At 64.7% G+C, this 56,694-nt stretch carries 49 protein-coding genes and 1 pseudogene (2 of these 50 only partly in view); 24 read left to right on the forward strand and 26 right to left on the reverse strand.

Translation table 11 applies throughout. The annotated features are described in order from the left end of the window. A protein-coding gene (locus tag I6F20_RS08465) for a cold-shock protein (RefSeq protein WP_008141931.1) crosses the window boundary here: on the forward strand, positions 1 to 17 show its end. It extends 193 nt beyond the left edge of the window; 17 of the gene's 210 nt are visible here — the last part of the coding sequence; its start codon lies off the left edge, out of view; its stop codon occupies positions 15 to 17. Positions 18 to 219: 202 nt separating this feature from the next. Here I6F20_RS08465 and I6F20_RS08470 read toward each other — a convergent pair whose 3' ends face one another. Further along, positions 220 to 1,521: an RsmB/NOP family class I SAM-dependent RNA methyltransferase gene (locus I6F20_RS08470; protein ID WP_225125744.1), complete on the reverse strand. Its 1,302-nt coding sequence runs from the start codon at positions 1,519 to 1,521 to the stop codon at positions 220 to 222. Between the two features lie 28 nt (positions 1,522 to 1,549). Next, complete coding sequence (locus I6F20_RS08475; protein WP_036000992.1) at positions 1,550 to 1,972, reverse strand: MAPEG family protein; 423 nt, start codon at positions 1,970 to 1,972, stop codon at positions 1,550 to 1,552. Positions 1,973 to 2,125: 153 nt separating this feature from the next. On the opposite strand from I6F20_RS08475, the gene I6F20_RS08480 reads away from it, so the two are divergent. The 3 genes from I6F20_RS08480 to I6F20_RS08490 all read left to right on the forward strand — a co-directional run bounded on the left by I6F20_RS08480 (position 2,126) and on the right by I6F20_RS08490 (position 4,385). Further along, positions 2,126 to 2,740, forward strand: a complete 615-nt coding sequence (locus I6F20_RS08480) for an acriflavin resistance protein (RefSeq protein ID WP_225125746.1) — start codon at positions 2,126 to 2,128, stop codon at positions 2,738 to 2,740. 69 nt (positions 2,741 to 2,809) lie between these two features. Beyond that, on the forward strand, positions 2,810 to 3,652 hold the full coding sequence (locus tag I6F20_RS08485; protein ID WP_225125748.1) for a metallophosphoesterase family protein: 843 nt from the start codon (positions 2,810 to 2,812) through the stop codon (positions 3,650 to 3,652). A 280-nt stretch (positions 3,653 to 3,932) separates the two neighbouring features. Further along, a complete protein-coding gene (locus tag I6F20_RS08490; RefSeq protein ID WP_081492880.1) occupies positions 3,933 to 4,385 on the forward strand; it encodes a DUF992 domain-containing protein in 453 nt (150 codons plus the stop codon). An 18-nt stretch (positions 4,386 to 4,403) separates the two neighbouring features. On the opposite strand, the gene I6F20_RS08495 is transcribed toward I6F20_RS08490, so the two are convergent. Then, positions 4,404 to 5,345: an alpha/beta fold hydrolase gene (locus tag I6F20_RS08495; RefSeq protein WP_225125751.1), complete on the reverse strand. Its 942-nt coding sequence runs from the start codon at positions 5,343 to 5,345 to the stop codon at positions 4,404 to 4,406. Positions 5,346 to 5,575: 230 nt separating this feature from the next. Between I6F20_RS08495 and I6F20_RS08500 the strand changes: the two genes are divergently transcribed. Further along, positions 5,576 to 6,172: a phasin family protein gene (locus I6F20_RS08500; protein ID WP_036001015.1), complete on the forward strand. Its 597-nt coding sequence runs from the start codon at positions 5,576 to 5,578 to the stop codon at positions 6,170 to 6,172. A gap of 174 nt (positions 6,173 to 6,346) precedes the next feature. On the opposite strand, the gene I6F20_RS08505 is transcribed toward I6F20_RS08500, so the two are convergent. From I6F20_RS08505 to I6F20_RS08515, 3 genes are all read right to left on the reverse strand, one after another. Beyond that, positions 6,347 to 6,640, reverse strand: coding sequence for a hypothetical protein (locus I6F20_RS08505; RefSeq protein WP_225125753.1), 294 nt, complete (start codon positions 6,638 to 6,640; stop codon positions 6,347 to 6,349). 257 nt (positions 6,641 to 6,897) lie between these two features. After that, positions 6,898 to 7,920, reverse strand: coding sequence for an NADPH-dependent curcumin/dihydrocurcumin reductase (gene curA, locus I6F20_RS08510; RefSeq protein ID WP_036022559.1), 1,023 nt, complete (start codon positions 7,918 to 7,920; stop codon positions 6,898 to 6,900). Between the two features lie 186 nt (positions 7,921 to 8,106). Continuing rightward, positions 8,107 to 9,672 carry a winged helix-turn-helix domain-containing protein gene (locus I6F20_RS08515; protein WP_225126014.1) on the reverse strand — a complete coding sequence of 522 codons (1,566 nt, stop codon included), beginning with the start codon at positions 9,670 to 9,672 and terminating at the stop codon, positions 8,107 to 8,109. 195 nt (positions 9,673 to 9,867) lie between these two features. Here I6F20_RS08515 and I6F20_RS08520 point away from each other — a divergent pair, with 195 nt between their 5' ends. From I6F20_RS08520 to I6F20_RS08530, 3 genes are read left to right on the forward strand one after another with little or no spacing between them, the layout of a single operon-like run. After that, positions 9,868 to 10,638 (forward strand): SDR family oxidoreductase, encoded by a 771-nt coding sequence (locus tag I6F20_RS08520; protein ID WP_225125755.1) that lies wholly within the window; start codon positions 9,868 to 9,870, stop codon positions 10,636 to 10,638. Next, positions 10,635 to 11,456, forward strand: coding sequence for an alpha/beta fold hydrolase (locus I6F20_RS08525; RefSeq protein WP_225125757.1), 822 nt, complete (start codon positions 10,635 to 10,637; stop codon positions 11,454 to 11,456). Before I6F20_RS08520 ends, I6F20_RS08525 begins: the two co-directional genes overlap by 4 nt. A gap of 47 nt (positions 11,457 to 11,503) precedes the next feature. After that, complete coding sequence (locus tag I6F20_RS08530) at positions 11,504 to 12,151, forward strand: HD domain-containing protein (RefSeq protein WP_109144052.1); 648 nt, start codon at positions 11,504 to 11,506, stop codon at positions 12,149 to 12,151. Between the two features lie 129 nt (positions 12,152 to 12,280). Here the strand turns inward: I6F20_RS08530 and guaB are convergent, their stop codons facing one another. Next, entirely contained in the window at positions 12,281 to 13,774 is a 1,494-nt protein-coding gene (gene guaB / locus I6F20_RS08535) for an IMP dehydrogenase (protein ID WP_036022544.1), read from the reverse strand. 453 nt (positions 13,775 to 14,227) lie between these two features. Between guaB and I6F20_RS08540 the strand changes: the two genes are divergently transcribed. Both I6F20_RS08540 and I6F20_RS08545 read left to right on the forward strand, forming a co-directional pair. Beyond that, positions 14,228 to 15,718: an MDR family MFS transporter gene (locus I6F20_RS08540; RefSeq protein ID WP_225125758.1), complete on the forward strand. Its 1,491-nt coding sequence runs from the start codon at positions 14,228 to 14,230 to the stop codon at positions 15,716 to 15,718. Positions 15,719 to 16,072: 354 nt separating this feature from the next. After that, entirely contained in the window at positions 16,073 to 17,689 is a 1,617-nt protein-coding gene (locus I6F20_RS08545) for a calcium-binding protein (RefSeq protein WP_225125760.1), read from the forward strand. 95 nt (positions 17,690 to 17,784) lie between these two features. Here I6F20_RS08545 and I6F20_RS08550 read toward each other — a convergent pair whose 3' ends face one another. Then, a complete protein-coding gene (locus I6F20_RS08550) occupies positions 17,785 to 18,498 on the reverse strand; it encodes an RlmE family RNA methyltransferase (protein ID WP_225125762.1) in 714 nt (237 codons plus the stop codon). A gap of 2 nt (positions 18,499 to 18,500) precedes the next feature. After that, positions 18,501 to 19,574 carry a Ppx/GppA phosphatase family protein gene (locus I6F20_RS08555; RefSeq protein WP_225125764.1) on the reverse strand — a complete coding sequence of 358 codons (1,074 nt, stop codon included), beginning with the start codon at positions 19,572 to 19,574 and terminating at the stop codon, positions 18,501 to 18,503. Positions 19,575 to 19,784: 210 nt separating this feature from the next. On the opposite strand from I6F20_RS08555, the gene I6F20_RS08560 reads away from it, so the two are divergent. After that, entirely contained in the window at positions 19,785 to 22,157 is a 2,373-nt protein-coding gene (locus I6F20_RS08560) for a xanthine dehydrogenase family protein molybdopterin-binding subunit (protein ID WP_225125766.1), read from the forward strand. Positions 22,158 to 22,327: 170 nt separating this feature from the next. Here the strand turns inward: I6F20_RS08560 and I6F20_RS08565 are convergent, their stop codons facing one another. After that, positions 22,328 to 23,128, reverse strand: coding sequence for a hypothetical protein (locus I6F20_RS08565; protein ID WP_225125768.1), 801 nt, complete (start codon positions 23,126 to 23,128; stop codon positions 22,328 to 22,330). Positions 23,129 to 23,234: 106 nt separating this feature from the next. Here I6F20_RS08565 and I6F20_RS08570 point away from each other — a divergent pair, with 106 nt between their 5' ends. From I6F20_RS08570 to I6F20_RS08580, 3 genes are read left to right on the forward strand one after another with little or no spacing between them, the layout of a single operon-like run. Next, complete coding sequence (locus I6F20_RS08570; protein WP_057028908.1) at positions 23,235 to 23,726, forward strand: YaiI/YqxD family protein; 492 nt, start codon at positions 23,235 to 23,237, stop codon at positions 23,724 to 23,726. A 2-nt stretch (positions 23,727 to 23,728) separates the two neighbouring features. Next, positions 23,729 to 25,540, forward strand: coding sequence for an ABC-F family ATP-binding cassette domain-containing protein (locus tag I6F20_RS08575; RefSeq protein WP_225125770.1), 1,812 nt, complete (start codon positions 23,729 to 23,731; stop codon positions 25,538 to 25,540). A gap of 3 nt (positions 25,541 to 25,543) precedes the next feature. After that, the gene (locus I6F20_RS08580; RefSeq protein ID WP_225112213.1) at positions 25,544 to 26,623 is read left to right on the forward strand and encodes a D-TA family PLP-dependent enzyme; all 1,080 of its coding nucleotides are present in this window, start codon (positions 25,544 to 25,546) and stop codon (positions 26,621 to 26,623) included. A gap of 110 nt (positions 26,624 to 26,733) precedes the next feature. On the opposite strand, the gene I6F20_RS08585 is transcribed toward I6F20_RS08580, so the two are convergent. From I6F20_RS08585 to I6F20_RS08620, 8 genes are all read right to left on the reverse strand, one after another. Continuing rightward, positions 26,734 to 27,951, reverse strand: coding sequence for a BaiN/RdsA family NAD(P)/FAD-dependent oxidoreductase (locus I6F20_RS08585; RefSeq protein ID WP_225126015.1), 1,218 nt, complete (start codon positions 27,949 to 27,951; stop codon positions 26,734 to 26,736). Beyond that, entirely contained in the window at positions 27,948 to 28,865 is a 918-nt protein-coding gene (locus I6F20_RS08590) for an SDR family NAD(P)-dependent oxidoreductase (protein WP_225125772.1), read from the reverse strand. The genes I6F20_RS08585 and I6F20_RS08590 overlap by 4 nt, the downstream gene beginning before the upstream one ends. A gap of 118 nt (positions 28,866 to 28,983) precedes the next feature. Further along, a complete protein-coding gene (locus I6F20_RS08595) occupies positions 28,984 to 29,463 on the reverse strand; it encodes a MaoC family dehydratase (RefSeq protein WP_225112211.1) in 480 nt (159 codons plus the stop codon). Beyond that, entirely contained in the window at positions 29,464 to 31,182 is a 1,719-nt protein-coding gene (locus I6F20_RS08600; protein ID WP_225125773.1) for an AMP-binding protein, read from the reverse strand. Further along, the gene (gene mmsB / locus I6F20_RS08605) at positions 31,182 to 32,102 is read right to left on the reverse strand and encodes a 3-hydroxyisobutyrate dehydrogenase (RefSeq protein ID WP_345944086.1); all 921 of its coding nucleotides are present in this window, start codon (positions 32,100 to 32,102) and stop codon (positions 31,182 to 31,184) included. The genes I6F20_RS08600 and mmsB overlap by 1 nt, the downstream gene beginning before the upstream one ends. After that, positions 32,098 to 33,162, reverse strand: coding sequence for an enoyl-CoA hydratase/isomerase family protein (locus I6F20_RS08610; protein WP_225125775.1), 1,065 nt, complete (start codon positions 33,160 to 33,162; stop codon positions 32,098 to 32,100). Before I6F20_RS08610 ends, mmsB begins: the two co-directional genes overlap by 5 nt. After that, on the reverse strand, positions 33,159 to 34,304 hold the full coding sequence (locus I6F20_RS08615) for an isobutyryl-CoA dehydrogenase (protein ID WP_109144067.1): 1,146 nt from the start codon (positions 34,302 to 34,304) through the stop codon (positions 33,159 to 33,161). Before I6F20_RS08615 ends, I6F20_RS08610 begins: the two co-directional genes overlap by 4 nt. 120 nt (positions 34,305 to 34,424) lie before the next feature. Beyond that, complete coding sequence (locus I6F20_RS08620; protein WP_036001072.1) at positions 34,425 to 35,921, reverse strand: CoA-acylating methylmalonate-semialdehyde dehydrogenase; 1,497 nt, start codon at positions 35,919 to 35,921, stop codon at positions 34,425 to 34,427. Between the two features lie 101 nt (positions 35,922 to 36,022). Between I6F20_RS08620 and I6F20_RS08625 the strand changes: the two genes are divergently transcribed. Further along, positions 36,023 to 36,931, forward strand: coding sequence for a LysR family transcriptional regulator (locus I6F20_RS08625; RefSeq protein WP_036001074.1), 909 nt, complete (start codon positions 36,023 to 36,025; stop codon positions 36,929 to 36,931). Positions 36,932 to 37,069: 138 nt separating this feature from the next. Here the strand turns inward: I6F20_RS08625 and I6F20_RS08630 are convergent, their stop codons facing one another. After that, positions 37,070 to 37,690 (reverse strand): TetR/AcrR family transcriptional regulator, encoded by a 621-nt coding sequence (locus I6F20_RS08630; RefSeq protein WP_225125776.1) that lies wholly within the window; start codon positions 37,688 to 37,690, stop codon positions 37,070 to 37,072. A gap of 69 nt (positions 37,691 to 37,759) precedes the next feature. After that, positions 37,760 to 38,287: a PaaI family thioesterase gene (locus I6F20_RS08635; protein WP_036022513.1), complete on the reverse strand. Its 528-nt coding sequence runs from the start codon at positions 38,285 to 38,287 to the stop codon at positions 37,760 to 37,762. A 155-nt stretch (positions 38,288 to 38,442) separates the two neighbouring features. On the opposite strand from I6F20_RS08635, the gene I6F20_RS08640 reads away from it, so the two are divergent. The 4 genes and pseudogenes from I6F20_RS08640 (at position 38,443) to I6F20_RS08655 (ending at position 42,971) form a co-directional block, all read left to right on the forward strand. Beyond that, a complete protein-coding gene (locus I6F20_RS08640) occupies positions 38,443 to 39,213 on the forward strand; it encodes an enoyl-CoA hydratase (RefSeq protein WP_225125777.1) in 771 nt (256 codons plus the stop codon). 303 nt (positions 39,214 to 39,516) lie between these two features. Then, a complete protein-coding gene (locus I6F20_RS08645) occupies positions 39,517 to 40,707 on the forward strand; it encodes an acetyl-CoA C-acyltransferase (protein WP_225125778.1) in 1,191 nt (396 codons plus the stop codon). Positions 40,708 to 40,817: 110 nt separating this feature from the next. Beyond that, positions 40,818 to 42,107, forward strand: coding sequence for an MFS transporter (locus I6F20_RS08650; RefSeq protein WP_109144071.1), 1,290 nt, complete (start codon positions 40,818 to 40,820; stop codon positions 42,105 to 42,107). A gap of 121 nt (positions 42,108 to 42,228) precedes the next feature. After that, positions 42,229 to 42,971 (forward strand): annotated as a pseudogene (locus tag I6F20_RS08655) (DUF72 domain-containing protein). A 22-nt stretch (positions 42,972 to 42,993) separates the two neighbouring features. Here I6F20_RS08655 and I6F20_RS08660 read toward each other — a convergent pair. Continuing rightward, a complete protein-coding gene (locus I6F20_RS08660) occupies positions 42,994 to 43,161 on the reverse strand; it encodes a DUF2934 domain-containing protein (protein WP_081494475.1) in 168 nt (55 codons plus the stop codon). Positions 43,162 to 43,343: 182 nt separating this feature from the next. On the opposite strand from I6F20_RS08660, the gene I6F20_RS08665 reads away from it, so the two are divergent. Further along, positions 43,344 to 44,813, forward strand: coding sequence for an FAD-binding oxidoreductase (locus tag I6F20_RS08665; protein ID WP_225125779.1), 1,470 nt, complete (start codon positions 43,344 to 43,346; stop codon positions 44,811 to 44,813). Positions 44,814 to 45,764: 951 nt separating this feature from the next. On the opposite strand, the gene I6F20_RS08670 is transcribed toward I6F20_RS08665, so the two are convergent. The 3 genes from I6F20_RS08670 to I6F20_RS08680 all read right to left on the reverse strand — a co-directional run bounded on the left by I6F20_RS08670 (position 45,765) and on the right by I6F20_RS08680 (position 50,036). Next, positions 45,765 to 47,462 (reverse strand): GMC family oxidoreductase, encoded by a 1,698-nt coding sequence (locus I6F20_RS08670; RefSeq protein WP_225125780.1) that lies wholly within the window; start codon positions 47,460 to 47,462, stop codon positions 45,765 to 45,767. A 110-nt stretch (positions 47,463 to 47,572) separates the two neighbouring features. Further along, positions 47,573 to 49,132, reverse strand: coding sequence for an acyl-CoA carboxylase subunit beta (locus I6F20_RS08675; RefSeq protein WP_036001111.1), 1,560 nt, complete (start codon positions 49,130 to 49,132; stop codon positions 47,573 to 47,575). Continuing rightward, positions 49,062 to 50,036 (reverse strand): IclR family transcriptional regulator, encoded by a 975-nt coding sequence (locus I6F20_RS08680; RefSeq protein WP_036034277.1) that lies wholly within the window; start codon positions 50,034 to 50,036, stop codon positions 49,062 to 49,064. Before I6F20_RS08680 ends, I6F20_RS08675 begins: the two co-directional genes overlap by 71 nt. Before the next feature lie 95 nt (positions 50,037 to 50,131). On the opposite strand from I6F20_RS08680, the gene I6F20_RS08685 reads away from it, so the two are divergent. The 4 genes from I6F20_RS08685 to glsA all read left to right on the forward strand — a co-directional run bounded on the left by I6F20_RS08685 (position 50,132) and on the right by glsA (position 55,868). Next, positions 50,132 to 50,353 (forward strand): biotin/lipoyl-containing protein, encoded by a 222-nt coding sequence (locus I6F20_RS08685; protein WP_197947040.1) that lies wholly within the window; start codon positions 50,132 to 50,134, stop codon positions 50,351 to 50,353. A 167-nt stretch (positions 50,354 to 50,520) separates the two neighbouring features. Further along, complete coding sequence (locus tag I6F20_RS08690) at positions 50,521 to 51,687, forward strand: TAXI family TRAP transporter solute-binding subunit (RefSeq protein WP_036001123.1); 1,167 nt, start codon at positions 50,521 to 50,523, stop codon at positions 51,685 to 51,687. Between the two features lie 236 nt (positions 51,688 to 51,923). Further along, the gene (locus I6F20_RS08695) at positions 51,924 to 53,999 is read left to right on the forward strand and encodes a TRAP transporter permease (RefSeq protein ID WP_225125781.1); all 2,076 of its coding nucleotides are present in this window, start codon (positions 51,924 to 51,926) and stop codon (positions 53,997 to 53,999) included. A gap of 21 nt (positions 54,000 to 54,020) precedes the next feature. Next, positions 54,021 to 55,868, forward strand: coding sequence for a glutaminase A (glsA, locus tag I6F20_RS08700; protein WP_225125783.1), 1,848 nt, complete (start codon positions 54,021 to 54,023; stop codon positions 55,866 to 55,868). Between the two features lie 131 nt (positions 55,869 to 55,999). Here the strand turns inward: glsA and I6F20_RS08705 are convergent, their stop codons facing one another. Both I6F20_RS08705 and I6F20_RS08710 read right to left on the reverse strand, forming a co-directional pair. After that, positions 56,000 to 56,302 carry a nucleoside triphosphate pyrophosphohydrolase family protein gene (locus I6F20_RS08705; RefSeq protein WP_036022497.1) on the reverse strand — a complete coding sequence of 101 codons (303 nt, stop codon included), beginning with the start codon at positions 56,300 to 56,302 and terminating at the stop codon, positions 56,000 to 56,002. Between the two features lie 28 nt (positions 56,303 to 56,330). Continuing rightward, on the reverse strand, positions 56,331 to 56,694 hold the 3' portion of the coding sequence (locus I6F20_RS08710; RefSeq protein ID WP_036001128.1) for a carboxymuconolactone decarboxylase family protein. The gene runs 164 nt beyond the window's last position; 364 of the gene's 528 nt are visible here — the last part of the coding sequence; its start codon lies off the right edge, out of view; the stop codon is at positions 56,331 to 56,333.

The following is a 56,694-nucleotide window of genomic DNA, read 5'->3' on the forward strand; positions in this document are numbered from 1 at the left end:
ATCTCCGCGTCGGCTAACGCCCTCGCACCGTTCTGACCGCGGACGTACCGGCAGAACGTTGGAACTCGAAAGCCCCGCGACCGGGATCGGTCTGCGGGGCTTTTGTTTTTGATGTCATTCCGGGGCGCCCGCAGGGCGAACCCGGAATCGATGGATCCGCGGCCGCCGCTCGATGGATTCCAGGCTCGCGCTACGCGCGCCCCGGAATGACAACGTCGATCAGCCGGTCTTTTTCAGCACCGACACGAAAAACCCATCCGTCCCGGTCCGGCGCGGCGTCATCAGCCAGCCCTCGGCTGACTGCAGCGCAGCCTCGCCAAAGGCTTCCGCCTTGTCCCAGAGCACGCTTGCGGTCTGCTCGGGCGGGACAACCGAGAACTCGCCATGTCGGCCGACGAACGCCCTCACCTGCTCGCCGTTCTCCTCCGCCAGCACCGAACAGGTGATGTAGGCGATGCGGCCGCCCGGCTTGACCAGCGGAACCGCGCGCTCCAGCACCTCGGCCTGGTCACGCAGGCGGATCTCCAGCGCACCGGGGCGCATGCGCCATTTGGCATCGGGGTTGCGGCGCCAGGTGCCGGTTCCGGTGCAGGGCGCGTCGATCACGACGAGGTCGGCGGTGCTGCGGATGTCGGCAAGCGAATCGGCCTCGCCCTTGGGCGTGCGGATTTCGGCGTTGTGGACGCCGGCGCGCGACAGCCGCTCATGGATCGGCGCGAGCTGGCGCTTGTCGCGGTCGGTCGCGATCAGCCGGCCCTTGCCCTGCATCAGGGCGGCCAGCGCCAGCGTCTTGCCGCCGGCGCCGGCGCAGAGATCGATCACCTGCTCGCCGGGTTTTGCCGCTGTAAACTGGGCCGCAAGCTGCGATCCCTCATCCTGCACTGCAATTGCGCCCTTGATGAAATCCTCTTCCGCCTGGATGCCGGGGTTGCGCGCATCGGCCGAAAGCTCGATGCGCAGGCCGGTTGCGGACCAGGGCGTCGGTTTTGCATGAAGATGAGAAAGCCCCTTCAGCACCTTGTCGCGGTTGGATTTTAGCGTGTTGACGCGCAGGTCAAGCGGCGCCCGGCTCGCCATGGCGGCCGCCTCCGCGGCGCGGTCCTCGCCGAACACCTTGGCAAGGTGCGGGTCGAGCCATTCCGGGTAGTCGCCGGCTACGGCGGCAGGTGCGTCCTGGAGGGAGCGCGAGGCGAGCGCAGCCTGCTCGGCCTCGGTCAGCGGCGCCGGCGCAAAGCGGCTGCCGTCGAACAAGGCGCCCATAGTCGCCGTGTCCATGTTGCGCTCGAGGCGGAGCATGCCGATCAGCCGGGCCCGTGCGGTATCGGAATCCATCAGCCAGGCGCTCGAGGCGTAGCGGCGCAGCACATCCCAGACGAGGCCGGCGATGGCGGCGCGGTCGCCGGAACCGGCGAAGCGGTGCGCGGTGCCCCACTCCTTCAGCGCCTTCGCCGCGGGCACGCGGTCCCTCTCGATGGTGTCGATCAGTTCGATGGCTGCGGACAGCCGGGCAGCGGGGGTCATTTGGGTTCTTTCAAGTGGTGCGCAGCGCCTAGATCAGCAGCAAAAGCTTCAGCGCGAAGTAAATCCACATCGCGAGCAGCACCAGCACGCCGGCGAGCCAGACCGTGGAGCGGCGGCCGAGATCGTTGGAGGAAACGAACACGCCGGCATGGGCAAAGCGCGTCACCACGAACACCCAGGACATCAGCACGATGAAGAGATCGGCGCGGCGCAAGGGCAATGCCAGCGCAATCAGGACATAGAACAGCACCGGCAGCTCGAACTGGTTGCGGTAGCAATTGGCGATTTGTGTGGCGCCCTTCGGCCAGTTCGGCTCGCCGAGCGCAATGTCACGGATCTTGGTCTCGCCGGAGACCAGGGTCTTGCGGCGCGCCAGGACCATGCCGATCAGCAGCGCGAAGGTGAGAGCGACCTGCACGAAGACCGGCAGCAGGACCATTTGAACGGACATCGGAACTTTCCCGGGAGGCGAAATGCCGCCGACGTCATTAGCCGCGACTTTTGGCGCTGACAATGAACGACTTGAACCGGCATTCCCGCTTCCCCGACCAACCCCAGATTGTTGAAGCGATTTCGGCCCCTTGGGCCCCGAGGCGAGCCAGCCATGAATTCCTTGTCCAGCTTGTTCAGCGAAGCCGCCACGGGCCAGCTCGGCATCATGATGTCGGCGCTGTCCGGGATTGCAGCCGCGCTCGCGGTCGCGCTGGCCATGACGGTCTACTTCCGCCTGAGTTACAGGACCTGGCGCGACGTCATCAGGCATGGCCTGGCGACCTTGGCCGCGCTCGCGCTGTTCGCCTTTGCCGCCTACGACATGCGTCACGCGGCGCTCGCCTATCTCGGTCTCAACCCCTCCAAGCCTGCCGTCGAGTTCGAGATCCGCATGCCCCGGGAAATGCTGGCGGCGGTGGGCGACAGCCAGATCGAGCTGCACACCGACCGCAACCAGACATTGGCGCTGGTGGACGGCGTGCGCGACCTCTCGGACGGCCGGGCCGTGCTGCGCGGCGCAGTGGTGCTCAACCATCGCACGGCCGATCGCGTTCTGGTCGTGAACCTCTCAGGCAAGGGCGTCTTCGAGTTCCGCCTCCGCCTGCCGGCCGAGCCGCATCGCTCCGGCCAGTTCGGCCCCTGGCACCTCGCCGACCGCATCGCTTCCCCGCTCGCCGCTGCCGTCGCCCCGCAGGACGGCTACAGCATCCGCTATCGCGTGCTTTAAACTTTGTTCGTTGCGATCCATGCCCGGCCCGTCATCGTTCCGACGCGCGGCGACGGGTAGGATGATCGCATGCCCGAATTTCGTCTCACGCAGATTTCCGACACCCATCTCGGCCGGCGCTTTCCCGGCCTGATCGCCAACTTCCATCGCATCAGCGAGCATATCGACGCCGGTAGGCCCGATCTCGTCGTCAACACCGGCGATGTCTCGTTCGACGGGCCGACCAGCCGCGACGACGTCGAATTCGCAAAGAGCCTGCACGACGCGCTGCCGGTCACCTGCCGCTATCTCCCCGGCAATCACGATATCGGGGACAATCCGACCGCGATCGGGCCGGCGCCGAAGCCGCCGGTCAGCGAGACGCACCGCCAGCAGTTCTGCGACATCATCGGCGAAGATCATTGGGCGTTTGACGCCGCGGGCTGGTGCTTCATCGGCCTCAATTCGCTGGTGATGAATTCGGGCCTCGCCTTCGAGGCCGAGCAGTTCGACTGGCTGTCTGGCGAGATCGCGCGCACGAACGGCAAGCCGATCGCGCTGTTCCTGCACAAGCCGCTGTTTCTCAACCTGCCCGACGATCCCGAGACGCCGGAGACGTCGATCCGCTACGTGCCGCAGCCGGCGCGGGCGCGGCTGATCGAGATGTTCGGCAAGGTCGACCTGCGTCTCATCGCCAGCGGGCACGTGCACCAGCGCCGCGACTTCACCTTCCGCCACACCCGCCACGTCTGGGCGCCGTCAGCGGGCTTCGTCATCAACGATCAGCGCCAGGACCGGATCGCGATCAAGGAAGTCGGCCTGGTCGAATACCGCTTCCAGGCCGACAGTCTCGAGGTCCGCCACATCAGGGCGGCCGGCCAGGTCGATGTCGATATCGAGGAGCTGCTCATCCAGATGGGCGACGGGCACTGATAAAATCGGCTGCGTGCAGTAGGCGCGCTTGATGTCCGCCTGTCACTCAACACCTAGCGCAGAGCCGGACACGCGTGCTCCACATGCCGACCCCATAAGCGAGGCCTGTCTCGTGGTTCTGGAGCTTCGGCTTGCGACCAACAGGAACATCGCTGGCTCGGCGCGCATTGAAGGACGATCAGACTACGTCGATGGAGGCCCCATGACCAGGACAACGCTGAACGAAGCGAGGCTGACCAATTTGGCCACGGCTTGCGCGGCCTTGGCACTCGTCCTCACGATGGTTCCGGCAACGGCGCAGGAGGCTGGGCGCTCGAGAGTCGGCACACTCACGTGCAACATATCGCCCGGAGTCGGCATGATTGTTGCGGGACAACGGCAGCTGAGCTGCATCTATGCATCGGCACGAGGCAGGGCGCGCGAGGCTTACGAAGGCACCGTCAGCACGCTTGGTCTGGACATAGGAGCCACGTCCGGCGGTCAGCTCGTTTGGACCGTGTTTGCGCCAACGACAGTTCGCCGGGCAGCCTTGGCCGGAACTTATGCGGGCGCGACCGCCGGCGGCACTGTCGGCGCCGGAGTTGGTGCCAACCTCCTGGTGGGCGGCTCGGATCGTACGATCGCCTTGCAGCCGGTGTCCGTCCAGGCGCAGACAGGTGTGAACGTCGCAGCAGGCATATCAAGAATGGAATTGCGGCCGGTTGCAGCGCCTGCACGCGGCAAGGCCCAGTGACGGCCGTCGCTGCCGATCTCAGGAGTTCGTCATTGAGTTGACGACCTCCACGATGGCGGCGGGGTCTGCGTACGTGACCATATGCCCGGCATTTGGAACAAGGTGAAGATCGGACCGAGGCAGTGCTTGATGTAAATCCTGCGCTTGTCTGAATTCGATCACTTGGTCCTCTGTTCCGTGGAATATCTGCACTCGCTCGCCGATGGCTGGATAATAAGCTTGGAATTGTGTTGCAGTTGGAATGAGGAGTGCACTTTCCTCCGCAGCCGCCCTCAACTGTGTGGGCCTGAGCACCAAAGACGCTGGAAATTCATTCCTGAACGTCTGCGGGACAGAACGGGGCGCAAAGATCTTGCGGAGAGCTCCTGGCAGGACGGCCCACGAAACGATCGGCGCGACAGTGTAACTGACCAGGTCGCCCAGGACCGGTATGGCTGGACCTGACATCAGCCACACGTCCAATCGGACGGTCGGGAAATAGTACCCTGACGCAAGCACAAGACCCTGGGTCGGATAATCCTTTCGCACGGCGAGAGCGATAGCGACCAAGGCGCCCCAAGAATGGCCGAGCACAACCGGATTGCGGATTCCAAGTTGATTGAGCGCCTTCGCCAGCAGAGCGGCTTGAGCTGCCGCGGTCCATATTCGGAGCCGCGGCCGCTGACTATAGCCAAAGCCTGGGCGATCGAAGCACACCACGCGATTGGTGCGGGCAAGAAGATCGACCAGACCGCTGATCGTGAAGTCCTGGATCATGGATCCGTTGCCATGGAGCAGCACGACGCAAGGAGCGGCCGGATCCCCTCGATCGACATAGTGGAGCACTACGCCGTCGCATTCGAGGAACTTGCCGATTGGTGGATTCCTCCACTCGGCCAGTTTGGAGAAGCCGATGTTACCGACGACGAGAAGCGCCAATAACAAGGCAGCGATGAGCAACACGGTTTCAGCGGTGGTCATTACTGACCCTTGATGATCGAGGGTATGAACATGAGACCCGCGGTGCCAAGCAAGTGAACCAATCCATGGAGTAATTGGAAGTTGAAGCGCTCGTTCCTGCGCGCGATCGCGGAGGATTGATTAAAAATCACGTGTCCCGGAACGGTCGAGAAATGCCCACGTTGGCCGCTAAGGATCGCACCTGTGACGGAGAGGATCCGACGTCACCAACAATAACCAAGGAGCAACAGATGGCTAATCCACGCCAGGAGGAAAAGTCTACGCAAAGCCCTGAGGACACAATGCGCCGCGCCGCCGAAAGGACCGCTGAGCAAACCAGACGGATCGGCTTAGCTACCGCTGAGGCCAGCGAGGAGGTGGCCCAAGCCAGCAGTCACCTGCTGCAACAGAATGCCGAGATGTTGCAAAACAGTTGGCGCTTCGGCGTCGACATGGCCACTGTGATGTTGGGCCGGTCTGCTGATCAGCTTGGTCGCACGTTCGGTGTGACGGGCAATGAAACGGAGCAGGCAACAGAACGATCGGTCCGCAACGCTGAAGCAATCATGTACTCTACAACCGCGGTCGTCAAAGGAATGAACGGCGTCTCACGCGAGTACTTCGATTTCGTTCGACAGCAGATCGAGAGGACCATGGACCGTATGAATGAACTCTGGCGCTGCCGAACTCCGCAGGATTTGGCGGCTGTGCAGACCGATCTGATGCGCGATTCGATCAGAAGCGCCCTCGATACCAGCCGCCGGATGGCGGACATGTCTTTGAAGGTCGCTGACGATGCAGGAAACCATATTACTCAGAGTATCGAACGCATGCGGCACGCCGCCTAAAGCGCGATGCGATTAAGATGAATCGTCATCGTGCTTTGGGTTACTGTTTGAGCATGAGCTTTTCGGAAAACCGCTACCCACTTTTCCGAATCATGTTGTAGCGCGCTGTCACAGCCATGGCGCACATGTGCGGCTGAACCTCAGCCGCTCTTGTGTTGCGGCCTCGCGAAAGACTCAAGCCACGCTTTTGAGATCCTGCTGGATCGCGGCGAGCAGCGACTGCAGCGCGGCGCTGTTCACCGGCTTGGCCTCGGTGCTGGCTGGCTGGGCAGCGGGGCGCTGCGCAGCTTTCACGGGACGCTTCGGGAATGGCGGAGGCGCAGGCATTGCGGCCGGGGCGAATTCGCCCTCGTCCTCGGCGTGAACGAACTTGCCATGGATGACGTCGTCGCGACGGCCCATGATGAACATGGTCGCCCAATAGCCGACGGCCAGGAGGATGACGCAGAAAATACCAATCTCTAACATCGCAGCACCTAAAATATGCGCGATGATTCAATGCCTTCGTGCGGCCGTCAATGAACCGGCGGTCACACCTGCGGCTTTTGCGGACAGGTGTGACCATTTGGTGACTCTTTGTTAACTATCCCCACGCGGCGTGTGCCCGCGGGGCCACGTAAGGCCCAGTCCCTGTCGCCTAAAGCGCGATGAATGCGCTCGCGCTTTAGGTTGTTGTTTTGGCATGATCTTTCCGGAAAACCGCTTCGCACTTTTCCGGATCATGCCTAGGCCTTGTCCGGCCCGACCCGGACCAGCTGCTTGCCGAAATTGGCCCCCTTCAGCAGGCCTATGAAGGCGCCGGGGGCGCTTTCCAGGCCCTCGGTGACGAACTCCTTGTACTTGACCTTGCCGTCGCGAACCCAGCCGGACATGTCGCGCAGGAAGTCTCCGTGGCGGGCGGCGAAGTCGGAGACGATGAAGCCGCGGAAGGTCAGCCGCTTGGTCAGCGTGGCGCGCATCAGGCTGGCGGCCCATTTCGGCGGCTTGGCCTCGGTGTCGTTGTAATGGGCGATCAGGCCGCACACCGGCACGCGCGCAAACGGGTTGAGCAGCGGGAACACCGCCTCGAACACCGCACCGCCGACATTCTCGAAATAGACGTCGATGCCCTTTGGGCAGGCTTCCTTCAGCTTGGCGGCGAGATCGGGATCGCGGTGATCGATGCAGGCATCGAAACCGAGCTCCTTCACGACGTAGTCGCACTTGTCCTTGCCGCCGGCGATGCCGACCGCGCGGGCGCCCTTGATCTTGGCGATCTGCCCCACCGCCGAGCCGACCGCGCCGGACGCACCGGCAACGACGACGGTCTCGCCCTGTTGCGGCTTGCCGATGTCGAGCAGGCCCGTATAGGCGGTCATGCCGGGCATGCCGAGCACACCGATCGAGGTCGAGATCGGCCCGAGCTTGGGATCGACCTTGATCAGGCCCTTGCCGTTCGAGATCGCATGAGTCTGCCAGCCCGAGCGGATGCGCACGATGTCGCCGACCGCGAAATCGGGATTGTTGGACGCCGCGACCTCGCTGACCGCCTCGCCCTCCATCACGCCGCCGACCGGCACCGGAGCTGCGTAGGACGGCCCCTCGCTCATGCGCCCGCGCATATAGGGATCGAGCGACAGCCAGATCGTGCGCAGCAGGACTTCGCCCTGCCCTGGCGTCGGAACGGCGAATTCCTCCAAACGGAAATCAGACGGCTTGGGTTCGCCGACGGGACGCGCGGCGAGAACGATGCGTTTGGCTTGGGCCATGGCTTCCTCCTTTTGTCTTTCGATACGGACGGAAGCGGAGGCAGCGAGGCGCGTCAACACAAAAGCGGTGAGCGGTTGGCCCCTCGGAGCCGAGGGCGCGTCGGCGTCGATTCAAGGCCTATCGCCGATCAAGCCTGTTCAGATCTGTTGTCGCCGTTTCCAGCACTTGTGCCGACACGGCGTCCTTCATTCGGGTAGCCCGGCCATCCGCATGCCCTCCGAGGCGAGCGCGAAATCCTGCGGGCGGCGGACAAGCAGCCAATCGTCCAAAACGCCGACCCGTAAAGTCGGATCCAGCCTGCGAACGTGGGCCATCGCTTCTCGGGCGTCGTCCATCCGCCCGGCCAGCGCATGGCTCGCCGCCATGAAGGCGGCCACCCGCAGGACGTTCGGCATCTGCCGCGACGCCCGCTGCAGTGACGCCACCGCCTCGTCGAAGCGGCGGCAATACAGATGTCCCATCGCGATCCCGGTCTGCATCTGAAATATCTCGGGGTCGAGCGGGCTGAGCCGCATGGCGCGACTGAAATAGTCGATCGCGCTGTCGTGTTCGCCCATCGAGATTCGTTGATACCCGCCGAGATACCAGATCGTCGACGAATTCGGATTGAGCACCAGCGCGCGGTCCACATGGGCGACGCAGGTGTCCAGATCGCCGCCGAAATGGGGCCATGCGTGGCCGCCACGGCACAATGCAACTGCGTCGTTCTTGTTCAGCGTCACCGCGCGCTGGCACAACCGCGCCGCCTCGGCGCCATCGGCGGCGCGGTCTGCGAGCCAGCGATTCATCTTGCGCCAGTAGAAGCACCACGCCGCCATGCCATAAGCCGCAGCAAAGTCCCGATCGCGATCGATCGCCCCATAGAACAGCGCTAATGCCCCATCGATTCCGTCGCGGGTCGCGGTGTGGAATTGCGCCAAGCCGCGGAGATAATAGTCGTAGGCATCGAGGCTTTCGGTCGGCTTGCGCTTGGCGCGTTCGATTTCGGCGAGCTCGAGCTGCGGCGCAATCGCGCCGACGACGCTGGCGGTGATCTGGTCCTGCAGTTCGAAGATGTCGTCCATCGCGCTCTCGAACCGCTCAGCCCACAGATGAGCGCCGGTAGAGGCGTCGATCAATTGTCCGGTGATGCGCACGCGGCCAGCGGAGCGGCGCACGCTGCCTTCCAGGACGTAGCGCACGCCCAGTTCGCGGCCAATTTGCTTCACATCGACCGCGCGGCCCTTGTAGGTGAAGCTGGAATTGCGGGCGATCACGAACAGCCAGCGGATTCGCGACAGACCGAAGATGATGTCTTCGACGACGCCGTCGGCGAAGTAGTCCTGAGCGGGGTCCCCGCTCAGGTTCAGAAACGGCAGCACTGCGATCGAGGGCCGGTCGGGCAGGTCGAGCGCGGCAACCGGCTTCTCCGCCGACGGCACGATCGCGATGCGCTGATCGGCCGCTACGTGCACCTCGCCGACGAAGCGGAACCCCTTGCGCGGAACGGTTCGAATCAGCCGCTGTCCCTCTCCACTGTCTTCCAGCGCCCTGCGCACAGCGTTGATGTGGCTGGCCAACGTCGATTCCGAGACGATCCGCCCGCCCCAGACCGTGTCGAACAGATCATTCTTGCTGACGACGTGGCCGCGGTTGCGCACCAGATACAGCAGCAGATCGAAAGCCTGCGGCGTGAGGCTGACCGCCTCGGAGTCCCGCCGCAACTCCCGCCGATCCTCATCGAGGACATAGGCTTCGAAGGTGAACCGCACCACAAAGACCCTGATTGAAACCCGAGCGGAATCCCGCTCTCGGCGCACCCAGCCGATGCTGCTGCGCCCTGTTTGGACGAAACTGCAAGTAGATTTCAAGCAAAAACCAAGGGCGCTGCACGTCCATACCAAGGTCTTGGGCCGGATTCCGGCGCATCCTTGCCGCCTCTGGAGCGAACGAGACGCGAGGGCATAATGAAGATCGTGGTGATCGGCGGCAGCGGCCTTATCGGAAGCAATGTGGTGCGCAGGCTTCAGGCCAAAGGCCACGAGGTGGTCGCGGCCTCGCCCTCCTCCGGCGTCAACACATTGACCCGCGAGGGCCTTGCCGAGGCAGTCGACGGTGCACAAGTCGTAATCGACGTCGCGAACTCGCCGGCCTTCGACGACAAGACCGCGATGGATTTCTTCCGGACCTCGGGCCGCAACCTGCTGGCGGCCGAAACCGCCGCCGAGGTGAAGCATCATCTCGCGCTGTCGGTGGTGGGCACCGACCGACTGCAGACGAGCGGCTATTTCCGCGCAAAGCTTGTGCAAGAGGAGCTCATCCAAGCATCAAGCCTTCCATACACCATCCTGCGCGCGACCCAGTTCTTCGAATTCATCGACGCGATCATCGCAGGCGGCGCCGAGGGCGACGTGATCCGGCTGTCGCCTGCGCATCTCCAGCCCGTCGCTGCCGACGACGTCGCGGCCACACTGACCGAATTGGCGCTTGGTCCGCCTCGCAACCGCATAGTCGAGATCGCTGGTCCCGAAAGGCGCGGCCTCGATGAGTTTGCACAGCAGGTTCTGGCCGCCAGGGGCGACACACGCCGAGTGATCCCCGATATCCGGGCGGACTATTTCGGCCTGCCCCTGAACGATCAGTCGCTGACGCCGGGCGACGAGCCGCAGCTCGGGCGGACCCGGCTCGCCGACTGGCTCCACAACTCTCTCCTCACCCCAAAGGACGCAAAACGATGAGCACGATCACCACTAGGGACGGCACCGAGATCTATTACAAGGACTGGGGCCAAGGCCCCGTCGTGACCTTCTCGCACGGCTGGCCGCTGAATGCAGACGCCTGGGACGGCCAGATGCTGTTCCTTGCCCAGCACGGCTTTCGCGTCGTCGCGCACGACCGGCGCGGGCATGGTCGCTCCAGCCAGGCCTCGGAGCACAACGACATGAACGGCTATGCCGACGATCTCGCCGCGGTGATCGAAGCGCTTGATTTACGGGACGCCACGCTGATCGGCCATTCCACCGGCGGTGGCGAGGTCGCGCGCTATATCGGCCGCCATGGTACCGGTCGCGTCGCCAAGGCGGTGCTGATCGCGGCGGTGCCGCCGATCATGCTGAAGACCGAAGCCAACCCGGAGGGACTTCCGGTCGAGGTGTTCGATGCCATTCGTGCAGGCGTCGCCGGCGACCGGTCGCAATACTACAAGGATCTGGCGATTGCCTTCTACGGCGCAAACCGGCCGGGTGCAAAAGTCTCGCAGGGCACGCTCGACCAGTTCTGGCTGTGGAGCATGCAGGCAGGCGCCAAGAATGCCTATGAGAGCGTCAAAGCTTTCTCGGAAACTAATTTCACCGAGGACCTGAAGAAGTTCGACGTGCCGACCCTGGTCCTGCACGGCGAGGACGACCAGATCGTGCCGGTCAAGGACTCCGCGCGCAAATCGGCGAAGCTGATCAAGGGCGCCAAGGACGTCTACTACCCGGGGGCCCCGCACGGCCTGACCGCCACCCATCAGGATCAGATCAACGCCGAGCTGCTGAAATTCATCCGAAGCTAGCGATCTCGTTCACCTGAATTGCAGATCTCAACGAGAAAGACAGCAGCATGGACAAACCTGCCCACCGCACCCTCGCGGGCGTCGTCGTTCCCGACGCTCCCATAGTCGATGCCGCAATCGAACATGCGCGGCAGCACTGCGCGCCGTATCTGTTCAACCACGTCGTCCGCTCGTGGCTGTTCGCGGCAAGGCTCGGACAATTGCAGAACGTGGTGCACGATGAGGAGGTGCTCGCGGTCGGCACCCTGCTGCACGACATCACGCTGAATGAAAGCTTCGCCGGACCTCGCCGCTTCGAGGTCGAAGGCGCGGACCTGGCGCGGCACTTTGCCGCCGAGCGCGGCTTCGACCGGCGCCGCGCCCAGCTGATCTGGGACAGCGTCGCGCTGAACTCGACCCCGTCGATCGCTCTCTACAAAGAGAGCGAGGTTGCACTCGCCACGGCCGGCATCTGCTTCGACGTCATCGGGCTGCAATACGACATCATCCCCGCCGCCGAAGTGTCGCGGATCGTCGCCGAATTCCCGCGAATGCAGATCAAGCGGCAATTCCGCCGCTGCTTCTGCCATATTGCAAGCACCAGGCCGGAAACAAGCTACGACAATTTCATCCGGGATTTCGGCGAACGCTTTGTCGAAGGATACAGCGCGCCTTCGGTGGTTGATCTGGTGGATGCAGCGCCATTCGCCGAGTAGGATTGCATCTCAACCTTACCTGAGCGACCGCGACGACGAGCTTATCCGAAATCCGGTCGCGGGCCGCTCCGGTCGAACCAAGCACGGCAGTATCTTATCGCGCGCAAAACGCGCGCGCGACCGAAGCGCCTAACCCCCGCCCGGATAGTTCGGGCTCTCGCGCGTGATGGTGACGTCGTGGACGTGGCTTTCGCGCAGGCCCGCGCCGGTGATGCGGACGAACTGGGCCTTGTCGTGCAGCTCCTTCATGTCGCGCGCGCCGACATAGCCCATTGCGGCGCGCAAGCCGCCGGCGAGCTGGTGCATGACGTTGCCGACCGGGCCCTTGTAGGGCACCTGGCCCTCGATGCCCTCAGGCACGAGCTTGAGCGTGTCCTTGATGTCCTGCTGGAAGTAGCGGTCGGCCGATCCCCGCGCCATCGCGCCGACCGAGCCCATGCCGCGATAGGCCTTGTAGGAACGGCCCTGCCACAAAAACACTTCGCCGGGCGTCTCGTCGGTGCCGGCGAGCAGCGAACCGACCATGGCAATGTCGGCGCCGGCCGCGAGCGCTTTCGCAAGGTCGCCGGAATATTTGATGCCACCGTCGGCGATGACGGGGATGTCGGCCTTCTTCGCCGCTTCGACCGCATCCATGATCGCGGTGAGCTGGGGCACGCCGACGCCGGCGACGATGCGCGTGGTGCAGATCGAGCCCGGGCCGATGCCGACCTTGATGCAATCCGCGCCCGCATCGATCAGCGCCTGCGCGCCTTCCTTGGTGGCGACGTTGCCGGCGACGACCTGCACCGAATTGGACAGGCGCTTGATGCGGTTCACCGCCTGCAGCACGTGACGGGAATGGCCGTGCGCGGTGTCGACGACGACAAGGTCGACGCCGGCATCGATCAGCCGCTCGGTGCGCTCGAAGCCGGTATCGCCGACCGTGGTGGCGGCAGCGACGCGAAGACGCCCCTGCCCGTCCTTGCAGGCGAGCGGATGAGCAACCGCCTTCTCCATGTCCTTCACGGTGATGAGCCCGACGCAGCGATATTGATCGTCGACCACCAGCAGCTTCTCGATGCGGTGCTGGTGCAGCATCCGCCGCGCCTCATCCTGGTTGACATTCTCACGGACCGTGACGAGCCCTTCACGGGTCATCAGCTCGGAGACTTTTTGCCGGCGGTCGGTGGCAAAGCGCACGTCGCGGTTGGTGAGGATGCCGACCAGCTTGCCGGGCGTGTTCTTGCCGGCGCCGGTGACGACGGGAATGCCGGAGATGCCGTGATCGCTCATCAGCTTGAGCGCGTCGTCGAGCGTGGCGTCGGGGCTGATGGTGAGCGGGTTCACCACCATGCCGGACTCGTAGCGCTTGACCTGCCGCACCTGGGCGGCCTGCCCTTCGGGATCGAAATTGCGGTGGATGACGCCAAGGCCGCCGGCCTGCGCCATGGCGATCGCCATGCGGGCCTCGGTGACGGTGTCCATGGCCGAGGCCATGATCGGGATGTTGAGCGGAATGGCGCGGGTGACGCGAGAGCGAATGTCGACCTCGCCCGGCATGACGTCGGACAGGCCCGGCTTCAACAGCACGTCGTCGAACGTAAAGGCTTCGCGGATGCCCTGAAGTTGCACCGTGGCCATCTGCCAACTCCTTCCTGCGGCCCTGCCGCAAATGGTAATGGATGAGCGCCGCCCTCGGCGTCCCTTGCGGCAACGCCTTGAGAATCGGAGCCCATCGGTGGGGTTGACGCGGGTCGATAGCACGGCCGCGTGACGAATCAAAGCAATTCGGGCCGCTGGCCAGCCATGCACAGGGGTTTTTTGGCCGATTCAGCGGGGTTGGGCTCGGTACGCCGTCCCTCCACCGGTCATTCCGGGGCGCGACGAAGTCGCGAGCCCGAAATCCATCGCGTAGCGGATGCTGCGGTCCGATGGATTCCGGGTTCGCGCCAAGTGGGCGCGCCCCGGAATGACGAAAGACGGTCACACCGTTGTTACGCGGGATTTAGGTGCCATGCATGGATCCGCAATGGTCGGCGGCGGACGGCGGTGATAAGCCGCAACTCCACTCCTCCTTCCGATTTCATTGCCCTCATGGTCGACAAGCAACGCGTCATTCCGCTGATCGTGGCCACGGCTCTCTTTATGGAGAACATGGATTCGACCGTGATCGCCACCTCGCTGCCGGCGATCGCGGCCGACATCGGCACCAGCCCGCTGACGCTGAAGCTCGCGATCACCTCCTATCTGCTGTCGCTCGCGGTGTTCATTCCGGCGAGCGGCTGGACCGCCGACCGGTTTGGCGCGCGGATGGTGTTCGCGATCGCCGTCGGCGTGTTCATGGTCGGCTCGGTCGGCTGCGCGCTCTCGACCTCGGTCACCGACTTCGTGTTCGCGCGCATCCTGCAAGGCATGGGCGGCGCCATGATGACGCCGGTCGGGCGCCTCGTGCTGCTGCGTTCGGTCGATAAGAGCGCGCTGGTCAACGCCATGGCTTGGGTGACGGTCCCTGCCCTGATCGGTCCCGTGATCGGCCCGCCGCTCGGCGGCTTCATCACGACCTATGCGTCCTGGCACTGGATCTTCCTGATCAACATCCCGATCGGGCTGCTCGGGATCTTCATGGCGCTGAAGTACATCGACCCGATCAAGAGCGAGGAACGCGAGCCGTTCGATCTCTACGGCATGGTGCTCTCTGGGCTGGGGCTCGCAGGCATCGCCTTCGGCCTTTCCGTCGCCGGCCTCAACCTGTTGCCGTGGAGCACCTTCGCCGCGTTGATCGTGGGCGGTGCGATCTCGATGACGCTCTACGTCATCCATGCGCGGCGGACCGGATCGCCGGTGCTGGACTTCTCGCTCCTGAAGCTGCCGACGCTGCGCGCCGCCGTGTTCGGCGGCTTCCTGTTCCGGCTCGGCATCGGCGCACTACCGTTCCTGCTGCCGCTCCTGATGCAGATCGGCTTCGGCCTGTCGCCGTTCCATTCCGGCCTCGTCACCTTTGCCTCCTCGCTCGGGGCGATGGGCATGAAGACGCTGGCGGCGCGCATCATCCGCACCTTCGGCTTCCGCAATTTGATGACGGTGAACGCGATCGTCAGCGCGTTCTTCCTCGGCGTCTGCGCGCTGTTCACGGTGACGACGCCGCTGCTCATCATCATGGTGATCCTGGTGGTCGGCGGCTTCTTCCGCTCGCTGCAGTTCACCGCGATCAACACGGTCGCCTATGCCGACGTCGAGACCGCGCAAATGAGCCGCGCCACAACCCTCGTCAGCGTCAACCAGCAGCTCGCGATCTCGGCCGGCGTCGCCGTCGGCGCGGCCTGTGTCGAGACGACGATGTGGTTCAATCACACGAGCGAGTTCAACGCCACGGTGTTCGCGCCCGCCTTCGTCGTGGTGGCGCTGACCTCGGCGGCGTCGAGTTGGTTCTTCTGGCAGATGCCCGCGGACGCCGGCCACGAGATTTCGGGGCGCAAGGCGGAGGAGATCGCGAGCCGCAAGGGCGCCGGCAAGGGCGCAGAGAAGGCCGCGGTCAAGGCGGCGTCCGAGGATACGCAGGACGTGCGGGATCAGCGGCTGGGATAGGCCGTTGCTTTCACCTGCAGACAGGCCCAAGCACAGGTTCCCTGCCGTCGCGGGCCTACGTGGACCCCAATTGAACGCTCAATTAAATTTGCAGATAAATCAGGCTCGATTAAATTTGATTAGACATTAATACAACTTGTGATTTAATAATGCTCGCCTGCGGATGGCAGGGCTGCGGCAACGGAAGCCTACGGAAGAATGAAGACCGGCGCCGATGAGGCCCGGTGGCGCGCCGACGCGCCGAATGCGTGAGGCGGCAGCGCGAAGCGCTTGTTCATTTTTCGCCGCGCTCGCGGAATTCAATCCAGGCGCCGAATCTATTGACTCTGACATTTCATATCCAAGGAGGAAAACATGGCGAATACCATACAAACAAAAAGCCAAGTCGCTCAGAAACTGCTTCGAGCCGACGGAACTCTCGCCGCAGATTCTCATCTATTCGACTGGATCTCCCTCCTCCACCCCATCAACAGTTTGATCATCGGCAGCAGGCACGACGATGTCCTGAGCGCGCACGCCGAGGGGGACATTGTCTTGGGACTTGGCGGCAATGATCATTTAAATAGCGCATGGAATCGGACAGCATTGATCGGCGGCAGCGGCAACGACAATCTGACGACCAACGTCGTCGTCCCGCTGCAGGGCGATACGCCCCTGCATGGGCTCGTCATTCAGTTCGGCGGGACAGGCAATGACGCCCTCCATGCGACCGTAACTCTTCAAGGTGGGAACGAGCCTCAGGGCCGGCAGCAGGTCGCCGATGTCCGGCTCGATGGCGGCAGCGGACACGACACCATCAGCGCCACCGCGAATGTGGCCCTTCCTGTGCTCGCAGATGTGACGGTGAGGACCGACCTGATCGGCGGAAGCGGCAACGATACCATTCACGCCGTTGCCGATGGCCGCAATGCCCTCGGGAATAGCATCGCCTTGAACACCATCGACGGCGGCTCGGGCGATGACCGGATCACCGCTCACGCCGAAACTGCATTCTTCGCCCTCCACGGCACAGCCAGCAACGTACTCTTCGGCGGCGCCGGCAACGACGAGTTGAATGCAAGCGCCCATGGCGTATCCAATCAGACCGATCTGGTCACGAATGAGCTGCACGGGGGCCATGGCGACGACGTCTTGCACGCCTTCAACCTGACCGATTCCAATACCAGGGCTCCGGTGGGTATCAACCAGCTCTGGGGCGATGATGGCAACGACACGCTCGAGGCGATCCACTCCACCGACGGGGAGAACGCCGTCACGGATGTCACGAATTACCTGGATGGCGGGAAAGGGAATGACAGTCTGGTCGCAGACTCCACCGCGCTCGGCGGGTTTGTTCACGCACTCAATCAACTCGAGGGAGGCAGCGGACGAGACATTCTCACGGCGCACCTCCACGCCGTAGCTCACGGCGGGTTCGGTCCGGCGCAGCCTCTATACGATGTCGCGAACGTCCTGAATGGTGGCGCAGGAGATGATCAACTCACCGCGTTTCTTTCGGCAACTCCTGATCCTGCCGTTACAGACGATTCGACTGCCGAGAACCGCCTGAATGGCGGCGCCGGAAACGATGTTCTGGCCGCAACCGTTGCGCCAGGTTCGCTTGGATCGAGCATCCTTGCTGGCGGGACAGGCAATGATCAACTCACCGTGTTTGGTGGGTCGGGAAATGTCCTCAATGGAGGCGATGGCAACGATACGCTCGTGAGCGGCATCGGGAACGATAGCATGTTTGGCGAATCCGGCGCGGATACGTTCGTCTTTGCCGCCCAGAACGGGCATGACACGGCAGTTTTCGAACAGGGCCAGGATAAAATCGATCTCAAGGGCCTAGCCGCGAACGACATCCACGGTTTTGAGGACTTGAACATCGAGGTCACCGGGGAAGAGACCATCATTCACTTCGATGCAAATAACGACCTCACGATCGCGGGCGTTGTGAATCTCAACGCAAATGATTTTCTGTTCGCCTAGTCGGAGACCCAGAAGACTCCGACCTGCAAGACTCTTGTAAAGATGACCTACAGACCGAAGCCGCGTTGCATGGTGAGAGCGGCCGATTGATCGCTCTACCCTGATCGAGAGGGTATATCAGACTCGCTCCTCGTACCGCCCCGAAATCCCGTCGCCAGCACGTAGCGCTCCGAGGAGTCCTGCCGGCTTGCGGCGGGCTTGACGTGACGCACGGTGGCGAAGTCGCGCTTGAGCTGGGCGAGCAGCTCGGCGTCGGCGCCGCTCTGGAAGGTCTTGGCCAAGAACGTGCCGCCCGGCTTGAGCACGTCGCAGGCAAAGGCGGCCGCGGTCTCGACCAGGCCGACGATGCGGAGCTGGTCGGTCTTGCGGTGGCCGGTGGTGTTGGCCGCCATGTCGGACATCACGACGTCGGCCTTGCCGCCCAGCATGGCGGTCAGCTTCTCGGGCGCGTCGTTGTCCATGAAGTCGAGCTGCGCGAAATCCACGCCCGGAATCTCGGGCATCTCGAGCAGATCGATGGCGATGACCTTGCCCTTGCCTTCCAATGATCCGACGCGCTTGGCGGCGATCTGGCTCCAGCCGCCGGGTGCAGCGCCGAGATCGACCACGGCCATGCCGGGCTTCAGAAGCCGGAACTTGTCGTCCATCTCCAAGAGCTTGAACGCGGCGCGCGAGCGATAGCCCGCCGCCTTGGCCTTGGCGACATAGGGATCGTTGAGCTGCCGCTCCAGCCACAGCTTCGACGACAATTTGCGCTTGCCGCCGGTCTTGACCTGGACGTGCAAGCGGCCGGTGGTGTCCTTGGCCATACTCACCAGCTCCTGAGCGCGCCGTCCTCGCGCATCATCTCGACCAGCATGCCCTCGCGCAAGCCGCGGTCGGCGACGCGCAGGCGCGGCAGCGGAAAGGCGCGGCGGATAGCGTCGAGGATGGCGCAGCCGGCCAGCACAAGATCGGCACGCTCGACGCTGATGCAGCTGTTGGCGGCACGCTCCTCGTAGCTCATGCCGAGCAGCTTGTTGATGGTCGCGGTGATGTCGGCATCGTTCATCCAGATGCTGTCGATGCGGCGGCGGTCGTAGCGCGCGAGGTTGAGATGGATGCCGGCCAGCGTCGTCACCGTGCCCGACGTGCCGAGCAGGTGCATGTCGGCGAGATCGCGGCCGTGCTCCTCGGCGAACGGCGCGACGTGGCTTGCGACCTCCTGCTCCATCGCGGCATAGATCTCAGGCATGACGTCGCGGCCGCCGAACTGCTCGGCGAGCGTGACCACGCCATAGGGAATCGACATCCAGGCTTTTATGCGCGGCTCCGGATTGGTGGCGTCGCGCTCGATCCGCACCAGCTCGGTCGAGCCGCCGCCGATGTCGAATAGGATGGCCCCGCGTCCCCTGGGATCCACCAGCGGCGAGCAACCCAGCACGGCGAGCGCGGCCTCGGTCTCGCGGTCGATCACCTCGAGCTCGATGCCGGTCTCAGCCGCAACGCGGCTGCGGAAACCTTCCGCGTTCGAAGCCGCGCGGCAAGCTTCGGTCGCGATCAGCCGCAGCCGCCGTGCCTTCCGCAGATTGATCTTGTCGCGGCAGATGCTGAGCGCGGCGATGGCGCGCTCGATCGCGGCGTCGCTGATGCACCCGGTCGCCGAGACGCCCTCCCCGAGCCGGATGATGCGCGAGAAGGAATCGACCACGCGAAAGCCGTCCTGGGTCGGACAGGCGATCAGCAGCCTGCAATTGTTGGTGCCGAGGTCCAGCGCCGCATAGACGCCGGTTCCCGGCGCCTGCGCGCCGACGGCCGGATTGGTGGCCAACGCCACCGCCGCCATCGACCCCTCCAGCTCGCTATGCGGCGCATGGCCGTCGCGGAGCCGCGTGTGGTCATTCATACAAAGTGTCTTTCCGCGGCCGGTCGGGCCGGTCTGGAATTGATTATTCGCCTGAAACATTAGCAGCGCGGCAGGCCTGCGCAACAACGCATCACATGGGACCATGTCCAATCGTGCGTTGTCGTGAACGGGGGTGGTGGGTTATTTGAGGGAGTCCGGTGCTCCGCTGCCGCGAAAATGCGCAAATGCCGGCTTTTCAGGTCAATTCCCATGCAAGAACACACCAAATCGTCGACGCTCGAGAACGCTATTGCACTGCAAAAGTATGGCGTCGGGCAACCGGTCCGCCGCAAGGAGGACGACACCCTGGTGCGCGGCAAGGGCCGCTACACCGACGATTTCAACCTGCCGAACCAGGCCTATGCCGTGGTCGTCCGCTCGACCCATGCCCATGGCATCATCCGCGGCATCGGCCTCGATGCCGCCAAGGCGATGCCGGGCGTGGTGGGGGCGTGGACCGGGAAGGATCTCGATGCCGCCGGCTACGGCCCCTTCACCTGCGGCCTGCCGCTGAAGAGCCGCGATGGCTCGCCCCTGCTCCAGACCAACCGCCAGCCCCTGGCGACCGACAAGGTCCGCTTCGTCGGCGATCCCGTCGCCTTCGTGGTGGCCGAGACGCTGGCCCAGGCGCGCGACGCGGCCGAGGCGGTCGAGCTCGACATCGAGCCGCTGCCGGCGGTGACCGACCCCGAGGCAGCCGCCAAGCCCGGCGCGCCGCAGCTCTATGACCACATCCCTGGTAACGTCGCACTCGACTACCACTATGGCGACATGGACAAGGTGAACGCAGCCTTCGCCAGCGCCGCTCATGTGACCAAGCTCGACATCGAGAACACCCGCGTTGCCGTGGTCTCGATGGAGCCGCGCGTGGGGCTTGCCTCCTACGACAAGAAGACCGAGCGCTACACGCTTCAGGTGCCGACGCAGGGCGTTGCCGGCAACCGCGCCAACCTCGCCAAGAACCTGAAGGTGCCGAACGAGAAGGTGCGCATTCTCACCGCCAATGTCGGCGGCTCCTTCGGCATGAAGAACATCAACTATCCCGAGTACATGTGCATTCTGTATGCGGCGAAGGCACTGGGACGCCCGGTGAAGTGGCTGGACGAGCGCTCCACCAGCTTCCTCTCCGACAGCCACGGCCGCGCCCAGAAGATCCACGCCGAGCTCGCGCTCGATGCCGAGGGGCAGTTCCTCGCGGCAAAGCTGTCCGGCTACGGCAATCTCGGCGCCTACATCACCGGCGTCGCGCCGGGGCCGCTTTCGCTCAATACCGGCAAGAACTTCTCCAGCGTCTATCGCACGCCGCTGATGGCGGTCGACATCAAGGTGGTGCTCACCAACACCACGCTGATGGGGGCCTATCGCGGCGCCGGCCGGCCCGAGGCGAACTATTACATGGAGCGGCTGATCGACCGCGCCGCCGACGAGATGGGCATTAACCGGCTGACCTTGCGCAAGCGCAACTTCATCAAGCCGAACCAGATCCCGTTCGCGGCGTCCTCCGGCGTCACCTATGACAGCGGCGACTTCCAGGCCGTGTTCAACAAGGCGCTCGAAATCTCCGACCACGAGAACTTCGCCAAGCGCAAGAAGGAGAGCAAGAAGGCGGGCAAGCTGCGCGGCATTGCGGTCGGCTCCTATCTCGAGGTCACGGCGCCGCCGAGCCCCGAGCTCGGCAAGATCGTGTTCGATCCTGACGGCACCGTGCAGCTCATCACCGGCACGCTCGACTACGGCCAGGGCCACGCCACCCCGTTCGCGCAGGTGCTGTGCGATCAGCTCGGCGTCCCCTTCGAGAGCGTCAAGCTCGTGCAGGGCGACAGCGATATCGTCCACACCGGCAACGGCACCGGCGGCTCACGCTCGATCACCGCGACGGGCCAGGCCATCGTGGGGGCCGCAAAGCTCGTCATCGAGAAGGGCAAACGCGCCGCTGCACATATGCTGGAAGCATCCGAAGCCGATATCGAGTTTGCCGACGGCAGCTTTACGATCGCCGGCACCGATCGCAGCATCGACATCATGGAGCTCGCCAAGCGTCTGCATGACGGCAAGGTGCCGGAGGGCGTGCCTGACAGCCTCGATGTCGACCACACCAGCGAACCGGTCGCCTCGGCGTTCCCGAACGGCTGCCACGTCGCCGAGGTCGAGATCGACCCGGACACCGGTGTGGTGCAGATCGTGCGCTACAGCGCGGTCAACGATTTCGGCACGGTGATCAACCCGATGCTGGTCGCGGGCCAGCTCCATGGCGGCGTGGTCCAGGGCATCGGCCAGGCCCTGATGGAGCACATTCGCTACGACGACAATGGCCAGCCGATCACGGGCTCGCTGATGGACTACGCCCTGCCCCGCGCGGAGGACGTCCCCAACATGACGGTCGGCGACCACCCGGTGCCCGCCACCACCAATCCGCTCGGCAGCAAGGGCTGCGGCGAAGCGGGCTGCGCCGGCAGCCTGTCGACGGTGGTGAACGCGGTGCTCGACGCGCTGTCGGAGTACGGCATCAAGCACATCGACATGCCGCTGACCCCCGAGCGGGTGTGGCGCGCGATCCAGGAGGCGAAGGCCAAGGCGGCGTAAGGGGCACTGTCGTCGCCACAAACTCTACTGTCATCGCCCGGCTTGACCGGGCGATCCAGTACTCCGAGACGGCAGCGATTGACCGAGAAGCTGCGGCGTACTGGATTCCCCGCCTTCGCTGGGAATGACGACGTCCTTGATTGACGGGCGTGGGCTTTCCCAACTGTCCGCTACGCCGCCGCCTGCTCGCGCGGCTGGTAGATCGCGGTGTGCTGGCAATGCGCGAGCGGCGTCGTGCCGTTGGCGACGACCAGCGCGTCGAACTCGACGAAGCGGTGGCCCTTCTTCTCGTAATTCGCAGTGACCTTGGCCCGCGCCGTGATCTCGTCGCCGGCGCGCGCGGCGGACAGCAGCTGCATGCGGCTGCCCACGTGGATCCAGGGACCCAGGATGGTGTTGTCCACCAGGACGCGGTTCATGACGCGCTGGATCAGCCCGGGATGGCCGAGGCTCTCGCGGGCAAAAATCGGATCGGCCTCCCTGACGTCAGTGAGATAGTCGGCCGCATCCTGCCCGGCCCACCGGCGCGGCGTCGTGCCCAGCCATTTGCCCAGCTCGAATGTCGCAGGACTGACAGGCTTGCGCTCGGCGGCGGCGGGGACTTCGACATAGTCGCTCAACGACAATGCCGGCACCGCCGCCGGCAGCGACGCCGTTCCCGTGGCACACAGCTCGGTGCGACTGAACACCTCGATGGTCAGCAGGCCGTTGTGCTCGGTGGCATCGACATCGGCGGTCTCGCCGTCATAGACCGGCTTGATGAAGCGGGCCTCGACCAGCCCGCGCGACAGGAAGTCCCGCCCCCAGCGCGCGATCGGCACGTGCATCATGTAGGCGAAGACGTCGACGCCGGGGACCAGCCCGCCGGAAAAGCCGAAGCGGCGGGCCACATTGTCGTCGTGCATCTTGTTTTCGGATTGTTTGGCGGTGTTGTAGGCCGTGACGCGATAGGTTTCGAGCCGGTTCGGCATGACTGGCCTTTCCCTGTTCTTGTTGTTTCAGGAGCGATCGTAGGGCCTGAGGAACTGGGGTCAATCCCCTCGCCTTTGCGGCCCGAATGCGGTACCACGCGGCGGAATGACCGAGACCCCGACCCGCATCTTTGTCGACGCCGACGCCTGTCCGGTGAAGGACGAAATCTATCGCGTCGCGATCCGGCACGGCGTGCCCGTGAGCGTGGTCGCCGGCAATTTCATCCGCGTGCCGCAGGACCCTCTGATCGAGCGCATCGCCGCGGGCAGCGGCATGGACGCCGCGGACGACTGGATCGCCGAGCGCGCCAGGCCCGGCGACGTGGTTGTGACCTCGGACATTCCGCTGGCGAGCCGCTGTGTGAAGGCGGGCGCCGACGTGATCGCGCCGAACGGCAAGCCGTTCACCGAAGAATCGATCGGGATGACGCTGGCGGTGCGCAATCTGATGACGGACCTGCGATCGGCCGGCGAAGTCACCGGCGGCCCGCGCTCGTTCTCGCCGCGAGACCGCTCCAGCTTCCTCTCGGCGCTCGACCAGACACTGCGCCGGATCCAGCGCCGCCGCGCAGATCAGGCCGCAACGAGCCAAAGTTAGCCATGGCCCCGCCGCTGATCCAACTCAAAGACATCAGGCTGACCTTTGGCGGCACGCCGCTGCTGTCGGGCGTCGAGCTCAACGTCGCGCCATCCGAACGGGTCTGCCTGATCGGCCGCAACGGCTCCGGCAAATCGACCCTGCTGAAGATCGCGGCCGGCCTGGTCGAGCCTGACGCCGGCACACGCTTCGTGCAGCCCGGCGCAACGGTGCGCTACCTGCCGCAGGAGCCGGATTTCGGCGCGCACAAGAGCACGCTCGCCTATGTCGAGTCCGGGCTCGCGCCGGGGGACGACCAGCACCAGGCGCGCTATCTCCTGGAGCAGCTCGGCCTCACCGGCGAGGAGAACCCGCACAACCTCTCCGGTGGCGAGGCGCGCCGCGCGGCGCTGGCCTTCGTGCTGGCGCCCTCGCCCGACATCCTGCTGCTGGACGAGCCGACCAACCATCTCGATCTCGCCACCATCGAATGGCTGGAGCAGGAGCTCGACTCCAGGCGCAGCGCGCTCGTCATCATCAGCCACGACCGTCGCTTCCTGACCAATCTCTCGCGCTCCACCGCTTGGCTCGATCGCGGCCGGATCAAGCAGATCGATCGCGGCTTTGCCTCGTTCGAGAGCTGGCGCGACGAGGTGCTGGCCGAGGAGGAGCGCGACCAGCACAAGCTCGACCGCAAGATCGTCGACGAGGAGCACTGGCTGCGCCACGGCGTCTCCGGCCGCCGCAAGCGCAACGTCAAGCGGCTCGCCAATCTGCATGCGCTGCGCGCCCAGCGCCGCAACTATCGCGGCACCGCCGGCAGCGCCAACCTCGCAGCCAGCGAAGCCGAGCAGTCCGGCAAGCTGGTGATCGAGGCCAAGGGCATTACGAAATCCTACGGCGAGCGCAAGATCGTCGAGAATTTCTCCACCCGCATCCAGCGCGGCGACCGGCTCGGCATCATCGGGCCGAACGGCGCCGGCAAGACCACGCTGGTCAACCTGCTCACCGGCGGCATGCAGCCGGATTCCGGGACGATACGTCTCGGTGCCAATCTGGAGATGGCGACGCTCGACCAGCATCGCGAAAGCCTCGATCCGAAATCGACACTGGCGGAAGCGCTCACAGGCGGCCGCGGCGATCAAATCATGGTCGGCGGCAAGCCGAAGCACGTCGTCGGCTACATGAAGGACTTCCTGTTCGCGCAGGAGCAACGCGGCACACCGCTGGAGGTACTCTCGGGCGGGGAGCGCGGCCGGCTGATGCTGGCGCGGGCGCTGGCAAAGCCGTCGAACCTCCTGGTGCTGGACGAGCCGACCAATGATCTTGATCTCGAAACGCTCGACGTGCTCGAGGAGATGCTTGGCGACTACGAGGGCACCGTGATCCTCATCAGCCACGACCGCGACTTCCTCGACCGCGTCGTCACCTCCGTGATCGCGCCCGAGGGGAACGGCAAGTGGATCGAATATGCCGGCGGCTACAGCGACATGCTGAGCCAACGCGGTGCGGACCTCAAGCGCGAGACAGCGAAGGCGCAAGCTCCCGTGGAGAAGAAAGAGGAGCGCGCCGCGGCCCCCTCGTCCGCGCCCAAGCGCAAGCTCAGCTTCAACGAGAAGCACGCGCTGGAAACGCTGCCGAAGAAGATAGAAACGCTGCACTCCGATATTGCAAAATTGCAGCGCGTGCTCGACGATCCCGGTCTCTATGCGAAAGATCGCAAAAAATTCGACGACACCTCGGCTGCCATCGCCAAGGCGCACGAAGAACTGTCCGCCGCCGAAGAGCGCTGGCTCGAACTCGAAATGCTCCGCGAAGAGATTGAACAGGCATAACTCATGACAACAACTCTTGCAGCCAAGATCGCCCGCGAATACGGCACACCCTGTGCCGTCATCGACATGGACAGGGTCGAGCGCAACATCGCGCGGATCCAGAAGGCCTGCGACGACGCCGGAATCGCCAATCGCCCCCACATCAAGACGCACAAGAACCCGACCATTGCCAAGATGCAGGTCGCGGCCGGCGCCAAGGGCATCACCTGCCAGAAACTGGGCGAAGCCGAGATCATGGCCAATGCCGGCATCGACGACATCCTGATCAGCTACAATCTGCTGGGCGATGAGAAGATGGCGCGGCTCGGCGCGCTGCAGGCGAAGGCCAACATGACGGTGGCGGCCGACAATTCGACCGTCGTCGCCGGCCTGCCTAAGGCGGCTGCGGCGTCAGGCCGCCCGCTCTCGGTCGTGGTCGAATGCGACACCGGGCGCAAGCGCGCAGGCGTCGAAACGCCGGCGGAGGCGATTGCGCTGGCGCGCGAGATCGCGGCCTCCAAGGGCCTCGAGTTTGCCGGTTTCATGCTTTACCCGACCGAGACCGGCTGGGCTGAGGCCCAAAAATTCTACGACGAGGCGCTGGCCGGCGTGCGCGCGCACGGGCTCGACGCCAAGATCGTCTCGACCGGCGGCACGCCGAACCTCGTCAATATCGGCAAGCTCAAGGGCGGCACCGAGCATCGCTTCGGCACCTATATCTACAACGATCGCATGCAGGTCGCCGCGGGATCTGCCACCTGGGACGATTGCGCCCTGCATATCTATTCGACCGTGGTCAGCCGCGCCGCGCCAGAGCGCGGCATTCTCGATGCAGGCTCGAAAACGCTGACGACGGACACCGGCGGGCTCGACGGCCACGGCCTGATCCTGGAGCATCCCGAAGCCAAGATCGCGAAGTTCGCCGAGGAGCACGGTTTTCTCGATCTGTCCCGCAGCAACACGCGGCCCAATGTCGGCGACGTCGTCCGCATCGTGCCGAACCACGTCTGCGTCGTCGTCAACATGATGGACGAGGTGGTGATGGTGCGCGGCGAGGAGATCATCGGCACGCTGCCGGTGGCCGCGCGTGGGAAGCTGCGGTAACGACACTCTGCTTCCGCGACGTCATTGCGAGGAGCCCCTGCGACGAAGCAATCCAGACTACCTCCGAGGAGGGATTCTGGATTGCTTCGCTGCGCTCGCAATGACGGTGGTTAACGACTGACCCACCCCAGCACGCCCCTGCCCGCCGCAGCCCCGGTCGCGAACGACGCCTGCAACAAGTACCCGCCGGTCGGCGCCTCCCAATCCAGCATTTCGCCGGCGGCGAACGTGCCCGGCACCTTGCGCAGCATAAAGTGCTCGTCGAGCTCGTCGAACAGAATTCCGCCTGCCGTCGAGATCGCGCGGTCGATCGCCGCTACTCCGGTAAGCTGAACCGGAACAGCATTGACCAGATCTGCGAGCTCCGCCGGCGAGAACGCGGCCAGCGGCCGGCCGGAGGCGATGGCGGCCTCCTGCATGAGGCCGATGCCGACCGGCGACAGCTGCGCGGCCTTGCGCAAAAAGTTCGCCAGCGATTGCTTGCCACGCACGCCCGACAACCGCGTCGTCAGCGCAACTGCGTCGAGGTCGGGCCGCAACCTGATCATCAGCGTCGCCTGCCCGAGATTCAGCACGGCCTCACGCAGTTCCGCCGACAACGCGTAGATCGCGCCGCCTTCGATGCCGCTGCGGGTGATCATCGCCTCTCCGCGCACCGTGTGCGCACGAAGCGTCAGCGCCACGCCCTTGAGCGGCTGGCCTTCGAAACGGTCACGGAACACTTTGGACCATGCGACCGTGAAGCCGGAATTGGCCGGCCGCAGCTTCGAGACGGCAATGCCCTTTGCAGCGAGGATGTCGACCCAGCCGGCGTCCGAGCCGAGCCGCGGCCAGCTTGCGCCGCCGAGCGCGAGCAGCGTGGCGTTCGCTTCGATGGCGGAGACGCCTTTCGGCGTCTGAAAGATCAACCGACCCTCGCCGTCCCAGCCGATCCAGCGATGGCGAAAAGCAAAGCGGACACCGGCGGCATCGAGCCGCCGCAGCCAGGCGCGCAGCAAGGGCGAGGCCTTGAACGTTTTCGGAAACACGCGTCCGCTGCTGCCGACGAAGGTCGGCTCGCCCAGCGCCGCGCTCCAGTCGCGCAGTGCGTCGGGCGAAAATGCCTCGACCGCCGCCTGCAGCTTCGGTGCGGCCTCGCGATAGCGCGCCATGAATTGCGGCAGCGGTTCGCTGTGAGTGAGGTTGAGTCCGCCGCGGCCGGCCATCAGGAATTTGCGTCCCGCTGATGGCATGGCGTCATAGACGGTGACGGGGGCGCCGCCTGACGCCAGCACCTCCGCCGCCATCAGCCCGGCGGGACCTGCGCCGATGACGGCGACGTCGGTCAGAGCTTGATCCCCGCCCGCACTGCTGCCTGCGCGACGTATTTCTGCGTCTGCTCGAACGCGCCCTGCAGCGCCCTCGCCTTCGACATGTCGCTGATCTCGGCGAAATGCGCGGCGATCGCATCCGGCGTCCACTCGCTCTCCGGCAGGTTGATACCTTCGCTCTCCAAAATCTTGATCACCGCAAACGAGCCGGCACCGGCGCCCATGATGGTGCGGGTCGGCGCATCCTCGCTCAGCATGTACTCGACCGCAGGGGTGATCGCGTTCGGCTTCATCAGTTGCAGCGCCTGCGGCGGCAGCAGCTCTTCGGTCATGCGCGTCGCCGCCGTCGGCGAGATGATGTTGACGCGGATGTCGTTCTTGCGGCCCTCCTCGGCGAGCACGTTCATCAGGCCGACCATGCCGGACTTCGCGGCGCCGTAATTGGCCTGACCGAAATTGCCGTACAGGCCCGAGGATGAGGTGGTCAGCACGATGCGGCCGTAATTGCGGTCACGCATGCCGGCCCAGGCCGCCTTGCAGCAATAGAAAGTGCCGACGAGATGCACGTCGAGTACCTTTTGGAAATCGGCCACCTCCATCTTGCCGAACGACTTGTCGCGCAGGATGCCGGCATTGGCGCACAAGAGATCGACGCTGCCCCACTCCTTGGTAGCGCGCTCGACCATGGCGGTGACCTGCTCGAAATTGGAGACGTCGGCGCCGTCGGCCATCGCGATGCCGCCGGCCTTGCGGATCTCCTCGACCACGGCCTCGGCCGGCGACAGCGAGCCTCCGGTGCCGTCGCGCGCGCCACCGAAATCGTTGACCACGACCTTGGCGCCGCGGCTCGCCAGCCCCAGCGCATGCGCGCGTCCGAGACCATTGCCCGCGCCGGTGACGATGGCGACGCGTCCGTCGAACCTGATTGGCATAGTGGGTTTCCCAGATGTTAGCCGTCATGGCCGGGTTTGACCCGGCCATCCATCAAAATCGACAGGCTTTTGAGCAGCGATGGGTTGCCGGGTCAAGCCCGGCAAGGACGGCACGGGCCTACTCGAAATAGATCAGGCCGAGCCAGTCGGCGACGAGCGCCGGTTTATCTTCGCCCTCGATCTCGACCGTGACGTTGGTGCGGGACTGGAGCTCGCCTGGCTTGCGGAGCTTGGCTTCCGCCAGCACGAAACGGCCACGCACGCGCTTGCCTGAGCGCACCGGCGAGATGAAGCGCAGCCTGTCGAAGCCGTAATTCACGCCCATCGTGGTGCCCGCAATCACGGGCATCACCTCGTAGGACATGATCGACAGCAGCGACATCGTGAGAAAACCATGCGCAATGGTAGTGCCGAACGCGGTTTCCTTCTTCGCGCGTTCCGGATCGACGTGGATGAACTGGTGATCTTTGATCACGTCGGCATAGCTGTCGATGCGGGGCTGATCGATCAGGTGCCACGACGATACGCCGATCTCCTTGCCGATCATGGCCTGATAGGCCTCGAGCGTAACAGGCGGCTTCTTCCAGACTTCGTTCACTTAGGTCTCACTCCGTGTCTTCGCCAGCTCCGGAAAATCCTCCTCACGGAATTCCCGGCCGCGCAAGGGATCGCTGCGATCGTCGTCGCGTTCGAGCCGTCGTAGCTGGACGCGGCGGATCTTTCCAGAGATCGTCTTCGGCAGCTCGGTGACGATTTCGAGGCGGCGGATGCGCTTGAACGGGGCCAGGCGCGCGTGCAGGTGCTTGAAGATCGATAGCGCGGTTTCCGGCGAGCGTTCTGCACCCGCGGTCAGCAGCACGAACGCCTTGGGGATCGCGAGCCGGATTGGATCCGGGCTCGGCACCACCGCAGCTTCCGCGACCAGCTCGTGCTCGAGCAGGACGCTCTCCAGTTCGAACGGGCTGATGCGATAATCGGAGGATTTGAAGACGTCGTCAGAGCGGCCGACGAAGGTCAAGTAGCCGTCCTCATCCGCGAAAACGACGTCGCCGCTGCGATAAAGCGCGCCTGCGGCGCCGGACAATTTGCCGTCTTCGCCCTGATAGCCCTGCATCAGGCCGGCGGGACGGTCGGCGCCGAGCACCAGCGTCACCTCGCCCTCCTTTGCGGGATGGCCGTCGGCATCGCTGATCTGCACGCGATAGCCCGGCAACGGACGGCCCATCGAGCCGATCTTGATCGGCTGGCCCGGCGAATTGCCGGCTAGCGCAGTCGATTCGGTCTGGCCGTAGCCGTCGCGAATGGTGAGGCCCCAGGCCGCCTGCACCTGATCAATCACCTCGGGATTGAGCGGCTCGCCGGCGCCGCAGACCTCGCGAAGCGCCACCTTGAACGAGGCAAGGTTCTCCTGGATGAACAGCCGCCACACCGTCGGCGGCGCGCACAGCGTGGTGACGCCGCAGCGGCCGATGGTGGCAAGCAGCGCCTTGGCATCAAAGCGCGGCTGGTTGACCACGAACACGGTCGCGCCCGCATTCCACGGCGCGAAGAAGCAGCTCCAGGCATGCTTGGCCCAGCCGGGCGAGGAGATGTTGAGATGGACGTCGCCGGGCTTCAGCCCGATCCAGTACATCGTCGAGAGATGGCCGACGGGATAGCTGCGCTGACTGTGTCGCACCAATTTTGGTTTTGCTGTCGTACCCGAGGTGAAATACAGCAGCATCGGATCGTCGGCATTGGTCGGACCATCAGGCGCGAAGCTTTCGGAAGCTTTTGCTGCTTCGTCATATGCCAGCCAACCGTCGGAGGCCGCGCCGACGACGATGCGAACGACATTCTCGGCGCCTAGGCTCGTGAATTTCGCGACCTGGTCCTGCGCGGCGACCACTGCCCTTGCCTTGCCGCGATCGAGCCGGTCGCGCAGCTCGTCGGCGGTCAGCAGCGTCGTGGCGGGAATGACGACCACGCCGAGCTTCATCGCGGCAAGCATCGTCTCCCACAGCGGAACCACGTTGCCGAGCAGCAGCAGGAGATGGTCGCCGCGCCGGAGGCCCTGCGCGCGGAGGAAGTTGGCGACCTGGTTGGAGCGGCGCGACAGCGCCGCGAAGGACAGCTTCGTCTGCTTGTCCTGGGCGGCATCGACGATCCAGAGCGCGGGCCGATCCTTGCTGTCCGCATTGGCCGCGAGCTCGGCGTCGAACCAGTCGAGCGCCCAGTTGAAAGGAACCGGATCAGGCCAGCGGAAATCTTTGACCGCAGCCTCGTAATCCGTGCGGTGTTGCAGAAGGAACGCGCGTGCTTCCTGGAATGTGGTCATCAAGCTTTCCCGGCTAAACTCCTAACGTGCTTGATAATTCCGGAAAAATCCACCCCGCCCTGGCCGGCTGCGTCGAAAGACTGATAGATCTCCTGCGCATGCTTGCCGAGCGGCGTCGCCGCGCCCGCAGCCTTGGCCGCATCCTGCGCCAGGGTGAGGTCCTTCACCATCAGCGCCGAGGCAAAGCCCGGCTTGTAATCGTTGTTGGCCGGCGAGGTCGGCACCGGGCCCGGCACCGGGCAATAGGTCGTCAGCGACCAGCACTGGCCGGACGAGGTCGAGGCCACATCGAACAGCGCCTGATGCGAGAGCCCGAGCTTTTCACCGAGCGCAAAGGCCTCGCTCACCGCGATCATGGAAATGCCGAGGATCATGTTGTTGCAGATCTTTGCGGCCTGGCCGGCACCGGCGCCGCCGCAATGCACGATCTTCTTGCCCATATTCTCGAGCACGGGCTTGGCCGCGGCAAATGCCTTCTCCTCGCCGCCGCACATGAAGGTGAGCGTCGCACCCTTGGCACCGCCCGTGCCGCCGGAGACCGGCGCATCGACCGAGAGCACGCCGTGCTTGGCGGCGAGCGCATGCGCGGCTCGCGCGCTTTCGACGTCGATGGTGGAGCTGTCGATGATGAGCGCACCCTTGGTCATGGCGGGCACGACCTCGTTCCAGACGCCGAGCACATGCTTGCCTGCGGGCAGCATGGTGACGACGACATCGGCGCCCTTCACCGCGGCCGGGGCGCTGTCGGCGATGCTGGCGCCATCGGTCTTGGCCTGATTGCGCGAGGCTTCGACAAGATCGAACGCCACCACCTTGTGGCCGGCCTTGACGAGGTTGGCCGCCATCGGGCCGCCCATGTTGCCGAGACCGATGAATGCGATCGTCGCCATTGTCGTTTCCTCCGCTACAGCGTTGTTAATTGAACTTCAATTCGTCCGCGCCGATCTCGGCGAAATAGGGCGCAAGCACCTCCGGCGTCACATCCTCGATCCGCGGCGGCGACCAGGTCGGGTTGCGGTCCTTGTCGATCACGGCGGCGCGCACGCCCTCGCGAAAATCATCGCTCCGAAACACCTCCAGCGCGGCGCGGTATTCGCGAACCAGGCACTCTTCCAGGCTCGATCCGCGCGCAAGGCGCAGTAGCTTCAGCGTGACCACCATGCCGCGCGGCGATTTTTCGTTCAGCGTCTTCAGCGTGGCCAGCGCGAACTCGGAACCATCGCGCTTCAGCGCAGCGACAATGTCCTCCATGCGGTCGAAGCCGAACAACGCATCGATGACCGGCTCCCTGGCGGCGACCGGCCCCGCAGTCTCGCCGGAGGCGAAGCCGTCGATGAGCTTGCTGACATCGGCTGCGGTCGCACCGGACCGCAGCTTGGTCAGCGCCTCGCGCAGCTCCGGCAATCTCACGGCCGGCACCACCCAATCGGCAAACTTCGCGTGGATCGCGTCCGGCCCGTTCATGGTCTGGCCGGTCAGCCCGAAATAGGTGCCGATCTCGCCCGGCGAATGCGACAGCAGATAGGTGCCGCCGACATCGGGGAAGAAGCCGAGGCCGACTTCGGGCATCGCGAGCTTGGTCCGATCGGTGACGATACGGTGGCTGGCATGGGCGGACAGACCGACACCGCCGCCCATCACGATGCCGTCCATGAAGGCGACATAGGGTTTTGGAAATTTCTTGATCCGGGCATTGAGGATGTACTCCTCGCGCCACAGGATCTTGCCGAGGTCGCCATTGACCTTGGAACTTTCCCAGAGCGTGCGGATGTCGCCACCGGCGCAGAGGCCGCGCTCGCCGGCGCCTTCCAGCAGGATCACGGCAACGGCAGGATCAGCCTCGAAGCGGTCGAGCGCCTTGTCGATGTCGCGAAACATCTCCAGCGTCACGGCGTTGATCGCCTTGGGACGATTGAGCCTGATGATGCCGGCCGCGCCTTCGACGCGCGCGACCAGATCGCCCTCTTCCGCTCCGCTCATCGCGCGCCCTCGATCAGTTTGCGCGCCACGATGAGCCGCATGATTTCATTGGTGCCTTCGAGGATCTGGTGCACGCGTAAGTCGCGCACGATCTTCTCGATGCCGTATTCGCTGAGGTAGCCGTAGCCGCCGTGGAGTTGCAGCGCATGGTTGGCAACCTCGAACCCGACATCGGTGCCGAAGCGTTTAGCCATGGCGCAGAGCATGGTGGCGTCGGGGTCTTTGCGATCGAGCGCCGCGGCGGCGCGCCACAGGAAGGTGCGCGCAGCCTCCAGCTCGATCGCCATGTCGGCGAGACGGAATTGCAGCGCCTGGAATTCGTCGAGCCGCTTCCCGAACGCCTTGCGCTCCTTCATGTAGGCGCGCGCCTTGTCGAGTGCTGCTTGCGCGCCGCCGAGCGAGCACGCCGTAATGTTGAGACGGCCGCCGTCGAGGCCGGCCATCGCGATCTTGAAGCCTGTGCCCTCCTCGCTCAGGCGATTGGCCACAGGCACGCGGGCGTTCTCGAATATCACCGCGCGGGTCGGCTGCGCGTTCCAGCCCATCTTGCGTTCATTGGCGCCGAAGGAGACACCCGGCGCCTTGCCGTCGATCACGAGCGTCGAGATGCCGCCGGGACCGTCGCCACCGGTACGTACCATCGCGACCAGAATATCCGTTCCGCCAGCGCCGGAGATGAATTGCTTCTGGCCGTTTAGGACGTAGTGGTCGCCGTCGCGCACGGCGCGCGTGCGCAGCGCCGCGGCGTCCGAGCCGGCACCCGGCTCGGTCAGGCAGTAGCTTGCGATCAGCTCCATGGTGCAGAGCTTCGGCAGCCATTGGTGGCGCTGGGTGTCGCTGCCGAAGGCATCGATCATCCAGCTCGCCATGTTGTGGATGGAGATGAAGGCCGAGGTGGTCGGGCAGCCCGTCGCCAGCGCCTCGAAGATCAGCGCTGCGTCGAACCGCGTCATGGCGGAGCCGCCAACATCGTCGCGGATATAGATGCCGCCCATGCCGAGCTTGGCGGCTTCGCGCATCACCTCGACTGGAAAATACTTCTCCTCGTCCCAACGCAGCGCGTGCGGCGCGATCTTCTCGGCCGCAAACGCCAATGCCATGTCGCGAACCGCGATCTGATCCTCATTCAGAGCGAACTGCATGCCGGGCTGCTCTTTCTTTCGTCATTGCGAGCGAAGCGAAGCAATCCAGACCGTCTCCGCGGAAAGATACTGGATTGCTTCGTCGCTACGCTCCTCGCAATGACAGGCTGGGCTACAGCCTTACTTCATCAGCGGGATCGAGAACTCCGCGCCTTCCTTGACGCCGGACGGCCAGCGCGAGGTCACCGTCTTGGTCTTGGTGTAGAAGCGGATCGAATCCGGTCCGTGCTGGTTGAGATCGCCGAAGCCCGATTTCTTCCAGCCGCCGAAGGTGTAATAAGCGATCGGCACCGGGATCGGCACGTTGATGCCGACCATGCCGACGTTGACCCTGGCCGCGAAGTCGCGCGCGGCATCGCCGTCGCGGGTGAAGATGGCAACGCCGTTGCCGTAATCGTGGTCGGAAGGCAGCGCCAGCGCCTCCTTGTAGTCGTGCGCGCGCACCACCGAGAGCACCGGGCCAAAGATCTCTTCCTTGTAGATCCGCATGTCCTTGGTGACGTTGTCGAACAGCGAGCCGCCGAGATAGAAGCCGTTCTCGTAGCCCTGCATCTTGAAGCCGCGGCCGTCGACGGCGAGCGTCGCGCCTTCCTTGACGCCGATGTCGATGTAGCTCTTGACCTTCTCGACCGCCTCGCGGGTCACGAGCGGACCGTAGTCGGCCGACGGATCGATCGAGGTGCCGATCTTGAGCGACTCGACGCGCGGGATCAGCTTTTCCATAAGGCGGTCGGCGGTGGACTTGCCGACGGGGACCGCGACGGAAACGGCCATGCAGCGCTCGCCGGCCGAGCCGTAGCCGGCGCCGATCAGCGCGTCCACGGCCTGATCCATGTCGGCGTCGGGCATAACGATGGCGTGGTTCTTGGCGCCGCCGAAGCACTGGCAGCGCTTGCCCGTCTGCGCGGCGCGCTCGTAGATGTATTGCGCAATCGGCGTCGAGCCGACGAAGCCGATGGCCTTGATGTCGGGATCGTCGAGGATGGCGTCGACCGCCTCCTTGTCGCCGTTGACGACGTTGAGGATGCCGGCCGGCAGGCCCGCTTCCATCATGAGTTCAGCGAGCAGCATCGGCACGCCGGGGTCGCGCTCCGAGGGCTTGAGAATGAAAGCGTTGCCGCAGGCGATCGCCGGCGCAAACTTCCACATCGGGATCATCGCCGGGAAATTGAACGGCGTGATGCCTGCGACGACGCCGAGCGGCTGGCGCATCGAATAGATGTCGATGCCGGGGCCAGCGCCTTCGGTGTATTCGCCCTTCATCAGATGCGGAATGCCGCAAGCGAATTCCGCGACTTCTAGGCCGCGCTGGATGTCGCCCTTGGCGTCGGGGACGGTCTTGCCGTGCTCGCGCGCGAGCAGCTCGGCGAGCTTGTCGTAATCGCGCTGGACCAGCTCCACAAATTTCATCATGACGCGGGCGCGGCGCTGCGGATTGGTCGCGGCCCATTCGGGCTGTGCCGCGCGCGCGTTCTCGACAGCGGCGCGGACTTCGGCCTTGGACGCCAGCGCCACCTTGGCCTGGACGTCACCGGTCATCGGCTCGAAGACGTCGGCAGTGCGGCCCGAGGTGCCCTTGACCTCCTTGCCACCGATGAAATGTCCGATTGAACGCATGGAATGGTCTCCTTCAGGCGAGCGTGGTCGCTTTGACAAATCCTATTGACCTGCATTTTATAGGATTCAAGTCTGAGATAATGCACCATAGATGTGCGAAAATGCTGGATCAAGGCGCTATCGATTGGGACGACTTTCGCTTCGTGCTGGCCATCGTGCGGGGCGGCTCGGTGTCGGCTGCGGCAAAACAGCTGGGGGTCGACCATGCCACCGTGATCCGCCGCGTCGACCGGCTGGAGAAGCACCTCTCGGCCAAGCTGTTCGACCGGCGCAAGACCGGCTACCTCCTCACCGAGGCCGGCCAGCGCGTCGCCGACAGCGCCGAAGCCATGGAATCGACCATTGTTGCCAATCAGGAGCAGGTCGGCGGCTCCGTGGCGCGGCTGACCGGGACGGTGCGGATCGGCGCGCCTGATGGGTTCGGCACCGCCTTCCTGGCGCCGCGGCTGACGCCGTTCGCGGACCGCTATCCCGATCTCGACTTGCAACTTGTAGCAACCGCGCGGCTGTTCAGCCTCTCCAAGCGCGAGGCCGACATCGCCATCAGCCTGACCATGCCGAAGGAAGGTCGCATCGTCGGGCGCAAGCTGCTCGACTACCGCCTCGGGCTCTACGCAGCCCCCGCCTATCTCGACCGCTTCCCGAAAATCGCCTCGCGGCAGGATCTGACGCAGCACCGCTTCGTCGGCTACATCGAGGAACTCTTGTTCACGCCTGAGCTCGACTATCTGCCGCAGGTGTCGCCGCGGATCTCGGCGCGCTTCCGCAGCGCCAATCTGATCGCGCAGCTCAACGCCACCCTCTCCGGCTTCGGCATCGCGGTGCTGCCGCATTTCATGGCGAGCGACTATCCGCAGCTTGTCGCCGTGCTGCCCGAAGAGATCTCGATCACGCGGACGTTCTGGATGCTGATGCACGCCGACAGTAAGGACCTGGCGCGGATCAGGGCCGTGGCGGATTACATCTCGGAGATTGTCGAGCGCGAGCGGGCGTTGTTTGCTGGGCGGTGAACGGCGGTCTCGTAGGGTGGGTTAGCCGAAGGCGTAACCCACCTCTTCCGTCTCCGCGGACGAACACAGTGGTGGGTTACGCCAAGCGAATGCGCTTCGCGCAATCGCATGGCTAACCCACCCTACACGGCATTTCGCCTAGTTCTGTTTCGCCTTCTTCGCGGCCGCCACCTTCGACTCACGCTTCGCTCCCTCGAGCGCGTGGTCCCGGCCGGCCTTCAGCATCTCGTCGGACAATTCGCTCGAGCCGGCGATGCGCGCCAGCAGCATGGTTCCGGCCATCGTCGCGAGCGTCGCGATCGCCTGCTTGCGTGCCGCCTTGCGGGGCATGTTCGGGATGGTGTCGGTCAGGCCCTCGATCATCTCGTCCAGCTTGCCGGCAAAGGCCTTGCGTGTCTTCGGGCTCTCGCGGGCGATCTCGGCTCCCAGCGCGGGAATCGAGCAGCCGTGACCGGGATTGTCGCGATGCAGCGTGGACAAATAGCTTTCCGCGATCAGCGCCAGCCGCTTTTCCGGAGCGACCTCGCCGGTGAGCTTGCGCCAGTGTTCCATCGAACGGTCCATCGCGTAGGCAAAAGCCTCGATCACCAGCGCCTCGCGGGAATCGAAATGCGCGTAAAAGCCGCCGTGGGTCAGGCCCGCCTCCTTCATGAGGTCGGCGACGCCGATACCGTGGGCACCCTTCTCCCGCAGCCGCACCGAGGCCTTCTTCACGATGCGATCGTGGGTTTCCTGCTTGTGTTCCCGGGAATAGCGCATGCGGATCTCATTGAATGTCGGGGATCATCTCATAACACGCAAATGCCGAGATGGGTGCATTAATTCATGTCAAGTTGTGCCGATCATGGAGAAGGTCGCAGTTGCATGGACCGCAAGTGCGCCCTTGCCGTCCCGCACAAAACCCTCGGTGTAGCTGGTCTGGCGTCCTAGCTTGATCACCTTGCCCTCGGCCGAAATCAACCCGGAACGCACCGACAGGGGGCGCAGATAAGTCAGCTTCAGATCGAGGGTCACCGAGCTTTGTCCGGCCTCCAGCCTGGTCGAGATGGCGCATCCCATGGCCGTATCGAGCAGCGCTGCGGCGGTCGCGCCATGGAGAAGTCCGATGGTGTTTTCGAGATCCTCGCGCGGCTCCAGTTCCATGACGATCCGGCCCGGCTCGACCACGGCCATGGTGAAACCTATCAGCTTGGCGAAGGGCGGCGGCGGCAGGCGGCCGTCACGGATGCCCAGCATGGCATCCATGCCCGACAGGCCCATCGCCGCCCGCGCCACCGGCGCAGGCACCTGCCAGTCCACTACGCGTTCCCGCCTCTGCGCGGGCGAAAACAGGTCGGGTTGATCGTCACCGGTCATGGCAGCCTCTTTAGATGATATTCGTCATACTATGCCACGGACTTCACGCTGGCAACCCGGCCTCCCCGCCGCTTGACAAGACGTACGTTTCGGCCCGGAAGTGATCCCGACCGGCGCGCCCCGCGCATGTCCACGAAACCTTTCGAGATCCCACGATGGAAATGCTCAACAATCATTGCGGCGTGACGCGCGATGCGCGCGGCGTCGTTCATGTCGCGATCTGCAACGCCGGCCCGCTCAACATCCTCGGCTCGCCCGTGACCGACGCCGTGCGCGAAGGCCTGCAGCAGCTCGCATCCGACCGCAACATCCGCGTCGTCGTGCTGCGCGGACAGAGCGAGAAGAGCCTGATCGGCGGAGCCGACATCAAGGAGATGGCCGGGCTCGACCAGACATCCGCCGAGGCCTTCATCAGCCGCCTGCGCGATCTCTGCGAGGCGGTGCGCGCCTTCCCTGCCCCGATCATCGCACGCATGCCGGGCTGGTGCCTCGGCGGCGGGCTCGAAGTGGCGGCGGCCTGCGACTTCCGCGTCGCCGCGCATGATGCCCATTTCGGCATGCCCGAGGTGCGTGTCGGCATCCCCTCGGTGATCCATGCCGCGCTGTTGCCGCGCCTGATCGGTTGGGCCCGCGCGCGCTGGCTGGTGATGACGGCGGAGAACATCGATGCAGCCACGGCGCTGGCATGGGGCCTGGTCGACAAGGTCGCTGCGCCCGGCGAGCTCGATGCCGAGGTCGAGCATCTAGTGAAGGCCTTGCTCGAATGCGGCCCCGAGGCGCTGCGCTCGCAAAAGGCGCTGCTGCGGCAATGGGAGGAACTGCCGCTGACCGAGTCGGTGAATTTGAGCGTGAAAGTGTTCGGCGAGTCATTCCTGACGGACGAGCCGACGCGGCTGATGGGCGCGTTTGTCAACCGGAAGCGGTAGACGCGAGGAAGCAACAGCGCAGCCAAGAAAAGACGGTGTCATGCCCCGCCTAGTGCGCAGTTGCGCACGGGGGCGGGGCCTCCAGTACGCCGCGCCTTCCCGGTTCTAGCCGCGTGGGCTCTGGAATACTGGATTGCCCGCCTTCGCGGGCAATGACAGCGTACTGTGGGTAAGCAGCCCCCAATCGCACGACCAAATCTCATCCGGCCCACGACATTTTCTCATCCCTGTCGCGGTTGCATTTTTTGCGACGCATCATATGATGTCCATCATCTTACACGTCATCGCCAGGGAGTTCTCGTCATGGCCGAAGCCGCCGAGCCCGTCGTCATCGTCTCCGCCGCACGCACCCCACTCGGCCGCTTCATGGGCGAATTGTCACAGCTTTCCGCGCACAAGCTCGGATCACATGTGATCGGGGCGGCACTGGAGCGCGCCGAGCTCGCTCCGGAGAAGGTCGACGAGGTCTTCATGGGCTGCGTGCTGCCGGCAGGCCAAGGCCAGGCGCCGGCGCGCCAGGCCGCACGCAGCGCCGGTCTGCCTGATGCGACCGGTGCCACCACCGTCAACAAGGTCTGCGGTTCCGGCATGAAGGCGACCATGCTGGCGCACGACATCATCCGCGCCGGCTCGGCCGACATCGTCGTCTCCGGCGGCATGGAGAGCATGAGCAACGCGCCCTACCTGCTCGCCAAGGCGCGCGGCGGCTATCGCGTCGGCCACGACCGCATCATCGACCACATGATGATGGACGGCCTGGAGGACGCCTACGAGACCGGCCGTTCCATGGGCGATTTCGGCGAAGCCACGGCGGAAGCCTATCAATTCACCCGCAAGGATCAGGACGCCTATGCGATGGAGACGCTGAGCCGCGCCCGCAAGGCCGTCGAGGGCGGCGCGTTCAAGGCCGAGATTGCGCCGATCACGCTGACCGAAAAGGCCGGACCGCGCGTGATCGCCAATGACGAGCATCCGCTCAAGGTCGACCCCGCCAAGATCCCCGGATTGAAGCCGGCGTTCCGCGCCAACGGCACCATCACGCCGGCCGCCTCCTCCGCCAATGCCGACGGCGCCGCCGCGCTGGTGCTGACGAAGCGCGCGCTTGCCGACCGGGGCGGCCTGCCTGTTCTCGCCGAGATCAAGGGCCACGCCACCCATAGCCAGGAGCCGCAATGGTTCACCACGGCGCCGATCCCGGCGATCCGCAAGCTGCTGGACAAGGTCGGCTGGAGCGCGGGCGACGTCGACCTGTTCGAGATCAACGAGGCCTTTGCCGTGGTGGCGATGGCGGCGCAGCGCGACCTCGGCATTCCCCGCGACAAGCTGAACGTCAATGGCGGCGCCTGCGCGCTGGGCCACCCGATCGGCGCCACCGGCGCGCGGCTGATCGTGACGCTGCTGCATGCGCTGGAGGCCAACAACCTCAAGCGCGGCATCGCCGCACTCTGCATCGGCGGCGGTGAAGCCACGGCCATCGCGGTGGAACGCCGCTGACGCGGACGTCCGGAAACGAGGGAACTCTGTCATTTGCGACAGATACATCCCGTGTCATTCTCTAGACTGACGCAGGTCTGTCTCGGCCTGCCCATCAATGTTGAGGCCCAATGATCTCGAACTGGCTCGCGGCAGCACTGTCCCGCCGTAACATTCATTACGGTTGGGTGATGGTCGGCGTGACTTTCCTCACCGCGCTGATCAGCGCCGGCACGGTCGGCGCGCCCGGCGTGTTCATCGTTCCCCTGCAGAAGGAGTTCGGCTGGAGCACGGCGGAGATCTCGTCCGCGCTGTCGATCCGCTTCATCCTGTTCGGACTGATGGCGCCGTTCGCGGCCGCCCTGCTCAACCGCTATGGCCTGCGCAACGTCACGCTGGCCGCCCAGCTGATCGTGGTCTCGGCGCTCGTGCTCTCGCTCGGCATGACGGAGGTCTGGCAGCTCATTGCCCTCTGGGGCGTGGTGATCGGGATCGGCACCGGCATGACGGCCTTGGTGCTCGGCGCGACCATCGCCACGCGCTGGTTCGCGGCACGACGCGGCCTCGTCATCGGCATCATGACGGCGAGCGTTGCCACCGGCCAGCTCGTGTTCCTGCCGCTGCTGGCAAGCCTCACCGAGCGCTATGGCTGGCGCCTCGCGCTCGGTCTCGTCTGCATCATGCTCGGTGTTTCCGCGCTGGCCGTGCTGCTCGCGATGCGTGACCGCCCCAGCGACGTCGGCCTGCGGCCGTTCGGCGACGAAGGCACCGCACCCTTGCCCGCGCCGCCCGTCAGCCACGGCTCGATCACGGGCGTTGCACTCGGCACGCTACGCGACGCCTCGACGTCGATGACGTTCTGGATCCTGTTCGCGACCTTCTTCATCTGCGGCGCCTCCACCAACGGGCTGGTGCAGGTGCACCTGATCCCGATGTGCCTCGATTTCGGCATCCCGCAGGTGCAGGCGGCGAGCCTGCTGGCGGCGATGGGCATCTTCGACTTCTTCGGCACGATCATGTCGGGCTGGCTGTCCGACCGCTACGACAATCGCTGGCTCCTGTTCTGGTACTACGGCCTGCGCGGGCTCTCGCTGATCTTCCTGCCGTTCAGCGATTTCTCCTTCTACGGCCTCTCGGTCTTCGCGATGTTCTATGGTCTCGACTGGATCGCGACGGTGCCGCCGACGGTGCGGCTCACCGCGCAAAAGTTCGGGCCCGAGCGCGCCAATCTGGTGTTCGGCTGGATATTCGCCGGCCATCAGCTCGGCGCCGGCGCCGCGGCGTTCGGCGCGGGGTTCTCGCGCACAGTCTACCAGAGCTACCTGCCCGCCTTCTTCATCGCCGGCGCGCTCTGCGTGTTCGCGGCCCTGATCGTGCTGGCGCTGTCGCGGCAGCCGAAGCCGCAAGTGGCGATGGCGTGAGAAGGAACCACGTCTTCTGCCTTCCGGTTTGACAGAAGAAACAGAGCCCCGCAGTGTCGTGAAGGCGGGCCAAATCGTTCCGACATGACCACGCCGCAAAGATGCCTCCTATGCTGTGGCGATGACAGACAGGCCTGGACGGACGCGCAAGCATGCCCTTCGGATTGGCACGGCGGGATGGAACGTGCCGTCCCAGCATGCGGATGCGTTCAAGGCCGAGGGCTCCCACCTTGAGCGCTACGCCTCAGTGCTGAACTGCACCGAGATCAACACGTCGTTCTATCGTCCGCATCGGCGCACGACATATGAGCGATGGAGCGCTGCGGTGCCGGCCGGCTTCCGTTTTGCGGTCAAGGTCCCGCAATCGATCAGCCATGCGCCGGAGCTGAGGTTCGATCGCGCGGACGTCGATCGGTTCTGCGAGGAGATTTCCGGCCTTGGGCAAAAGCTCGGCGTGCTGCTGCTGCAATTGCCTTCGTCGACAATCTTCGCAAGGCGCGGCGCCGGGAAGCTCGTAATAGCGCTGCAGAAAGGGGGCAGGTGCCGGTGGTTTGCGAGCCACGGCACGCGAGCTGGTTCACCAGGCCGGCCGACGACTGGCTGGCGCAACGAGGCGTCGCGCGGGTGGCCGCGGATCCACCGCGTGCCGCCAATGGCGCTGCGCCCGGCGGCTGGACCGGGCTGGCCTATTTTCGGCTTCACGGTTCACCGAGGGTCTATTATTCCAGCTATGACGCGGCTGCCTTGGCGGCGCTCAAGGTGCGGCTGGCCGGATGCGCGGCGGCCTCGGTCTGGTGCATTTTCGACAACACCGCTTCGGGCGCAGCCATGGCCAATGCCCGCCAGCTGGTTGAAGCCCGATAGCGCCAGACCGTTCGCTCGCGGATTACTCCGTGAAAGTCTTTGAGGATTCTTCGGCATTTGCGCCGGCGTCGTTTGATAATTCGCGCTCGGCTTCTCGCCAGAACTCGTCCTGGCGGCCCTCCGGCTTGCCTGCGAGTTCCCAAAGCTGGTGGGCTCTCACCCGGATGAGCTCCTCGTCAACCTTCGCCATGCGGCTCTCCTGTTGTGCCGAGAGGCAAACGTCGTGCTGCTGCGGACCGTTCCAAGCGGTCAGGCCGACCCAAACTCCCCACACGCGTGGCGCATTGCCGTTAGACTCGGCAGCCTAAACGTGGACAATGGCTGCGGCGCTTCGCGCGCTCAGTACACACAAAGATGTGCCAGAGGAAACAAATGCCGCTCCCGACGTCCCTGCCCACCATCCCGACCGCTCCCGTGACCGAACCATTGCGCGATGCGTTGCGCGCGATCGTCGGCGACAAAGGCCTGATCGAGGACGAGCATGGCAAGCAGCCGTTTGTGACGGATTGGCGGGGATTGCTGGTCGGCAACGCCGGCGCCGTCGTTCGCCCTGGCAGCACCGAGGAGGTCTCGAAAGTGGTCCGGCTCTGCCACGAGCACGGCGTCGCGATCGTGCCGCAGGGCGGCAACACCGGCCTGATGGGCGGGGCGACGCCCTGGCCTGCGCACACCGGCATCGTGCTGTCGCTCGGCCGGATGAACCGCGTGCTGGATGTCGATCCCGTCGGCTATTCGATGACGGTCGAGGCCGGCTGCGTGTTACAGACGCTTCAGGAGACCGCAAGCGAGCACGACCGCTTCCTGCCGCTGAGCCTCGGTGCCCAGGGCTCCTGCATGATCGGCGGCAATCTCTCCACCAACGCCGGCGGCGTGCAGGTGCTGCGCTACGGCAATGCCCGCAATCTCGTGCTGGGGCTCGAGGTCGTGCTGCCGAATGGCGAGGTCTGGGACGGATTGCGCGCGCTCAAGAAGGACAACACCGGCTACGACCTCAAGCACCTGTTCATGGGCGCCGAGGGGACGCTGGGCATCATCACCAAGGCCGTGCTCAAGCTGTGGCCGGCACCGAAGGACGTCTGCACGGCGTGGCTGGCGATCCGCGATCCCCGCGCGGCGCTGGAAATCCTGTCCGAGGCGCACGCGGCATCCGAGGACAATGTCGGCTCCTGCGAGCTGCTCAGCCGGGCGGCCATCGACCTTTCCCTGCGCCACATTCCCGGGACGCAGGATCCGCTGAAGGCGGATACGCCCTGGTACCTGCTGCTGGAATGGTCGTCGGCGCGCCCGCGGCAGGACGGAACCGAGGGCATGTCCGGCAAGATGGAGCAGTTTCTCGCCGATCAACTCGAGGCCGGCCGCGTGCTGGATGCGGCGATCGCGCACACATTCGGTCAATCGCGCAACATGTGGCGCATCCGCGAAGCAATGGCGGAGGCCTCCCGCGCCGAGGGACCGGGGATCAGTTTCGACGTGTCGGTGGCGATCTCAGGGATCCCGGAGTTCATCGACAAGGGCCTCAAGGCCGTGCTCGACATTCTCCCGACCATTCGGCCCTATCCGCTCGGCCATATCGGCGACGGCAATCTGCACTTTTCGTTCATGGGACCGAAGGGCATGGACCAGCAGACGCTGAACCAATACGCGGCCGCCATCACGCGCGCCGTGAACGATCTCGTCACCTCCATGGGCGGCTCGATCTCGGCGGAGCACGGCATCGGCATCGACAAGCTCGACGAGCTCAGCCACTACCGCTCCAAGACCGAGCTCGACATCATGCGCACCATCAAACGCGCGCTCGATCCGCACAACATCATGAATCCCGGCAAGGTGCTCCGGCTGTGATCGGCTCGGCGTTCGGCGTTGGCGGGTCGCAAAGATGTTGCGACCCGTCCGCCGTTTTTGGAGTGCTATCCGCTGCCCTCAAGCCACCGAGCCGCCGCGCGGGTTGACAATCGTATACCCTCGCAGCGAACGCGCGTGGATTCGCGTCGCGCGCCCACCCGAGTTGGCGTCATAGGCCATCCAGACGTCGCCTCCGAGGTGCTGCTCAAGGACGAACACGTGTCCTCGTCGCGCAGCAACCATTCCCGGTGCGGGTGATGTCCGCGGAAAGCGGAGCCAATTGGACGCAAGATTTAATTCCGGCACGATACGGCCGAACACGCGCAGAGCCGCGCCGCAGCCGCAGAACGACGAAGGGCAACCGGCCGGACGGCCACCGACAATGCGAGTGCCGTGGGCACCGGAGACGGCCGCCGGCGTGGTCGTGCTCCCAGCATCAGTCACCGTCAGTTGTGTCGAGCGGTACGCTTGCAGTGTGGACCTAGAAATCAGCGAAGATCTGGAAGCCAGTGAGGGCCTGGCAGCCCGCTCGCGTCGCGTCTGCGAATACGAGAAGTCGCAGGGCATTGTGACGTTGCATTCAGGAGCTTGATGAATGCGATAAGGGCGCGCTTCCGAAGCGATAGAACCCAGGATAACGAGGACGCACGCAGAAAATACGCGTTTGAACATTGCAGGACTCCAAATGAGAGACCCTGCCCCGGGCAAAGAGACCAATAACAGTTTGGCTGAAATGGGCCTAAAGCGCGGCTGAAACTGGCTGCGATCGTGCGCCACGACTGCACGATCTCATAGCCTACACGTAGCGCCTGAGATGATTAACTCGCCGCGCTCGAATGCGCGATTAGCGCGTCAAGCTCACGGCATGCAACCAAGTCGGACCGCGCGAGGCAAGTATCCATCAGCGCTCCTCCTCCCCGCACTGCCCGGATCGCCAGAACTCGCTGCCGCTCATTGCATCATGGCGGCCGCGATCTTCTCCGCCGACATCAACACCGGAAAGTTGGTGTTGGCGCACGGCACCACCGGGAAGATCGAGGCATCGACGACGCGCAGGCCCTGCACGCCCTTGACGCGGCCCTGATTGTCGACCACCGCCATCGGATCCTCAGTGCGGCCCATGCGGCACGAGCATGAGGCGTGCCAGACGCCGATCGTCGCCTTGCACACGAAGGCTTCCAGCGCCTCGTCGTCGTTCATCACCTGATCGAAGGTGAAGCCTTCGACGACGAAATTGTCGATCATGTAGTGACGCAGCGCCGCCGGCCCGTCCATCAGGGTCGCGGCGATCGTGGTGAGAATCTTGTTCCTGGTGTTGACCACGCCGATCTTGCGGACGCGATCGGTATAGGCGGCCGGAAACGGCTTGTCCGTCACCTTCCTGACCACCTCGCTCATCTGGATCGCCGCCATCTTGCGGAAACCGCTCATCAGGCGATCGAGATCGCGGCGGTCGGACAGCAGGTTGAACTCGACGATCGGCTCTGCCGAGGGATCGCGCGAGGCGAGCTTGACCTGTCCGGTCTCGGAATAGGTCTTGTTGACGAAGGTCAGGAGCGAGCCGATCTGCGCGCCGACGGCGTGCCAGGCCGATTTGCTGATGACGACGACGAACATGTCGCCCTTGGGCACATCAGGCAGCCCGGAGGAGTAGCGCAGGCCCAGCTGCATGTGCCGCCTGGTGTGCTCGTTCATGCGCGCGCCGCGGCGGACAAAGGAGGACAGCGAGATCGAGGGATGATCCATCAAGCGTTGGCCCACCCCCGGCAAGGCCGCCAGCACGGGAATGCCCAGCTCCTTGAGGTGACCGACGGGGCCGATGCCGGCGCGGAGCAGATGCGCCGGCGAATGAATGGCGCCGCTGGAGAGGATGATCTCGCGTCCGCGGAATTCCTGCTCGCGGCCGTCGACCATCGCCTTCACGCCGACGCAGCGCGTGCCTTCGAACAGCAGCTCTCGTACCTGCGTGTTGGTGGAGATCGCAAGGTTCACACGCGCGCGGGTGTCGCGATCGAGATAACCCATCGCGGCCGAGACGCGCTGCTCGGCCTGGTTGGAATGCGTCACGGGGAAGAAGCCGTCGACGAATTCGCCGTTCTGGTCGGCCACGAATTGATGGCCGGCCTGCTGGAAGGCCTGCGCGAATGCCTCCGAATGCCGCGTCCAGTGCTCGCGCGGGATGCGGCGGACAGGGATCCTTCCGTCCTTGCCGTGATACGGTCCGTCGAAATCGAGGTCGCGCTCCACCTTCTTGAAGAACGGCAGCACGTCAGCCCACGACCACCCCTCGGCGCCGCGCGCCTCCCATTCATCGTAGTCGGTCGGCGCGCCGCGGTTGGCCATCTGCCCGTTGATCGACGAGCCCCCGCCCAGCACGCGCGCCTGCTCGTATTTGCGCAAAGGAGGCCGCGACTCCTCGGGATTGTTGTGGCTGACGACCTGGGTCGTCACCTTGAGCTCGGTCCAGTGAAAGCGCGGATCGAAATAGGCCGTGCCGGGATAGCTGTCCCTGATTTCGGCTGGCTCGTTGCCGGGTGGCGTGTCCTGACCGGCTTCGCAGAGCAGGACCTTGTTGGCGCTCCTGGCGGAGAGCCGGTGGGCCAGCACGGACCCCGCCGAGCCGCCGCCCACGATAATGAAGTCGTACACGATTGGCGCTTCCTCTTGTTCTTGTTGGGGGAACGTAGCGCGTTCCTGTTGTGAGGTCACGCCATCGCTGCCGCGACAAGATTGTCGCGGCAGTCGGATGATGGCCGATATCAAGGCCTGATCGTCATATTCTCCGGCGGCCCCGGCTTTCGCAGCGGCTCCGCCAGCCGGGCGAACTCGCACAGCAGCGATCGCGTCTTCCTGGGATCGATGATCTCCTCGACCCAGAATTTTTCGGCCGAGCGGAACGGCGAGCGGAGCTTGTTGAGCCGCTCCTCGATCTCCTTCAGCTTCGCCGCCTTGTCTTCCGCCGCGTCGATGTCGGCGCGGTAGGCGGCTTCGATGCCGCCTTCGAGCGGCAGCGAGCCCCAATAGGCCGAGGGCCAGGCATAGCGGATCGAGAAGCGGTCGGCCGGCTGGTGCACGACACCGGCGACGCCGAACGCGTTGCGCAGGATCACGGTGCACCAGGGCACGGTGGTCTGGTTCACCGCCGCCATGGCACGCACGCCGTGGCGAATGGTGGCCGCCTTCTCCGCATCGAGGCCGATCATGAAGCCGGGGCAATCCATGAGATAGACGACCGGCAGGTGGAAGGTCTCGGCGAAGTCGACCCAGCGCACCACTTTCTGGCAGGCATCCGCGGTCCAGGATCCGCCATAGTGGAAGCTATCGCTGGCGAGCAGCAGCACCGCCCTGCCCTCGAGCCGCGCGAGGCCGACGATGATCGGCTTGCCGAAGTTTTTTGCGACCTCGAAGAACGAGCCCTTGTCGACGACGGACTCGATGATGGGCCGCATCTTGTAGACCTGCTTGCGGTTGCGCGGCACCGCGTTCATCAGCGCTTCGTCGCTGCGTTCAGGACTGTCCGTGCAGGGCAAGGTCGGCGGCAGCTCGTAGACCGATGACGGCAGGTAGGAGAGGAAGCGCCGCGCGCAGGCGAACGCCTCCTCCTCGGTGTCGACCGCATGATCCACCGCGCCGGCGCGGGTCTGGATGTCGGCGCCGCCGAGCTCCTCCTTGGTAAGGTCCTGCCCCAGCGCCTTCACCACCGGCGGACCCGCGACGAACATCGCGGACTTCCGCGTCATGATGGAATAGTGGCTGGCGGCAAGACGCGCGGCGCCCAGGCCCGCCACCGAGCCGAGGCCGAGCGCGACCACCGGCACGCGCGACAGATTCTCCGTCGTGAAGCGATACCAGCGCGTGCCGCCGATGCCGCCGGGCAGATTGGCCGCGCCCTTGGTCTCGATGGTCTTGACCGAGCCGCCGCCGCCGGAGCCTTCGATGATGCGGACGATGGGCAGCCGGAAATCGTGCGCCATCTCCTCCGCCATCAGCGGCTTGGCCGAGATCGACGCATCCGCCGAACCGCCGCGCACGGTGAAATCATCACCGACCACGACCAATGTGCGGCCGTCAACGCGCGCGCGGCCAAACACGCAATTGGCCGGCGTGAGCTTCTTCAGATCGCCGCTGGAATCGTACTCGCCGATGCCGGAGACGGCACCGATCTCGTGAAAGCTGCCTTTGTCGATCAGCTTGTCGATACGCTCCCGAACAGTCAGCCGGCCCTGGTCATGCTGTCGCTTGACCTTGTCAACGCCGCCCATCTCCCGCGCGAAGGCTTCGCGCCGGGCGAGCTCGTCGAGTTCCGGCTTCCAGTTCATTCACTCCCTCCGAATGGATCGGCTTGTTATTGTTGTGCACGGCCATGGCGACCGGCTTACGCGAGATACGGTTGTTGAAGGCGTCGCCTTCCGCGCCTTCCATCAGGCTGCCGAGCGAGCGGCCAAGCTGGAGCATCAGCGGTGCGACTTCGTCGTGCAGACGCTGCTCGTCATACATCGCCGACAGAAGACCGATCGTGATGACCACGAAGGTCTGGTACTGCGGCGACCAGATCGGCACCGCGAGACCGTTGATGTGCGGGCTCCAGAGGCCGCAGGCGACGACATAGCCGCGCTCGCGCAACATCTGCCGGTTGGCCTCGATGCGGGGCTTGAGAATCTTCGCAGCTTCGGGGGCTTCCCGCTCCATGTCCGCGACGAAGGCATCACCGACTTCCGGCGCGAGCGCCGCGGTGTAGGCCGCGCCCGCGGCGGTCGAGGCCATCGAGATGCGGCTGCCGGTGCCCTCGTGCAAGCCGAGCGCCGTCGCCGAACGCGCGAACTGGAGATAGACGAGATGGAAGCGGTCGGGGACGACGAACCCGACCGTGCCCGGCAGCTGCTCGGCGACTTCCTGCAGCCGCTGGCGAATCATGCTGCGCAGCTGCGCGCCCTTCATCATCGAAGCACTCATCGCCACCGCGCTGGGGCCGATGCGATACTTCTGGTCGCGCGGGAGATACACGAGCTGGCCCATGCGGGTCAGCGTATGCGTGAGCCGCGATACCGTCGAGCGCGGCAGACCGCAGCGATTTGAAATCTCGAGATTGCCGAGTCGCGCCTCGTGGCCCTCGAAGCATCGCAATACGTCGAACGCGCGCGACACCACCTGGATCACATCACCCTCACCGGCTTCGCCAGCGAGCGCACCTTGCCTGCTCAACCGCTCCGAACGTCGTCCCATGATCCCTACCGTTGTGTTCCGCTGTGCGGAATTAAATTCCACTTGCAGACGACGCTACCTCAGGCATTTTGCGACGACAACAAAAAGGCGATGGCATGCCAGAAATTAAGATCGTCACGGAGGTCGCGGGACGCATCTGCGCAACTCCCGTGCAAGTTGGAGGAACCGTCGCGGATGGCGATGACGTTGTGGTGGTCGAAGCGATGAAGATGGAGATCCCAGTGCCCTCGCCCGCAAACGGCACCATCACATCGCTTCTGGTAAAGGTCGATGACGTCGTTGCGGAGGGACAGGCGATAGCGATCGTCGCGAACTGAGCGTCTTATCCGGTCTTTTCCGCGACAATGTGTCAGTCGCATTCCCACGCGCGCTGTATGGCGTTGCCATCGCTTGATCGCGGTGACATGATCGGTTTCAAACAAAACGTTGTTTCAAACAAAGAATGAAAATCTTCGCGGCAAAGCGAAGATCATTGGAGGGAAACATGCTTCGTGGGCTGCTCGTGCTCGCGCCTGCTCTGGTGGCGGGCATTTCTTTTGCGTCTACACGCTATTCGTTCGCCGAAGACATCAAGCTGCCGGCGACATTGACCTTCACCGCCTATGACACCGGCACCGCCGGATTCAACATCGCGGTCGGCGTCGGCAAGATGATGAAGGACAAGTACGGCACCGACGTGCGCGTGCTCCCCGCAGGCAACGACGTCGCGCGCCTCGCGCCGCTGCGCGCCAAGCGCGCGGTTTCCGCGGCGATGGGGTCGGGCACCTACTTCGCGCAGGAAGGCGTGTTCGAGTTCGGCTCGAAGGAATGGGGTCCGCAGCCGCTGCAGACCCTGCTCTCGACCGTCGACTGCAATTGCGCCTCGCTTGCGGTGGCCGCCGACACCGGCGTGAAGGAGCTGAAGGACCTCAAGGGCAAGCGCGTCGGCTTCGTGGTCGGCTCACCCGCGCTGAACCAGAACTCGCTCGCGGTGCTCGCCTTCGCCGGGCTGACGCAGAAGGACGTCAAGGCTGTCGAATTCGCCAGCTACGGCGCGATGTGGAAAGGGCTGATCAACAACGACGTCGATGCCGCCTTCGGCACCACCATCACCGGTCCCGCCAAGGAGGCCGAGGCTTCGCCGCGCGGGTTGATCTGGCCGCCGCTGCCCGCCAAGGACAAGGAAGGTTGGGCGCGGATGCAGAAGGTCGGCTCGTTCTTCTTCCCGCAGCTTGCGACTTGCGGTGCCGGCATCTCGCCGGAGAAGCCGATCGAGCTCGGCAATTATCCCTACCCGATCTTCGTCGCCTACGCCTCGCAACCGGCCGACCAGGTCTATGCGATCACCAAGGCGATGATCGTCAACTACGACGCTTATAAGGACTCCGCGCCCGGCGCCGGCGGACTCGCGGCCAACCGCCAGACCAAGAACTGGGTGGTGCCGGTGCATCCCGGCGCGGTGAAGGCGTTGAAAGAGGCCGGCCAATGGAGCGACGCTCAGGAGGCACACAACAACCAGCTGATCAAGCGGCAGGAGGTGCTGGCGGCCGCCTGGGCCGATTACGGCAAGTCCAATCCGCCGTCGGACGACAAGGCGTTCCTCGAAGGCTGGACGAAGGCGCGTGCCGCGGCGCTAGCGAAAGCGGGCATGCCGAACGGGTTCGAGGAATAGAGCGAGGTGTTGTTAGGCGTGATCGTTGCCTCGCGAGAAGTGCGCCCCCTCTCCCGCTTGCGGGAGAGGGTTGGGGAGAGGGTGCCTCCGCGGTGGGATTCCCCCAGAGGAGAAAGCCCTCACCCGGCGCTTCGCGCCAACCTCTCCCGCACGCGGGAGAGGTTGAGCGCGCGGCCAGAGCGGTTCAAACAACTGCCGTTTGCCTGATTGCGTTCACCAGCCCACGCGCGGGATCGATGATGTCCTCTTCCACTTCCACCGTCCCGCAAGACGAGCCCAAGCGCGTCGTGTTCGATGATCCCCATGGCGCCGCCGGCAACATGCAGGAAGCGGAAGTCACGCGCGTCCGCACGTTGCGCGGCGCGTGGCGCTGGACGCTGATCGTTGCGACCGCCGCGACGATCCTGCTCTGCATCAACCAGCAATTCTCGCTGCGCTTCTTCGTCGGATACACCCAGCTCAACACGGAATATTTCTATCTCCTGATCGCGTTGATGCTGCCGTTCACGTTCCTGATCTTTCCGGGCACCGGACGCGCGCCGCTCGACCGCGTTCCCTGGTATGACCTCGTCCTGTTCGTCGTGACCTTCGCGGCGGCGCTCATGCTGATGGTTAACGTGCGCAAAGCGGCGGAGGCCGGCTGGGAATTCGGCGGCGCGCCCAACACGGTGATCGCCGCAGGCCTCGTGATGTGGGTGATGCTGATGGAAGCGTTGCGCCGCACCGGCGGCTGGAGCCTGCTCCTCAGCGTTCTGCCCTTCACTGTCTATCCCCTGTTCGCCGAAGCCCGCTGGCTCGGGCCGTTTCGTGGCACGCAATCGACGCTCGAACAGGCGACCGCCTATCACGTGCTCTCGGGCGAGAGCCTGCTCGGCATCCCCATCCAGGCCTTCGCCGACACCGTGATCGGCTTTTTGGTGTTCGGCACCGCGCTGATGATGACGGGCGCCGGAAAGTTCTTCATCAACCTGGCCTTTGCGCTGTGTGGCACCTTTCGCGGCGGCGCGGCAAAAGTCTGTATCTTTGCCAGCGGCCTGCTCGGCATGATGTCGGGTTCGATCATCTCCAACGTGCTCACCGCCGGCACCATGACCATCCCGGTGATGAAGAAGAGCGGCTTTCGCGCCTCCTATGCCGCCGCGATCGAGGCCTGCGCCTCGACCGGCGCCGTGCTGGCGCCGCCAGTGATGGGTGCGACCGCCTTCGTGATCGCCCAGTTCCTCAACGTCAGCTACGCCGATGTCGCCCTCGCCGCAATCATTCCGGCCGTGCTCTACTACGTCGGCCTCTTCATGCAGGTCGACGCTTACGCGGCGCGCCACAAGCTGAAAGGTATTCCCCGCGCCGAGCTGCCGCGGATCATGGATACGATCAAGGACGGCTGGTACTACGTCTTGGTCATCGCGCTTCTGATCGTGATGCTGCTCTACTTCAAGCGCGAGAGCCACGCGCCGTTCTACGCCACCGCGCTGCTTCTCGTGCTCAACCAGTTCTTCTCGAAGGACACGCGCTGGACATTTGCGACGATCGGCAAGTTCCTGGAGGTCAACGGCCGCACCTTCGTCGAGCTGGTCGGCATCCTCGCCGGCTGCGGCCTGCTGATCGGCGCGTTCTCGATGACGGGCGTGGTGTCGAGCCTTGCCAACGACCTCCTGCACATCGCCGGCGACAATGCCTTCCTGCTGCTCGGCATGTGCGCCCTCACCAGCCTCATTCTCGGCCTTGGGCTGACGACGACGGCCTGCTACATCTTCCTCGCCATCCTGGTCGCGCCTGCGCTGGAGAAGCTCGGGCTCAACCGCATGGCGGTGCACATGTTCATCTTCTATTGGGGCATGCTGTCGTCGATCACCCCGCCGGTCGCGATCGCTTCCTTCGCAGCTGCCGGCATCGCCGGATCGCCGGCCATGAAGACCGGCTGGGAATCGATGTGGGTCGGCAGCATCATCTATTTCCTGCCGTTCTTCTTCGTGCTCAATCCGGCGCTGGTGCTGCAGGGTTCGAGCCCATACCTCGCCGGGCTCGGCCTGATGGGCCTCGCCGCCTTCGGTACGCTGTTCATCTGCGGCGGCATCCAGGGCTACCAGCCTTTCGTCGGGGACTTGCGCGGCACAGGCAGCCTGGAATGGCCCATTCGCGTGCTGCTCGTGATCGGCGGCTTCGTGGTGGCGACCCCCGGCGGCGGCATCATGCCGTTGTCGCAGATGCAGGTGACGTTGCTCGGCCTTGGCATCCTGCTGCCGACGATCCTGATCGCGCTTCTCCTGGTCCGGCGCCAGCCTGTGCTGCCCGACGGGTTGCGCGTACCCTGATTGCGTTGCACAAGGGAGGCGATGAAACCGCTCTCGCCTCTCGCCACCGCCTGGACCCGCTCGAAGCCGCCCTTGCTGCGGTTCCTGGAAAATTGCCTCAGCGAGTTCTCCGCCGAAACGTCAGGCCATGTCGCCGATTACATTCCCGAGCTCGGCAAGGCCGACCCTGCCTATTTCGGCATCAGCCTGGCGACGCTGGACGGCCATGTCTATGAAGTCGGCGACTCCAGGGTGCCCTTCACCATCCAGTCGATGTCGAAACCCTTCGTGTTCGCGCTGGCGCTGGACCTGCTCGGCGCCGGCAAGGTCGAAGGTGCGATCGGCGTCGAGCCCTCCGGCGATCCCTTCAACTCGATCCGGCTCAATTCCGAGAACCATCCGTTCAACCCGATGGTCAATGCCGGCGCGATCGCCTGCACCGGGTTGATCTACGACAGCAAGGGCGCGGAGGCTTTCGAGCAGATCCGCCTTGCGCTCAGCCGTTTTGCAGGCCGCGACCTTTCCGTCGACGACGCCGTCTATTCTTCCGAGAGCCAGACCGGCGACCGCAACCGCGCCATCGGCTATCTGCTCAAGACCAACGCGGTGATCTCGGACAACGTAGCCGGCGTGCTCGACGTCTATTTCCGGCAATGCGCCGTGCTGGTGACCGCGCGCGATATCGCGGTGATGGCGGCAACGCTCGCCAATCGCGGCATCAATCCGGTCACCGGCGAGCAGGTGCTGAGCGATTACGCGATCTCGCGCACACTTTCGGTGATGACGTCGTCGGGCATGTACGACTATGCCGGCGAGTGGATCTACCGCATCGGCATCCCCGCCAAGAGCGGCGTCGGCGGCGGCATCCTGGCCGCGCTCCCTGCCCGCCTCGGCCTCGGCAGCTATTCGCCAAAGCTCGACAAGCACGGCAACAGCGTGCGCGGCATCAAGGTCTGCGAGGCGCTGTCCTCGCATTACGACCTGCACATGCTCAACCGCAGCGACGACGCACGCAACGCCGTCATCGCCGACTACGACATCGGCAAGAGCCCGTCGCGCCGCGTGCGCCGCCCGCAGGAGCGCGAGATCCTGGCGGCCCACGAGCAGGAGGTGCGCATCATCGAACTGGTCGGCACGCTGTCGCTGTCGGCGGTGGATTACGTCTCGCGCCGGCTCGCGGGACGACCGCGGCCGCAATTCGTGATCTTCGATCTCCACCGCGTGACCTCGACTACGCGGGCCGGCGCACGACTTGTGGCCGAAGCGTTCGAGGAATTGGCCGCGCTGAATGTCACGGTGGTCTTGTCGGGCGTCCGGCGCGCCTCCAAGGAATGGAATACGTTACGCGAATGGACCGCTGAGCTGAAGAACGTGCGCGATTTCTATCTGCTCGACACTGCGATCGAATGGGCCGAAGACCAGATCGTCTATCGCTACGGCGGCTCGATCGATTTTCACGAGACCACCGAGCTAGCCGAACAGCCGCTGCTGACCGGGCTGAGCGAGGAAGAGCTGACGGATCTCGCCTCGCTCTGCACCATCAGGACCTATCAATCCGGCGCCAAAATCCTCACGGCCGGCGACCCCGCCGATGCCCTGTACTTCCTGCGCAGCGGCGCTGTGCACGTCACCTTGCCCGATGGCGTCAGGCTGGCTACGCTCACCGCCGGCATGGCGTTCGGCGAGATGGCGCTGCTGGAACAAACCCGCTCCGCCGACGTGTTCGCCGACATGGCAGCGACGGCATGCGAGGTGCCGCTGAAGGATTTCGAGCGCTTCCGCAAGCAGCACCCCCGCGCCAGCGAATGCATCATGCGTAACCTGGCCCAGCTTCTGGCCGACCGCCTGATCGTCGCCAACGCCAAGGTGGATATTCTGACCTCGACGTGAGCGGTTCATGCGCAACAGATCGTCGTGCCCGGGCTTGTCCCGGGCATCCACGTTCTTCGTGCTGCGCGGCAAGTCGTGGATGGCCGGGACAAGCCCGGCCATGACGCCGGAGCTCCCAGCTTTCACTTGCTCTACCGGCTCGCCGCTTCGCTGATGCGTCGCCTGATCTTGGCGGCACTGGCGTTGAGCAGCGCGGACGGCTGCTGGCCGGTGGCGGCGCACAGGCAGGCCCAGTAGTAGACGACATCGCCAAGCTCTTCGACTAGACCGGCCTTGTCGAGCCAGTCGTCGCGCAGGAGCTTCTTGATGTGCTCGGCGACCTCGCCCGCCTCAGCGGCAAGGCCCAGCCCGAGATAAGACAACCGCTCGTTCGACGGATGCTCGTCGACTTTGGCAATGGTTGCGGCCCAGGCCGCATATTCATCGATTGTCATGAGCATCCCTCGCAAGCCGAGCTTTGGATCAGCCCACCACTTCGGTGACGGGCTGGAGGTCGATCTCGAACGTCTCCAGGAATTTTGACGTCATGATGTAGAAGCCGACCGAGAGCTGGAGCTCGACCAGCGCCGCTGGCGTCAGCTTCGATGCGATCGCCTTGAAGGTCGCATCCGTCGGCTTCGTCAGCTTCACGATCTCGTCGGTGAAGGCGAGCGCGGCGCGCTGCACCTCGTTGAAGCAGGATGCGGCCTGCCAGTTCTCGAGCGCCTCGTTCTGCTCGTCGGTGACGCCGACATTCTTGCCGATGCGCTTGTGCGCGACGATCTCATAGGGTGCCTCGCACAGGATGCCGGTACGGGTGATCGCAAGCTCGCGCACGATGGGGTCG

It is taken from the genome of Bradyrhizobium sp. IC3123, assembly GCF_020193625.1.
Lineage (GTDB): Bacteria > Pseudomonadota > Alphaproteobacteria > Rhizobiales > Xanthobacteraceae > Bradyrhizobium > Bradyrhizobium yuanmingense.

What these genes read in the sequence shown, in the direction of transcription:
- I6F20_RS08470 (WP_225125744.1), bottom strand. Translation starts at nt 1,521, where the DNA reads ATGACCCCCGCTGCCCGGCTGTCCGCAGCCATCGAACTGATCGACACC.
- I6F20_RS08475 (WP_036000992.1), bottom strand. Translation starts at nt 1,972, where the DNA reads ATGTCCGTTCAAATGGTCCTGCTGCCGGTCTTCGTGCAGGTCGCTCTC.
- I6F20_RS08480 (WP_225125746.1), top strand. Translation starts at nt 2,126, where the DNA reads ATGAATTCCTTGTCCAGCTTGTTCAGCGAAGCCGCCACGGGCCAGCTC.
- I6F20_RS08485 (WP_225125748.1), top strand. Translation starts at nt 2,810, where the DNA reads ATGCCCGAATTTCGTCTCACGCAGATTTCCGACACCCATCTCGGCCGG.
- I6F20_RS08490 (WP_081492880.1), top strand. Translation starts at nt 3,933, where the DNA reads ATGGTTCCGGCAACGGCGCAGGAGGCTGGGCGCTCGAGAGTCGGCACA.
- I6F20_RS08495 (WP_225125751.1), bottom strand. Translation starts at nt 5,345, where the DNA reads ATGACCACCGCTGAAACCGTGTTGCTCATCGCTGCCTTGTTATTGGCG.
- I6F20_RS08500 (WP_036001015.1), top strand. Translation starts at nt 5,576, where the DNA reads ATGGCTAATCCACGCCAGGAGGAAAAGTCTACGCAAAGCCCTGAGGAC.
- I6F20_RS08505 (WP_225125753.1), bottom strand. Translation starts at nt 6,640, where the DNA reads ATGTTAGAGATTGGTATTTTCTGCGTCATCCTCCTGGCCGTCGGCTAT.
- curA (WP_036022559.1), bottom strand. Translation starts at nt 7,920, where the DNA reads ATGGCCCAAGCCAAACGCATCGTTCTCGCCGCGCGTCCCGTCGGCGAA.
- I6F20_RS08520 (WP_225125755.1), top strand. Translation starts at nt 9,868, where the DNA reads ATGAAGATCGTGGTGATCGGCGGCAGCGGCCTTATCGGAAGCAATGTG.
- I6F20_RS08525 (WP_225125757.1), top strand. Translation starts at nt 10,635, where the DNA reads ATGAGCACGATCACCACTAGGGACGGCACCGAGATCTATTACAAGGAC.
- I6F20_RS08530 (WP_109144052.1), top strand. Translation starts at nt 11,504, where the DNA reads ATGGACAAACCTGCCCACCGCACCCTCGCGGGCGTCGTCGTTCCCGAC.
- guaB (WP_036022544.1), bottom strand. Translation starts at nt 13,774, where the DNA reads ATGGCCACGGTGCAACTTCAGGGCATCCGCGAAGCCTTTACGTTCGAC.
- I6F20_RS08540 (WP_225125758.1), top strand. Translation starts at nt 14,228, where the DNA reads ATGGTCGACAAGCAACGCGTCATTCCGCTGATCGTGGCCACGGCTCTC.
- I6F20_RS08545 (WP_225125760.1), top strand. Translation starts at nt 16,073, where the DNA reads ATGGCGAATACCATACAAACAAAAAGCCAAGTCGCTCAGAAACTGCTT.
- I6F20_RS08550 (WP_225125762.1), bottom strand. Translation starts at nt 18,498, where the DNA reads ATGGCCAAGGACACCACCGGCCGCTTGCACGTCCAGGTCAAGACCGGC.
- I6F20_RS08555 (WP_225125764.1), bottom strand. Translation starts at nt 19,574, where the DNA reads ATGAATGACCACACGCGGCTCCGCGACGGCCATGCGCCGCATAGCGAG.
- I6F20_RS08560 (WP_225125766.1), top strand. Translation starts at nt 19,785, where the DNA reads ATGCAAGAACACACCAAATCGTCGACGCTCGAGAACGCTATTGCACTG.
- I6F20_RS08565 (WP_225125768.1), bottom strand. Translation starts at nt 23,128, where the DNA reads ATGCCGAACCGGCTCGAAACCTATCGCGTCACGGCCTACAACACCGCC.
- I6F20_RS08570 (WP_057028908.1), top strand. Translation starts at nt 23,235, where the DNA reads ATGACCGAGACCCCGACCCGCATCTTTGTCGACGCCGACGCCTGTCCG.
- I6F20_RS08575 (WP_225125770.1), top strand. Translation starts at nt 23,729, where the DNA reads ATGGCCCCGCCGCTGATCCAACTCAAAGACATCAGGCTGACCTTTGGC.
- I6F20_RS08580 (WP_225112213.1), top strand. Translation starts at nt 25,544, where the DNA reads ATGACAACAACTCTTGCAGCCAAGATCGCCCGCGAATACGGCACACCC.
- I6F20_RS08590 (WP_225125772.1), bottom strand. Translation starts at nt 28,865, where the DNA reads ATGCCAATCAGGTTCGACGGACGCGTCGCCATCGTCACCGGCGCGGGC.
- I6F20_RS08600 (WP_225125773.1), bottom strand. Translation starts at nt 31,182, where the DNA reads ATGACCACATTCCAGGAAGCACGCGCGTTCCTTCTGCAACACCGCACG.
- I6F20_RS08610 (WP_225125775.1), bottom strand. Translation starts at nt 33,162, where the DNA reads ATGAGCGGAGCGGAAGAGGGCGATCTGGTCGCGCGCGTCGAAGGCGCG.
- I6F20_RS08615 (WP_109144067.1), bottom strand. Translation starts at nt 34,304, where the DNA reads ATGCAGTTCGCTCTGAATGAGGATCAGATCGCGGTTCGCGACATGGCA.
- I6F20_RS08620 (WP_036001072.1), bottom strand. Translation starts at nt 35,921, where the DNA reads ATGCGTTCAATCGGACATTTCATCGGTGGCAAGGAGGTCAAGGGCACC.
- I6F20_RS08625 (WP_036001074.1), top strand. Translation starts at nt 36,023, where the DNA reads ATGCTGGATCAAGGCGCTATCGATTGGGACGACTTTCGCTTCGTGCTG.
- I6F20_RS08630 (WP_225125776.1), bottom strand. Translation starts at nt 37,690, where the DNA reads ATGCGCTATTCCCGGGAACACAAGCAGGAAACCCACGATCGCATCGTG.
- I6F20_RS08635 (WP_036022513.1), bottom strand. Translation starts at nt 38,287, where the DNA reads ATGACCGGTGACGATCAACCCGACCTGTTTTCGCCCGCGCAGAGGCGG.
- I6F20_RS08640 (WP_225125777.1), top strand. Translation starts at nt 38,443, where the DNA reads ATGGAAATGCTCAACAATCATTGCGGCGTGACGCGCGATGCGCGCGGC.
- I6F20_RS08645 (WP_225125778.1), top strand. Translation starts at nt 39,517, where the DNA reads ATGGCCGAAGCCGCCGAGCCCGTCGTCATCGTCTCCGCCGCACGCACC.
- I6F20_RS08650 (WP_109144071.1), top strand. Translation starts at nt 40,818, where the DNA reads ATGATCTCGAACTGGCTCGCGGCAGCACTGTCCCGCCGTAACATTCAT.
- I6F20_RS08660 (WP_081494475.1), bottom strand. Translation starts at nt 43,161, where the DNA reads ATGGCGAAGGTTGACGAGGAGCTCATCCGGGTGAGAGCCCACCAGCTT.
- I6F20_RS08665 (WP_225125779.1), top strand. Translation starts at nt 43,344, where the DNA reads ATGCCGCTCCCGACGTCCCTGCCCACCATCCCGACCGCTCCCGTGACC.
- I6F20_RS08675 (WP_036001111.1), bottom strand. Translation starts at nt 49,132, where the DNA reads ATGAACTGGAAGCCGGAACTCGACGAGCTCGCCCGGCGCGAAGCCTTC.
- I6F20_RS08680 (WP_036034277.1), bottom strand. Translation starts at nt 50,036, where the DNA reads ATGGGACGACGTTCGGAGCGGTTGAGCAGGCAAGGTGCGCTCGCTGGC.
- I6F20_RS08685 (WP_197947040.1), top strand. Translation starts at nt 50,132, where the DNA reads ATGCCAGAAATTAAGATCGTCACGGAGGTCGCGGGACGCATCTGCGCA.
- I6F20_RS08690 (WP_036001123.1), top strand. Translation starts at nt 50,521, where the DNA reads ATGCTTCGTGGGCTGCTCGTGCTCGCGCCTGCTCTGGTGGCGGGCATT.
- I6F20_RS08695 (WP_225125781.1), top strand. Translation starts at nt 51,924, where the DNA reads ATGATGTCCTCTTCCACTTCCACCGTCCCGCAAGACGAGCCCAAGCGC.
- glsA (WP_225125783.1), top strand. Translation starts at nt 54,021, where the DNA reads ATGAAACCGCTCTCGCCTCTCGCCACCGCCTGGACCCGCTCGAAGCCG.
- I6F20_RS08705 (WP_036022497.1), bottom strand. Translation starts at nt 56,302, where the DNA reads ATGACAATCGATGAATATGCGGCCTGGGCCGCAACCATTGCCAAAGTC.